Source organism: Kitasatospora sp. NPDC127035 (assembly GCF_042726075.1).
In the GTDB taxonomy this organism is placed as follows: Bacteria; Actinomycetota; Actinomycetes; order Streptomycetales; family Streptomycetaceae; genus Kitasatospora.
The window spans coordinates 11,734-54,511 of the sequence record NZ_JBHXDN010000064.1; the positions used below are offsets into that span (position 1 = coordinate 11,734).

At 75.5% G+C, this 42,778-nt stretch carries 36 protein-coding genes; 18 read left to right on the forward strand and 18 right to left on the reverse strand.

Annotation, left to right across the window (positions count from 1 at the left end):
* Positions 1-114: 114 nt before the first annotated feature.
* The 4 genes from ACFWIC_RS32145 to ACFWIC_RS32160 all read right to left on the reverse strand — a co-directional run bounded on the left by ACFWIC_RS32145 (position 115) and on the right by ACFWIC_RS32160 (position 4,523).
* Positions 115-1,464, reverse strand: a complete 1,350-nt coding sequence (locus ACFWIC_RS32145; protein ID WP_380520637.1) for a PLP-dependent aminotransferase family protein — start codon at positions 1,462-1,464, stop codon at positions 115-117.
* Positions 1,461-2,402, reverse strand: a complete 942-nt coding sequence (locus tag ACFWIC_RS32150; RefSeq protein WP_329951849.1) for an alpha/beta hydrolase — start codon at positions 2,400-2,402, stop codon at positions 1,461-1,463. The genes ACFWIC_RS32145 and ACFWIC_RS32150 overlap by 4 nt, the downstream gene beginning before the upstream one ends.
* A 29-nt stretch (positions 2,403-2,431) precedes the next feature.
* The gene (locus ACFWIC_RS32155; protein WP_380361186.1) at positions 2,432-3,205 is read right to left on the reverse strand and encodes a class I SAM-dependent methyltransferase; all 774 of its coding nucleotides are present in this window, start codon (positions 3,203-3,205) and stop codon (positions 2,432-2,434) included.
* A 223-nt stretch (positions 3,206-3,428) separates the two neighbouring features.
* The gene (locus ACFWIC_RS32160; RefSeq protein WP_380361187.1) at positions 3,429-4,523 is read right to left on the reverse strand and encodes an alpha-hydroxy acid oxidase; all 1,095 of its coding nucleotides are present in this window, start codon (positions 4,521-4,523) and stop codon (positions 3,429-3,431) included.
* Positions 4,524-4,711: 188 nt separating this feature from the next.
* Between ACFWIC_RS32160 and ACFWIC_RS32165 the strand changes: the two genes are divergently transcribed.
* From ACFWIC_RS32165 to ACFWIC_RS32215, 11 genes are all read left to right on the forward strand, one after another.
* Entirely contained in the window at positions 4,712-6,136 is a 1,425-nt protein-coding gene (locus ACFWIC_RS32165; protein WP_329951851.1) for a fatty acid--CoA ligase family protein, read from the forward strand.
* Positions 6,137-6,400: 264 nt separating this feature from the next.
* Positions 6,401-6,688: an acyl carrier protein gene (locus ACFWIC_RS32170; protein WP_329881233.1), complete on the forward strand. Its 288-nt coding sequence runs from the start codon at positions 6,401-6,403 to the stop codon at positions 6,686-6,688.
* A complete protein-coding gene (locus tag ACFWIC_RS32175; RefSeq protein WP_329881235.1) occupies positions 6,685-6,975 on the forward strand; it encodes an acyl carrier protein in 291 nt (96 codons plus the stop codon). The genes ACFWIC_RS32170 and ACFWIC_RS32175 overlap by 4 nt, the downstream gene beginning before the upstream one ends.
* Positions 6,972-8,093, forward strand: a complete 1,122-nt coding sequence (locus ACFWIC_RS32180; RefSeq protein ID WP_329881237.1) for a beta-ketoacyl synthase N-terminal-like domain-containing protein — start codon at positions 6,972-6,974, stop codon at positions 8,091-8,093. The genes ACFWIC_RS32175 and ACFWIC_RS32180 overlap by 4 nt, the downstream gene beginning before the upstream one ends.
* Complete coding sequence (locus tag ACFWIC_RS32185) at positions 8,090-8,605, forward strand: hypothetical protein (RefSeq protein ID WP_329881239.1); 516 nt, start codon at positions 8,090-8,092, stop codon at positions 8,603-8,605. Before ACFWIC_RS32180 ends, ACFWIC_RS32185 begins: the two co-directional genes overlap by 4 nt.
* A 164-nt stretch (positions 8,606-8,769) precedes the next feature.
* Positions 8,770-10,407, forward strand: a complete 1,638-nt coding sequence (locus tag ACFWIC_RS32190; RefSeq protein WP_380520638.1) for a class I adenylate-forming enzyme family protein — start codon at positions 8,770-8,772, stop codon at positions 10,405-10,407.
* Complete coding sequence (locus tag ACFWIC_RS32195) at positions 10,404-11,681, forward strand: beta-ketoacyl-[acyl-carrier-protein] synthase family protein (protein WP_380520639.1); 1,278 nt, start codon at positions 10,404-10,406, stop codon at positions 11,679-11,681. The genes ACFWIC_RS32190 and ACFWIC_RS32195 overlap by 4 nt, the downstream gene beginning before the upstream one ends.
* 149 nt (positions 11,682-11,830) lie before the next feature.
* Complete coding sequence (hppD, locus tag ACFWIC_RS32200; RefSeq protein WP_329951854.1) at positions 11,831-12,841, forward strand: 4-hydroxyphenylpyruvate dioxygenase; 1,011 nt, start codon at positions 11,831-11,833, stop codon at positions 12,839-12,841.
* A 44-nt stretch (positions 12,842-12,885) separates the two neighbouring features.
* On the forward strand, positions 12,886-13,800 hold the full coding sequence (locus ACFWIC_RS32205; protein ID WP_329881247.1) for a phytanoyl-CoA dioxygenase family protein: 915 nt from the start codon (positions 12,886-12,888) through the stop codon (positions 13,798-13,800).
* The gene (locus ACFWIC_RS32210) at positions 13,797-14,783 is read left to right on the forward strand and encodes a thiamine pyrophosphate-dependent dehydrogenase E1 component subunit alpha (protein ID WP_329951855.1); all 987 of its coding nucleotides are present in this window, start codon (positions 13,797-13,799) and stop codon (positions 14,781-14,783) included. The genes ACFWIC_RS32205 and ACFWIC_RS32210 overlap by 4 nt, the downstream gene beginning before the upstream one ends.
* Positions 14,780-15,742: a transketolase C-terminal domain-containing protein gene (locus tag ACFWIC_RS32215; RefSeq protein ID WP_329881251.1), complete on the forward strand. Its 963-nt coding sequence runs from the start codon at positions 14,780-14,782 to the stop codon at positions 15,740-15,742. Before ACFWIC_RS32210 ends, ACFWIC_RS32215 begins: the two co-directional genes overlap by 4 nt.
* 72 nt (positions 15,743-15,814) lie before the next feature.
* Here ACFWIC_RS32215 and ACFWIC_RS32220 read toward each other — a convergent pair whose 3' ends face one another.
* Positions 15,815-17,164: an acyltransferase gene (locus ACFWIC_RS32220; RefSeq protein ID WP_380520640.1), complete on the reverse strand. Its 1,350-nt coding sequence runs from the start codon at positions 17,162-17,164 to the stop codon at positions 15,815-15,817.
* 251 nt (positions 17,165-17,415) lie between these two features.
* On the opposite strand from ACFWIC_RS32220, the gene ACFWIC_RS32225 reads away from it, so the two are divergent.
* From ACFWIC_RS32225 to ACFWIC_RS32235, 3 genes are all read left to right on the forward strand, one after another.
* Complete coding sequence (locus tag ACFWIC_RS32225) at positions 17,416-19,779, forward strand: FHA domain-containing protein (RefSeq protein WP_329881253.1); 2,364 nt, start codon at positions 17,416-17,418, stop codon at positions 19,777-19,779.
* A 96-nt stretch (positions 19,780-19,875) separates the two neighbouring features.
* A complete protein-coding gene (locus ACFWIC_RS32230) occupies positions 19,876-20,478 on the forward strand; it encodes a hypothetical protein (protein WP_329951857.1) in 603 nt (200 codons plus the stop codon).
* A 410-nt stretch (positions 20,479-20,888) separates the two neighbouring features.
* Positions 20,889-21,905: a serine/threonine-protein kinase gene (locus tag ACFWIC_RS32235; protein ID WP_329951910.1), complete on the forward strand. Its 1,017-nt coding sequence runs from the start codon at positions 20,889-20,891 to the stop codon at positions 21,903-21,905.
* Positions 21,906-21,977: 72 nt separating this feature from the next.
* Here ACFWIC_RS32235 and ACFWIC_RS32240 read toward each other — a convergent pair whose 3' ends face one another.
* Positions 21,978-23,354 (reverse strand): streptophobe family protein, encoded by a 1,377-nt coding sequence (locus ACFWIC_RS32240; protein ID WP_380520641.1) that lies wholly within the window; start codon positions 23,352-23,354, stop codon positions 21,978-21,980.
* A 562-nt stretch (positions 23,355-23,916) separates the two neighbouring features.
* Between ACFWIC_RS32240 and ACFWIC_RS32245 the strand changes: the two genes are divergently transcribed.
* Complete coding sequence (locus ACFWIC_RS32245; protein WP_380364788.1) at positions 23,917-25,221, forward strand: DUF6777 domain-containing protein; 1,305 nt, start codon at positions 23,917-23,919, stop codon at positions 25,219-25,221.
* A 72-nt stretch (positions 25,222-25,293) separates the two neighbouring features.
* Here ACFWIC_RS32245 and ACFWIC_RS32250 read toward each other — a convergent pair whose 3' ends face one another.
* Complete coding sequence (locus tag ACFWIC_RS32250; RefSeq protein WP_329881258.1) at positions 25,294-25,737, reverse strand: helix-turn-helix domain-containing protein; 444 nt, start codon at positions 25,735-25,737, stop codon at positions 25,294-25,296.
* A gap of 192 nt (positions 25,738-25,929) precedes the next feature.
* Between ACFWIC_RS32250 and ACFWIC_RS32255 the strand changes: the two genes are divergently transcribed.
* Positions 25,930-27,225: an MFS transporter gene (locus ACFWIC_RS32255; protein ID WP_380520642.1), complete on the forward strand. Its 1,296-nt coding sequence runs from the start codon at positions 25,930-25,932 to the stop codon at positions 27,223-27,225.
* Here ACFWIC_RS32255 and ACFWIC_RS32260 read toward each other — a convergent pair.
* The 3 genes from ACFWIC_RS32260 to ACFWIC_RS32270 form a co-directional block, all read right to left on the reverse strand.
* Positions 27,215-28,201 carry an endonuclease/exonuclease/phosphatase family protein gene (locus ACFWIC_RS32260; protein ID WP_380520643.1) on the reverse strand — a complete coding sequence of 329 codons (987 nt, stop codon included), beginning with the start codon at positions 28,199-28,201 and terminating at the stop codon, positions 27,215-27,217. The two genes, ACFWIC_RS32255 and ACFWIC_RS32260, sit on opposite strands and share 11 nt — an antisense overlap.
* Before the next feature lie 96 nt (positions 28,202-28,297).
* Positions 28,298-29,881: an LCP family protein gene (locus ACFWIC_RS32265; protein WP_380520644.1), complete on the reverse strand. Its 1,584-nt coding sequence runs from the start codon at positions 29,879-29,881 to the stop codon at positions 28,298-28,300.
* A complete protein-coding gene (locus ACFWIC_RS32270; RefSeq protein WP_380520645.1) occupies positions 29,874-30,605 on the reverse strand; it encodes a DUF6542 domain-containing protein in 732 nt (243 codons plus the stop codon). The genes ACFWIC_RS32265 and ACFWIC_RS32270 overlap by 8 nt, the downstream gene beginning before the upstream one ends.
* Positions 30,606-30,793: 188 nt before the next feature.
* Between ACFWIC_RS32270 and ACFWIC_RS32275 the strand changes: the two genes are divergently transcribed.
* A complete protein-coding gene (locus ACFWIC_RS32275; protein WP_329881263.1) occupies positions 30,794-31,000 on the forward strand; it encodes an antitoxin in 207 nt (68 codons plus the stop codon).
* A 61-nt stretch (positions 31,001-31,061) separates the two neighbouring features.
* On the opposite strand, the gene galE is transcribed toward ACFWIC_RS32275, so the two are convergent.
* From galE to ACFWIC_RS32300, 5 genes are all read right to left on the reverse strand, one after another.
* Entirely contained in the window at positions 31,062-32,084 is a 1,023-nt protein-coding gene (gene galE / locus ACFWIC_RS32280; protein WP_355408240.1) for a UDP-glucose 4-epimerase GalE, read from the reverse strand.
* Between the two features lie 149 nt (positions 32,085-32,233).
* Positions 32,234-32,917 (reverse strand): hypothetical protein, encoded by a 684-nt coding sequence (locus ACFWIC_RS32285; RefSeq protein ID WP_380520646.1) that lies wholly within the window; start codon positions 32,915-32,917, stop codon positions 32,234-32,236.
* A gap of 220 nt (positions 32,918-33,137) precedes the next feature.
* Positions 33,138-35,504, reverse strand: a complete 2,367-nt coding sequence (locus ACFWIC_RS32290) for an RICIN domain-containing protein (protein WP_380362333.1) — start codon at positions 35,502-35,504, stop codon at positions 33,138-33,140.
* Between the two features lie 1,013 nt (positions 35,505-36,517).
* A complete protein-coding gene (locus ACFWIC_RS32295) occupies positions 36,518-37,111 on the reverse strand; it encodes a hypothetical protein (protein ID WP_329951867.1) in 594 nt (197 codons plus the stop codon).
* Positions 37,112-37,189: 78 nt separating this feature from the next.
* On the reverse strand, positions 37,190-37,969 hold the full coding sequence (locus tag ACFWIC_RS32300) for a sigma 54 modulation/S30EA ribosomal C-terminal domain-containing protein (RefSeq protein WP_329951868.1): 780 nt from the start codon (positions 37,967-37,969) through the stop codon (positions 37,190-37,192).
* Between the two features lie 418 nt (positions 37,970-38,387).
* On the opposite strand from ACFWIC_RS32300, the gene ACFWIC_RS32305 reads away from it, so the two are divergent.
* Positions 38,388-41,120: a cytochrome P450 gene (locus ACFWIC_RS32305; RefSeq protein WP_380520647.1), complete on the forward strand. Its 2,733-nt coding sequence runs from the start codon at positions 38,388-38,390 to the stop codon at positions 41,118-41,120.
* Between the two features lie 126 nt (positions 41,121-41,246).
* On the opposite strand, the gene ACFWIC_RS32310 is transcribed toward ACFWIC_RS32305, so the two are convergent.
* The 3 genes from ACFWIC_RS32310 to ACFWIC_RS32320 form a co-directional block, all read right to left on the reverse strand.
* Entirely contained in the window at positions 41,247-41,390 is a 144-nt protein-coding gene (locus ACFWIC_RS32310; RefSeq protein WP_329881271.1) for a DUF6126 family protein, read from the reverse strand.
* 53 nt (positions 41,391-41,443) lie between these two features.
* Positions 41,444-41,800: a metalloregulator ArsR/SmtB family transcription factor gene (locus ACFWIC_RS32315; RefSeq protein WP_355408254.1), complete on the reverse strand. Its 357-nt coding sequence runs from the start codon at positions 41,798-41,800 to the stop codon at positions 41,444-41,446.
* Between the two features lie 245 nt (positions 41,801-42,045).
* Entirely contained in the window at positions 42,046-42,516 is a 471-nt protein-coding gene (locus tag ACFWIC_RS32320) for a hypothetical protein (protein WP_380362339.1), read from the reverse strand.
* Positions 42,517-42,778: the final 262 nt, after the last annotated feature.

Genomic DNA, 42,778 nt, shown 5'->3' on the forward strand with positions numbered 1-42,778 from the left:
GGGCGCGCGCGGGGGCGCCCCCGCCCCCCCGGGCGGCGCCGCCCCCCCCCCCCCCACCGGCCGGGCGGCCCCCCCCCCCCCCGGGGCCCCCCCCCGCCGTTCTGCGGTCCGGGGCTACCGCGCGTCCGCGTGCGCTCCGCTCCGCCCGGCCTCGGCCCGGACGAACCCGGCCAGCTTGGCCACGCCGTCCTCGATCTGGCCGGCCGTCACCGAGGAGATCGAGAGCCGCAGGCGGCGCTCTCCCCCGCCTGCCGGGTAGAACGGCGCCATCGGCGTCCAGAGCACGCCGTGGTCCCGGGCACAGCGTTCCATCGCCGCGTCGTCCGCCGCGAAGGGCACCTCCAGGACGGCGAAGAAGCCGCCCTCCGGAACGTTCCAGGACAGGCCCAGGCGGGCCCGTTCGGCCGCCGGGAAGTGCCGGTCCAGCTCGGCCAGCAGGGTGGCCATGCCGGCCGCGTAGTGGGCCGTGGCGGGGGCGTTGGCGGCCCGGAGCCGGCAGTCGTGGGTCAGCAGCATGCCGCCGATCACGGCCTGGCTGAGCGCCGGCGTGTTGACCGTCGTCATGCTCTTCAGCTTGGCCAGCTGGTCGGCGAGCAGGGTGCGCCGCCCGTCCGGGCCGGTCACCTCCTGGTCGGCGACCACGTAGCCGAGCCGGGCGCCGGGGAAGCAGGTCTTGGCGAAGGAGCCCAGGTAGACGACCTGCCGGTGGCGGTCGAGGGCCTTGAGCGTGGGCCGCTCGCCCGGCTCGCGGGCGAAGAAGCCGTACGGGTTGTCCTCGATGATCAGCAGCCCCTCCTCCGCCGCCGTCTCCAGCAGCCGGGTCCGGGCCGCGACGGGCATCGAGGTGCCGGAGGGGTTGGCGAAGTCGGGGACGACGTACAGGGCGCGCGGGCGCCGGCCGTCGGCCCGGACGGCCCGGGCGGCGGCACGGACGGCCTCCGGGTCGGGGCCGCCGTCCGCACCCTCCGGGACCGGGACGGTGGTCAGGTCGAGCAGCCTCGCCGCGCCGGTGACCCCGACGTAGCAGGGCGAGCTGACCAGCACGACGTCGTCCGGGCCCGCGCAGAGCGCACGCAGCGTCAGCAGCATGCCCTCCTGGGCGCCGACGGTCAGCACCAGCGCCTCGGGCGGGACGGCGAGGCCCTCGTCGTTGGCGAGGGTGCGGGCCACCAGGTCGGCGATGACGCCCTTGGTCGGGCCGTACTGGAAGAGCACGGTGCGGATCGCGTCCCGACCCAGTCCGCGCGCGGCCAGGTGGTCGAGGAACGCCTCCAGGTAGGCGGTGACGTCCTCCGGCTCGAAGAAGCCCTCGTAGGGGCGGCCGGGGGCGAAGGAGACGGCGCCGGGGTAGCGGGTGGTGACCTCGTTCAGGAAGGTCATCGCGTCCAGCAGCGGGTCGGAGAGCGAACCGTGCAGGTCGCCGAGGTCCAGGGACACGGTCTGCGGGGCCGTCGGCGCGGTCACCGGAGGGCCTCGCGCAGCCGCGCGGCGGCGTACGCCTGCGCCTCGGCGGCGGCGTCCAGGGTGCCCGTCATCGCGAAGAAGCCGTGCGGGACGCCGTCGAAGCGGCGGGTCTCGGCCGGGACCCCGGCCGCCCGCAGGGCCTCGGCGTACTGCTCGCCCTCGTCGCGCAGCGGGTCGTACTCGGCGGTGATGACGGTGGCGGGGGGCAGGCCCGCCAGGCTCGGGGCGCGCAGCGGGGACGCGTGCGGGTGGTCGCCGTCGGTCGGGCCGGCCAGGTAGTGGCCCCGGTACCAGGCGACCGACCGGCGGTTGAACAGCGCCGGGTCGTCGTACTCGCGCAGCGAGGCGGTGTCGGCGCGCTGGTCGGTGTTGGGGTAGACGAGCAGCTGGTGGCGGATCGCCGGGCCGTCCTCGTCACGGGCGATCAGGGTGAGCGCGGCGGCCAGGTTGCCGCCGGCGCTGTCGCCGCCGACGGCGAGCCGGTCCGGGTCGATGCCGAGGGTGTCGGCCTGCTCCGCCAGCCACCGGGCGGCGGCGCGGCTGTCGTGGACGGCGGCGGGGAACGGGTGCTCGGGGGCGAGGCGGTAGCCGACCGAGGCCGTGACGCAGCCGACCGCGTTGGTCAGGGCGCGGCAGATGGCGTCGCTGGTGTCGGGCGAGCCGAGCGTCCAGCCGCCGCCGAACAGGTAGAGCAGGACGGGGAGGCGGCGGCCGGGCGCCGGGCGGGCGGGCCGGTAGAGCCGGAGCGCGAGCTCGCCGCCGGGGCCGGGGATGCGGTGCTCCTCGACGGCGGAGACCGGTTCGGGGGTGCCGGCGGCGGCGCGGATGTCGGCGAGGTCGGCGGCGCGGGCCTCGGCCAGGGTGAGGGTGTAGAGCGGCGGCGTGCCGGAGCTCGCGCGGCGGTCGCGCAGCGCCTGGGCCTGGGGGTGCAGTGGCATCGGGTGTCCCGGGGGTCTGGCGTCGGGTCTCAGCGGTCGGCCTCGACGTAGACGGTCTCGTCGGTGCGGAAGGCGGTGTCGAGGTCGGCGACGTCGGCCCGCGCGCCCTCGCGGTAGGCGCAGGGGCGGATCTGCCCGGGCTCGAACCCGGCCCGGGTGAGGACGTGCCGCAGCTCGTCGAGGTCGTAGATCCACTGGTGGCCGTAGTGGCGGAAGATCTGGTTGACCAGGAAGGCGGGGCGCGCCGGCATCGGCGGGCCGAAGCCGAGGGTGGTGAGGCGGCGGCGGTGCTTGGCCAGGAAGCCGTCGTCGGTGGCGTAGCCGACCAGGTAGCGGGCCAGGTCGGGGGTGGTGATCCGCAGGACGCCGCCGGGGCGCAGGACGCGCCGGGCCTCGCGCAGCCAGCCGACCGCGACCGGCATGGTGACGTGCTCGATCAGGTGCTCGGCGTAGACCCAGTCGACGCTGGCGTCGGCGAAGGGCAGCGGCTTGGAGATGTCGAGCTGGGTGAACCAGCGGTCGCCGTCGACCCGGTAGAGGGTACCGGGTTCGGTGCCGGTCGCGGGGCTGCGCAGCGCGGTGAGGTCGGTGCCGAGGCCGCCCGGGTGGGCGGTGCGGAAGGCCGCGAACTCGATGCCGGTCAGGCCGAGGTCGGTGAAGTCCCGGTGGTCGAACGGGAGCCCGCCTGCGGCCGGTTCGAGCGTGCGGCAGGTGGCGACGTCGGCGCTGAACCGGTCGAGCTGGTCCTCCAGGCCGTCCGGGTCGTCCCAGTCCCAGCCGGGAAAGGCATTCTGTCTGCTCATGGTGTCGGTCTTTCCGTCGTTCTCGTCTGGTGCTGGGCGGTGTGTCAAAAAGGGCCCGGCGGCTGCCCGATGGTGCCTCCGCCGGGTACCGGACGGCCCTGCCGTCCGGTCCTTCCGGCTGCCCGATGGTGCCGTCGTCGCGACGCCTCCGGGGGCCGCCGGGTGCGCCGCGGCGCGGCGTCGCGGCGGGATCAGGTGCCGACGGGATCAGGTGCCGACGGGATCAGCCGGTGGGCCAGGGGGCGAGGGCGGTGCGGTCCAGGTCGGCGAGGGCGGGGCGGCCCAGCAGGGCCATGGTGTGCTCCAGTTCGTCGCGGAGCAGGTCGAGGACCCGGGTGACGCCGTCCTCGCCGCCGGTGGCCAGGCCCCAGAACGCCGGACGCCCGACCAGGACGGCGCGGGCGCCGAGGGCGAGGGCGACGGCGATGTCGGCGCCGCCGCGCACGCCGCCGTCGAGCACGGCGGGGATGTGCGGCGGGAGGGCGTCGACCACCTCGGGGAGGGCGGCGAGCGCGGGCAGTGCGCCGTCCAGTTGACGGCCGCCGTGGTTGGAGACCACGACGGCGTCGACGCCGTGCTCGGCGGCGAGCCGGGCGTCCTCGGCGGTGAGGACGCCCTTGAGGACCAGCGGCAGCCGGGTGCGTTCGCGCAGCCAGGCCAGGTCGGACCAGGTCAGGGCGGGGTCGAACTGCTCGCGGGCGTGGTCGGCGATGCCCGAACTGCCTTCGGTCGCGCGGTGGGTGGAGGCCATCAGGGCGGGGTCGAGATTGACCGCGCGGATCTCCGGCGGGACGGCGAAGCCGTTGCGCAGGTCGCGCAGCCGGCGGCCGATCCGGGGGGCGTCGACGGTGAGCATCAGGGCGGTGAAACCGGCCGCCTCGGCGCGTTCGACCAGGGAGGCCAGCGCGTCCCGGCGGCGCAGCCAGTACAGCTGGAGCCAGAGTGGACCGGTCGCGGCGGCGGCGATCTCCTCCAGGGTACTGCTGGCGAAGATGCCCGCGACCAGCAGGGCCCCCGCCCGGCCGGCCGCCCTGGCGGTCGCGGTCTCGCCGTCCGGATGGACCAGGCGGTGGTAGGCCATCGGGGCAATTCCGAGCGGCAGTCCGAGCGGTGAGCCGAGCAACTTGACGGCGGTCGAGCAGTCGGAGACGTCGACCAGTGTGCGCGGGCGGAACGCGTAGCGTCCGAACATTTCGCGGTTGGCCGCCAGGGTGCGCTCCGCACCGCTGCCGCCCTCGATGAAGTCCCAGATTTCTGGGGAGAGTTGCTCGCGCGCTGCGCGTTCGATCCCGGCCAGCGTGAGTGGTGCCACGGCCATCCTCGTTCCCGGACGGCCGCGCTCGGACCAGTCCACGGGTCGGCAGCGTAGGAGGTCTGGACCTGATTGGTATAGACCTTGATTTGACCAAACGTCTGTGCAATGGTCTGGCAACGGAATTGACCGTATTGCTCGTGATTACCTACACACGGCGTTCATGACAAATCTCCTCACTGTGTGGAGTGGCGTTGACCCGCATTTCCCCTTCTTCACCGCCGCCTTCTTCACCCCCGCACGCCGATGCCCCCGACGACTGGGTCGAACGGGTGCTGTTGGCCGGTCCCGGGGGTGAGGAGTGCCTCCGCTTCGGCACACCCGTCGACCGCGACGCCCTGCGCGCGCTGGTCGCCGAGCAGGCCGAACGGCTCACCGCCGCCGGCCTCGGCCCGGGCGGCACCGCCGCGCTGCGCCTGCCGCCCTCACTGGGCTTCGTCGTCGCGCTCCTCGCCTGCTGGCGCCTGCGGGCCCAGGTGGCCCTGCTGGACCACCGGCTGACCGACCACGAGATCGAGGGCGCGGTCGAACGGCTGGCCCCGCAGGTCCTGGTGGGCTCCGCCCAGCGACCCTCGGCCGCCGCGCTGCGCGGCTACTCCGTGGTCGACCCGGTGGCCGTCCGGCTGCCCGCCGGCCGGCCGGCCCGGACCGGGCACGCCCTGATCCAGCTCAGCTCCGGCTCCACCGGCCCGGCCAAGATCATCGCCCGGACCGCGGGCGACCTGATCCGCGAGCTCGACTGCTACCGGCGGCTGGCCGACTTCCCCGGCGAGGGTGAGCGGGTCGTCCTGCTGTCCTCGGTGGTGCACGTGCTCGGGCTGGTCGGCGGACTGCTCAACAGCCTGCACGCGCACGCCCCGCTGACCGTCCCGGACCGGATGACGGCGGCGGGTATCCTCGCCACCGTCGCCGACGACGACCGCCCCACCACGGTGATCGGCGTCCCGTTCCACGCCGAGCTGCTGGCCGGCGCCGCCGGACCGCCGGCGCTGCCCCAGCTCCGGCGGATGGTCGTGGCCGGCGAACTGGTCCGCCCGGGCCTGCCCGCCGCGTTCACCGCGCGGTACGGCGTCCCGCTCGGCACGATGTACGGCATGACCGAACTCGGGGTGATCGCCACCGATCTGGACGGCACCCTGAACCCGGCCAAGCAGCCCGTCGAGGGCATGGAACTGCGTCTCGTCAACGGCGAGTTGCAGCTCCGCACGGCCGCCTCGCCGTACCCCGGACTGGACGATCCGACCCGCTGGGCCGACGGCTGGCTGCACACCCGCGACGCCGCCGTGGTCGACGGGACCACCGGTCTGGTCACCGTGCTCGGCCGCCGGGACTCGCAGGTCTCGATCGGCGGACTCAAGGTCGACCTCACCGAGGTCGAGCAGACCCTCGCCGCACTGCCGCAGGTCCGGGAGGCCGTCGTGGTCTTCGACGGGGGCGCCATCGAGGCCTACCTCGCCACGGAGGACGGCGCCGACCAGGCGCTCGTCCAGGACGGACTCGCCCGTCAGCTCGCCGCCTACAAGCGGCCGCGCCGGCTGGCCTTCCTCCCGCAACTCCCCCGGACCGCCACCGGAAAGCTGCTGCGCGACCCGACCGCCCTGCGCGCCGCCGCCGGCTGAACCCCGGCCAAGGACCCTCCCGACACCGCCCACCGCACCACCGCGCACCACCCCGCTGCACCGCACCACTTCGGAACCACGCACCACCGCACCACCGCACCGCCGAACCGCCCCTGCGGGACCCGGCCGGCTCCCCGACAGGCAGACGCCCCGACAGGCGGACGCCGCCACCCGTCGGACCCGGTCCGACCACCCGGACCGGCCGTGTTCACATCCCCGACAACCCCGCGCGCGCCGCACGCGCCCGGGCACAAGGAGCACACCATGCAGGACCGCATCCGCGAGTTCGTCCTCGCCGCCCTGGCCGAGATGCAGTACGACGTCTCCGAGGTCACCGGTGACACCGACCTCGGCCCGGCCGGGCTGGACCTCGAGTCGCTCGCCCTCGCCGACCTCTCGGTCCAGGTCGAGGACGAGTACGGGGTCAAGTTCGACCTCGACGAGATGGAGACCACCGCGCTGATGACGCTCGACCAGTTCACCGGCGACGTCGCCGCCCGGATCGCCGCCGCCGACAACGCCGCCACCGCCACCGCGGGCAGCCCGGCGTGACCGACCTCGCCGGACCCGACCGCGCCGAGGTCCTGGAGATGCTGGCGGCGTTCGGGCAGCGCGCCGTCGAGAGCGTCCCCGAAGAACTGGGTTCCCTCGAACTCACCTGGCTGATAGCCGAGTTCGAGCAGCGCTACGGCATCGAGCCGGATCTCGACGACGAGCGGTTCGAAGCCGTCCGGACGGTGGACGACGCCGTCGAGGTGTTCCGCGCGGCCGTCCTCGCGGCCGCGGGCGGTGCCGCGGACGCCGGAGCCACCACGACCGTCGGAGCCCTACGGACATGATCCGCCACGCCCAGCCCGCCGTCCGGCCCGTGGTGACCGGCCTCGGCGTGCTCAGTGCGGCCGGCACCGGGCCGGCCGCACTCGCCGAGGCCACCGCCCACGGCAAGGCCGCCTTCGCCGCCGTCACCCGGTTCGACGTCTCCGCACGCCGCACCACCCGAGCCGCGCTGCTGCCCGAGCCGCGCCCGCTCGCCGACGCGGTGCTCGCCGCCGCCGACCAGGCCTGCCACCAGGCGGGCCTGCCACCGGCGCCCGGCGACGGCGGCCTGCCCGTGCTGCTCGCCCTCCACAGCGACCTGCGCACCCGGGCCGCCGTCGCGGACGTCGCCGCCGGGACGGCCGCCGCCTGGGGCGCCCGCGGAGTCACCCGCACCTACACCGGCGCCTGCGTCGCGGCCGGCACCGCCGTGGCGGACGCCGCCGCGCTGGTCGCCGGCGGCCGGCACCCCCGGGTCCTGGTCGTGGCCGGACACCTGGTCGAGCCCGGCGTGTTCGCGGCCTTCGACGCCGGCCGCGCCCTGGCCCGGGACGGCGAGCTGCGCCCGTTCAGCGCCGGCCGGACCGGCACCCTGCTCGGCGACGCGGCGGCAGCCGTCGTCATCGAGGCCGAACCGGAGGCCGAACGGCGCGGCGCACCCGTGCTGGCCCGGCTGGCCGGCTGGGGCCGGACCGGCGACGCCCACCACGTCTGCCGCCCCGAACCCGAGGGCGAGGGCGCGGCCCGGGCCATCGAGGCGGCGCTCGCCCGGGCCGGGGTCGCCCCGGCCGAGATCGGCTACGTCAACGCCAACGGCACCGGCTCCCCGCTGGCCGACCGGGCCGAGGCGAGCGCGCTGCGCCGGGTGTTCGGCGAGCACGCCGCCCGGCTGCCGGTCAGTTCCAGCAAGGCCGTCCACGGACACGCGCTGGAAGCCTCGGCCCTGCTCGAACTCGTCGTCACCATCAGCGCGTTGAACGAGGGTCTGCTGCCGGTCAACGCCGGCTGGCTGGGCCCCGACCCGGACATCGGACTGGATCTCGTGCTGGACGGACCGCGCACCGCCCGGGCGCGCTACGCGCTCACCCTCAACTCCGCCTTCGGCGGCGCCAACACCGCACTCCTGGTGGCCGCCCGATGACCGCGCTGCGCATCCTCGCCGAGGCCGTCTGGCCCGACCCGGAGGCCGGGACGCCCGAGCAGCTCCCGCCGTTGCCCGGCTTCTCCGCCTCCTCGTTCAACCCGCTGGTCGCCGAGACGGCCGACCGCTGCCTGCGCGCCCGCCACGGCGCGGCCCCGGCCCCCGGCCGGACCGCGCTGCTGCTGGCCAGCACCGGCGGCGACCGGGCCACCGCCCGCGCGATCGACGAGGCCGCCGCCTCCGAGCGGCGGATGCCCCCGTTGCTCTTCTTCCAGTCCAACCCGAACGCCGTCCTCGGCCACATCGCCGCCCGTTGGGGCCTGACCGGCCCGGTGGTGGCGATCAGCCCGGAGGAGAGCCCACCCGGCCGGGTGCCGCAGGACGCGCTCGACCTGGCCGAACTGCTCCTCGCGGACGGCGACGCCGAGCAGGTGCTCGTCATCGCCGCCGAACAGGCCGACGGCCCCGGCGAGAGCGACCGGGCGGTGGCACTGCTGGTCACCGGCGTCTGAGCCAGACCCCCGCACCACCGACCCCGACCACGTCCCCCGACCGCGTCCACCGACCCCCCGCACGTCTGCGCTCCACCGGCGCGAACGGTCCCCCACCCGCCGCGTCCCGCCGCAGCACGCCCAGCACCTTCAGCACGCCCAGCACCTCGGGAGGGATCCACCCCGTGAGCATCCGCAGTATTCGCACCCTTCTGGCGGACGATCCGGCCGTCGGCGCCGGCAATGTCCTCACCAGCCGGCTCGCCCTCGGCCTCGGCCTCGACGAGCCGCTGCTGACCTTCGACACCGCCGTGGACGACCACGCCGCCTGGCAGCCCTTCACCGTGGCCGAGCTGGACCGCGCGGTCCGCGCCAGGGCCGCGACCCTGCACGCGCTCGGCGTCGGCCGGCGCGACCCGGTGGTGGTGTACGCGAGCGACGCCGCCGACCACGTGCTCTCCTTCCTCGCGCTGGCGCGCCTCGGCGCCATCCCCGCGCTGCTCAACCCCAACCTGCCCGGCGAGCGGGCCGCCCGCTACATCGCCAAGCTGGGCCCGGTCGGCATCCTCGCCGACGCCCCGCACCTCGACGCCCTGGCCGGTCACGACCCGGGCGCGCCCGCGTTCCCGGAGATCTCCACCCTCGGGAGCGGCGACCCGGAGGCCGCCCCGGCGCCGTACCGGCACTGGGCCGGTGACCCGGTCGCGATCACCCACTCCTCCGGCACCACCGGCATGCCCAAGGCCGTGGTCCACTCGCACGCGAGCCTGTACGCGGCGATCCGCCACCGTGCCCGGCTGCCCCGCCCGCAGGGCCAGGAGCGGATGCTCAGCGCACTGCCCGCCCCGCACGCCGCCACGCTGATCGCCGTCAACCTCGCGCTCGCCTCGCACACCCAGCTCGCCGTGCTCTCCAGCCAGTCCGGCGCCGGGGTGCTGGACGCGATCGAGAGCTGGCGGCCCAGCGGTGTCGTCGGCTTCGCCGCGACCTGGGCCGACCTCGCCCACCACGACCTGGCCGCACGGGAGCTGGACTCGGTCGCGCTCTGGTGGAACACCGGCGACTGCGCCCACGAGGTGCACATCCGCCGCCTGGTCGCCACCGGCAGCCGCGAGTCCGTCACCCGCGAGGGCCGGGTCCGGCTGCCCGGCTCGCTGTTCGTGGACGGCCTCGGCTCCACCGAGATGGGCCACTCGCACTTCTTCATCACCCACGGCCCCGGCACCGAGCGGTACGGCCGCTGCGTGGGCCGGCCGCACGCCTTCGTCGACTGCGAGCTGGTCGGCCCGGACGGCGAGCCGCTCGGCCCGGGCGAGGTCGGCGAACTCGCCACCACCTCACCGACCCTGGCACTCGGCTACTGGAACGACTCCGCCACCACCTTCCGCACCCGGCTGCGCGGCCGGTTCCTCACCGGCGACCTGATGTACCGGGACGAGGAGGGCTACTACTACCACGTCGACCGGGCCGTCGACTCGGTCGAACTCGGCGACGGCAAGCGGCTGTTCACCGCGATGTCGGAGGAGCGGGTGCTGGCCGCCTGCCCCGACGTGCTGGACTGCACCGTGGTCGCGGTCCGCGACGGCGGGCAGGTCGTCACCGACGTCCTGCTGATCCTGGCCGCCGACGCCGACCCGACCGCCGACCGGACCAAGGCCGTCACCGCCGCCCTGGACGAGGCCGCCGCGGCCACCGTCCGCCAGGTCGTGGTGGTGGCCGGCGACGCCATCCCGCTCGGGCCGACCGGCAAGGTCCGCAAGGTGCTGCTGCGGCAGCGCTACCTCGACTCGGTGGCCGCCCCCGCCGCGGCGGACGCCCGATGAGCGCCGGCGCCGCCCGCACCGGCGGCCGCCCGGGCGCCGTGGTCACCGGCATCGGCCTGGTCACCCCGGTCGGCCGCAAGCCCGCCGAGGTCTTCGACGCGCTCATCGCCGGCCGCTCCGGAATCCGCGCGCTGCCCGAGGGCCACTCCGCGCACGGCTGGCTCAGCGCCGCCGGCGTCGCCCCGGCCGTCGACGGCCGCGAGGTGCTGCCGCCCACCGAGACCCGCTGCGTGGACCGGTTCGTGCTGCTCGCCCTCGCCGCCGCCGACGACGCGCTCGCCGACGCCGGCCTGGTGGTCGGCCAGGACTCCGACCCGCACCGCACCGCCGTGGTGCTGGCCACCGGCGGCGGCGGGCTGGAGACCTTCGAGCAGCAGTCGCACCGCCGCCTCGACCGCGGCCGGCCCGGCGTCAGCCCGTACCTGCTGCCCGGCATGCTCTCCAACATGGCCACCGCCCGGATCGCCATCAAGCACGGGATCCGGGGCTTCAGTTCGGCCATCGTCACGGCGTGCGCGGCCGGCGCCCAGGCCGTCGCCGAGGGGCTGCGGCTGATCCGGGCCGGCGACGCGGACGTGGTGGTGTGCGGCGGCAGCGAGTCCTCGCTGCACCCGACGATCGCCGCCGCGTTCACCAACGCCCGTGCGCTGGCCTCCGGTTGGGACGATCCCGGGCAGGCCAGCCGGCCGTTCGACGTCCGCCGCAACGGCTTCGTGCTCGGCGAGGGCAGTGCGGTCCTGGTGCTGGAGAGCGCCGAGCACGCGAACGCCCGCGGCGCGGCCGGCTACGCCGACCTCACCGGGTGGGGAGCCTCCACCGACGCCCACCACCCGACCATGCCGCGCCCGGACGGCTCCGGCGCCGCCGACGCGATGCGTGCCGCGATCGCCAACGCGGGCCTGGCGCCGTCCGACATCGGCTACGTCAACGCCCACGGCACCGGCACCAAGCTGGGCGACGTCGCCGAGACCGCCGCGCTGCGCACCGTCTTCGGCGACCAGGGCCCGGCGGTCAGCTCGACCAAGGGCTCCACCGGCCATCTGCTGGGCGCCGCAGGCGCGTTGGAGGCAGCGGTCACCGCACTCGCGGTGGCCCGGGGGACGCTGCCACCGACCGTCAACCTCACCGAGCCGGACCCGGCCTGCGCACTGGACCACGTCCGGGGCTCGGCCCGTGCCGTCCCGCTCGGCGCCGCGCTGAGCAACGCCTTCGCCTTCGGCGGGCACAACCTCAGCCTGGTCTTCGAGCCCGCCTCCACCCGGTCCGCCAGGTAGGGCCGCTCCGGCGGTTCCCGTCGCACCGACGCCCGGCGTCCTGCGCGCGGCGGGAACCGCCGGACCGGCCCTGGCGCGGCAGCGTCGCCGCGCCGCCCGACCCGCGCCGGACCACTCGCCAACTCGCCACCCCCCGGGGGGAGATCCCGATGTCCATCCAGTCCATCACCCACGTCGAGTATCACTGCGCCGACGCCGACGCCATGGCGGCCGGCTTCTGCGCCGACTACGGCTTCACCAGCATCCCGCCCGAGCCCGGCCACCTCGCGACGGCCGAGTCCCAGGGCGCCCGCACCCTCCTGCTGCGCCAGGGCGGCATCCGCTTCCTGCTGCGCTCCGCCACCGACCCGGCCCACCCGGTGGCCCGGTACGTGGACCGCCACGGCGAGGGCGTCGCGGCCCTCGCGCTCGGCTGCACCGACCCGCAGGCCGCCCTGGAGCGCGCCGAGCGCCACGGCGCCCGCGTGCTGGACCGGGCCGGCGGCCTGGTGGCCGGCTTCGGCGACACCTCCCTGCGGTTCGTGACCGAGCAGCCCGCGGCGGACCATGACGAGCCCGCCGGCCGGCTGCTGGACGCCCTCGACCACGCCGCGATCTGCGTTCCGGCCGGCGAGCTGGCCCCCGCGGTGCGGTTCTGCGAGGCGGCCCTCGGCATGCACCGGATCTTCGGCGAGTACATCGAGGTCGGCGAGCAGGCCATGGACTCCAGCGTGGTGCAGAGCGTCTCCGGCGAGGTGACCTTCACCCTGATCGAGCCCGACACCAGCCGCCGCCCCGGCCAGATCGACACCTTCCTGGCCGACCACCAGGGCGCCGGCGTCCAGCACCTGGCCTTCCGCACCGGCGACATCGCCACCGCCGTGCGCACCGTCCGGGACCGCGGCGTCGAGTTCCTCACCACCCCCGGCACCTACTACGACGCGCTCGCCGAGCGGCTCGGCGGCACCGCCATCCCGGTCGACATCCTGCGCGAGCTCGACATCCTGGTCGACCAGGACCACGGCGGCCAGCTGTTCCAGCTCTTCGCCCGCTCCACCCACCCGCGCCGCACGTTCTTCCTCGAACTGATCGAGCGCCAGGGCGCCGGCACCTTCGGCACCGCCAACATCAAGGCCCTGTACGAGGCCGTCGAACGGCAGCGCGCCGCCGCCTCCGTCTGAGTTCGTACGAGCAGCCGCCACGAGAGAAAGAGGAGGCCCCACCCGTGACCACCGCACCCGAGTTCCACCTCACCGAGGCCGAACGCGCTCTGCTGCCCACCCCCGAGGAGGTGGCCGGCTACCTGGAGCACGGCTGGTACCTGTCCCGCCGGCTGTTCAGCGACGAGGAGCTGGACACCCTGCAGGCCGCCACCGAGAAGTACTACGAGGGCCACCGCGACCGCGAGCTGCCCGTCCGCCCGCCGAAGCTCGCGTCCTGGGAGCCCTCGCACGGGCCGATCCAGCGGCACAACGACTACGTGCACTTCGAGAGCGAGGCGATCGGCGCGATCCTGCGCAAGCCGCTGCTCGGTGCCGTCGCCGCGCTGCTCGCCGAGGCCGAGGAGATCCGGGTGTTCCAGGCCACCCTGATCTACAAGCCCCCGGTGCCGGGCGAGCCGAGCAACCAGGTGCCGTGGCACTTCGACAAGCACTACTGGCAGACGTCGAGCTCCGACCGGATGCTCACCGCCTTCCTGCCGTTCCACGAGTGCGGCGAGGAGAACGGCACCATCACCATGGTCGACGGCAGCCACCGCTGGCAGGAGCTGCCCTCCGGCGAGGACTCCACCCGGCACTTCGCCGACCGCGACCGCTCCGAGCTGGACGCCATCCTCGACGCCAACGCCGCGCACAACGGGCAGCAGGTGCGGAAGGTCCCGATGCACATCCCGCGCGGGCACGTCAGCTTCCACCACTGCCGCACCTACCACGGCAGCGGCCCCAACCTGGCGTCGTTCCCGCGCCGGGCCGTCTCGCTGCACCTCCAGGACGGCGCCAACGAGTACCGCGGCGCCACCCGGCCGGACGGCGGGACCGTGGTCTACAACCACGACGTGGTGGTCCGCCGCACCCCCGACGGCCGGCCCGACTACGCCGACCCGGACATCTGCCCGACGGTCTGGCGGGGAGACCTGTGACGGGGACCGCCGCCCTCGACACACCCGAGCAGCGGTACCGGATGCTGCGGCTGATCCGCTCCTTCGAGGAGCAGGCGCTCGGCCTGGTCAAGTCCGGCGTCATCACCGGCGGCATCCACCCGTACATCGGACAGGAAGCCGTCGCGGTCGGCGTCTGCGCCGCGCTGGCGCCCGGCGACCGGCTCACCTCCACCCACCGCGGCCACGGTCACGTGCTGGCCCGGGGCGTCGACCCGGCCCGGCTGCTGGCCGAACTGGCCGGCCGGGTGGACGGGTTGAACCGGGGCCGGGGCGGCTCGATGCACGCCGCCGACCTGCGGCTCGGCATCCTCGGCGCCAACGGCATCGTCGGCGCCGGCGCCCCGATCGCGGTCGGCGCGGCCTGGGCCGCACGGCAGGCCGGCGAGCCCACGGTGGCGGTCGCCTTCTTCGGCGACGGCGCGCTCAACCAGGGCGTGCTGCTGGAGTCGTTCAACCTGGCCGCGATGTGGCGCCTGCCGGTGCTCTTCGTCTGCGAGAACAACGGCTACGCCACCACCCTGCCCGCCGAGACGGCCGTGGCCGGCAGCGCGCTCGGCCGCGCCACCGCCTTCGGCATCCAGGCCGCCGCGGTCGACGGCATGGACACCGAGGCGGTCCGGACCGCCGCCGAACAGGCGGTCGCCCGGGCCCGGGAGGGCGGCGGACCGGCGTTCCTGGAGTGCCGCACCTACCGGTTCGAGGGTCACCACACCATGGAGCGCCGGATGAAACTGAACTACCGGTCCGCCGAGGAGGTGGACGCCTGGCGCGAGCAGGACCCGCTCCCCCGGGCCGCCGCCGCGATCGGCGCCGACCGGGCGGCCGAACTCGACGCCGAGGTGACCGCCGAGCTGGCGGCGGCCGAGCGGTTCGCGCTCGACTCGCCGCACCCGGACCCGGCCGGCGCGGCCGACCACCTGTACGCCTCCGGGCTGCGTCCCCGGGCGGGGGCGGTGACATGACCCGGCTCTCCTACACCAAGGCACTCAACCGGGCGCTGGCCGACGAGCTGGCCGAGGACCCGGCGGTCTGCGTGTTCGGCGAGGACATCGGCGCCGGCATGGCCGGGCCGACCCTCGGGCTGCTGGACCGGTTCGGGCCGGAGCGGATCGTCGACACCCCGCTCTCCGAGCAGGCCTTCACCGCGATGGCCGTCGGGGCGGCACTGGCCGGGCGGCGGCCGGTGCTGGAGTTCCAGATCCCCTCGCTGCTGTTCCTGGTCTTCGAGCAACTCGTCAACCAGGCCCACAAGTTCTCGCTGATGACCGGCGGCCAGGCGAGCGTCCCGCTGACCTGCCTGGTCCCCGGCTCCGGCTCCCGGGACGGCTGGGCGGGGCAGCACTCCGACCACCCGTACAGCCTGTTCGCGCACGCCGGGGTCAAGACGGTCGTGCCGGCCACCCCGACCGACGCCTACGGGCTGCTGCGTTCGGCGGTCCGCGACCCGGACCCGGTCGTGGTCTTCGCCCCCGCCGCCGCCCTGCCGGTCCGGGAGACGGTCACCTGGGAGCTGGCACCGATCCCGCTCGGCACCGCCCGGGTGCACCGGCCCGGTACGGACGTCACCCTGGTCGCCGTCGGCCACCTGGTGCACGACGCGCTGGCGGTCGCCGAGGAGCTGGCCGACGAGATCTCGGTCGAGGTCCTCGACCCGCGCACGCTGTACCCCTTCGACTGGCCCGCACTCGGCGAGTCGCTGGAGCGCACCGGGCGGCTGGTCGTGATCGACGACTCCAACCGCAGCTGCGGCATCGGCGCGGAGGTCCTGGCCACCGCCGCCGAGGAGTTCCGGCTCATCGCGCCACCGCGACGGGTCACCCGTCCGGACGGCACCGTGATGCCGTTCGCACCCGCCCTCGACCGGGCCCTCCAGCCCGGCCGGGAGCAGCTGCGGCACGCGCTGCGGGCCGTCATGAAGTAGGCGTCCGGGCGACCCGGACACGGTCGGGCAGGATGCGGAGCGGGGGCGGCCACGGTGGCCGCCCCCGCTTCGTCACACCACCTTGGGTACCGCCCCGAGCAGCGCCGGCAGCTCGTCCGCCGGGTCGCGGAAGCGGTGCAGCGCGGCCCGGCCGGCGTCTCCGCGCAGCTTCGCGGCCAGCCGGGCCGGAAGCACCACGGTGGTCAGCAGGCCGGTCCCGTGGAACCCTTCGACGCTCCAGGAGACCCACGGCAGCGGATAGTTGGCGGTCGGGCTGAAGAACACCGGCCGCTGCCCCTGGAAGCTCACCTCGTACAGCCCGAAGCGGCTCCAGTTGGAGAAGCTGAACCGGCGGTGCTCCGGGTCGAAGCCGAGCGGGACGCACTCCTGCAGCCGGGGGCGCCCCAGCTCCTCCAGGAAGCGCAGGTTGGACCGCAGGTTGAGGTGCTGGTCGGCGTAGCCCAGCACGGCCGAGCGCAGCGCCCCGGCGAGCACCGCCGGGCCGTCCGCGGGGGCGTACGGCAGGTGGATGTCGCCGAGCAGGTTGCCGAGCAGGGAGTCCGGCAGGCCGAGCGGCCGGCGCACGTTCACCGGGACGGTCAGCGTGCGCGTCTCGGTGTCGCCGTCCAACTGCCGCACGGTGTGCACCACCTGGGCGCAGACGGCGTCGCCGCCCGAGACCCGCAGGCCGGCCGCGGCGCTGAACTCCTCGCGCATCCGGGCGATCTCGGCGTCGCCGAAGTACAGCTGGACGGTGCGGTTGGCGCGCGGCCCGGCCGCCACCTCGCGGGCCAGCAGTGCACTCTCCTCCGGGCCGGGCAGCCGGAACCCGGGGCTTCCGCAGTCCTCGGCGGGCAGGACCTTGTCGAGCAACGCGTCCTGGTCCTCGACCAGTTCGGCGACGGGCAGTTCCTCGCCCTCGACCGCCGCCGACCAGGCACGCAGCAGCAGCGCGAAGCTCTGCAGGTCGCCGATCGCGTGATGCCAGGAGCAGCCGAGCACGGTGCCGCCGTCGGCGGTCCGGGTGACCCGGACGGTCAGCAGCGGCCCCTTGCCGGCGCGGGCCGCCGGGGCGTCGACCGGGTCGGCCAGATCGGCGCCGGGCAGGGTCACCCGCCCCATCGCCTCGGCGAGCGTGCCGTCGACGCGGTAACTCTCCAGGGGGACACCCGAGTCGTCGCAGACCGCCGTCAACACCCCGTCGACGGTGTGGAGTCGGCCCGCGAACACGGGGATCCGGGCCAGCGCGCGGGCCAGTCCGGCGGCGAGCCGGTCCTCGTCCAGCGCGCGTTCGAAGAAGAACACCACGGAGACCGAGAGGTCGGCGAGCATGGTGTCGACCAGCCCGCAGCGCAGCACCGTCCCCGGGGCCGAACCGGCCCTGACCAGCCGGGTTTCGCTCAACTGTGGCCAGACACTCATGGGTCCATCCCTGGGCTCGCGGGGACAGCCGTGCGGACCACCCGGACGACCGTGCAGATCACTCCCCGAACGATAGGGCAGCGCACCGGTGTTGATCCAGTGGTCCAGTCCAATTCGTGAGAGGCCCGCCCTGCCGGCCGCAGGCCCGGGGGCTGCGGCCGGTCCTGCGGGCAGCTCGCGGCAGCCCGCGGCAGGTCCTCGGCCGGGCCGTGACCAGGCCGAGGACGGCGCCCGGGACTAGACTCCGAACCATGGGAGAGCGCCCAGGCGCGCCCTCGGCGCCGCCCCTGGTACTCGTCACCGGCACGGACTCGCGACTGCTCGACCCGCGCCGGGCGTATCACGTCGGCCGCGACCCGACGAGCGAGATCGTCCTCGACGACCCCCGGGTCTCGTGGCACCACGCCGTGCTGAGCGTCGCCGCCGGCCACTGGCGGCTGGAGGACGTCGGCAGCACCAACGGCACCTACACCGACCACCACCGGATCCGGTCCGAGGACGTCGGCCCCGGCACCCGCCTGCGGTTCGGCAACGCCGCCGACGGCCCGTCCGCCACCTTCGCGGGCCTGCCCGAACCCGCGGCCGGCGAGCGCCCCTCGCTCGTCGCCCCGCAGGCCTCCGGCACCTTCCGCCGGCCGAGCGCCGTCCTGCGGCTGCCCGACCGCAGCGTGCGGATCGGCCGGGCCACCGACAACGACCTCGTGCTCGACGACCTCGTGGTCTCCCGGCACCACGCCGAGCTGCGCACCCTGCCCGGCGGCGGCCACGAGATCGTCGACCTCGGCAGCCACAACGGCACCTACCTCAACGGCCAGCCCGTCCAGCGGGCACCGGTCGGCCCGACCGACATCGTCGGCATCGGCCACTCCGCGCTCTGCCTCGCCGGCGACGAGCTGGTCGAGTACACCGACACCGGCGAGATCTCGCTCAACGTGCAGAACCTCGTGGTCCGGGTCGGCGCCGACCGGCGGGTCCTGCTGGACGACGTCTCCTTCCCGCTCGCCGAGAAGGCCCTGCTCGCGGTGGCCGGCCCCAGCGGCGCCGGCAAGTCCACCCTGCTCAACGCCCTCACCGGGCTGCGCCCCGCCGACGAGGGCACCGTCCTGTACGACGGCCGCGACCTCTACCGCGACTACGCGGAACTGCGCCGCCGGATCGGCCTGGTGCCGCAGGACGACATCCTGCACACCCAGCTGACCGTCCGCCGCGCCCTCTCCTACGCCGCCGAACTGCGCTTCCCCGGCGACACCGCGAAGGAGGAACGGGAAGCCCGGGTCTCCGAGGTGATCCACGAGCTCGGCCTGGACAGCCGGGCCGACCTGGTCATCTCCAGCCTCTCCGGCGGCCAGCGCAAGCGCGTCAGCGTCGCCCTCGAACTGCTCACCAAACCCTCGCTGCTCTTCCTCGACGAGCCCACCTCCGGCCTGGACCCGGGCATGGAACGCTCCGTGATGCAGATGCTGCGCGGCCTCGCCGACGACGGACGCACGGTCGTCGTGGTCACCCACAGCGTGCTCAGCCTGGCCGTCTGCGACCGGCTGCTGGTGCTCGCCCCCGGGGGGCGGACCGCCTACTACGGCCCGCCCGACGAGGCGCTCGACTTCTTCGGGTTCACCGAGTGGCCGGAGGCCTTCGAGGCGTTCGAGAACGAGGACCACGCGGCCTGGCAGCGCCGGTTCCGCGAGTCGCCGCTCTACCGGCGCTACGTCTCCGCGGAGGCGCTGCCCCCCGCCCGGCCCGTACCGCAGGAGCCGTCGGGCGGACAGCCCGGACCGGAGCCCCCGCAGGGCTGGTTCTCCCAGCTGGGGACGCTGATCCGCCGCTACACGTCGGTGCTCGCCGCCGACCGGCTGTTCCTGACCGTCATGATCGCCCTGCCGTTCCTGATCGGCGTGATGTGCCGGGCGATGGCCGGCACCCGGCTCTCCCCGGACAACGCGCTCAACTGCCTGCTCACGCTCTGCATCGGCGGTCTGCTCACGGGCTCCGCCAACGCGGTGCGCGAGATCGTCAAGGAACGGCCCATCTACCAGCGGGAGCGGGTGGTCGGGCTGTCCCGCTCCGCCTACCTGGTCTCCAAGGTGGTGGTGCTGGGCACGATCACGGTGGGGCAGGCCGCCGTCCTCACCGTGGTCGGCCTGGCCGGGGTCGACCTCACCCCGACCCTGCCCAACGGCGTCCAGGTCGAGACCGGGGTCCTGCTGCCACCGCTGGTCGAGCTGATCATCGCGGTCGCCCTGCTCTCCTTCTCCGCCATGATGCTCGGCCTGCTGGTCTCGGCGACGGTCCGCAAGGAGGAGGCCACCATGCCGTTGCTGGTGCTGCTCTCCGTGGTGCAGATCGTCTTCAGCGGCGCCATGCTGAAGCTGTACGCGGTACCCGGTCTGGAGCAGTTCGCCTGGCTGGTGCCCTCCCGCTGGGGTCTGTCCGCGATGGCCCGGACCGTCGACCTGCACGCCGTCTTCCCGACCACGATCACGGCCGACCCGCTGTTCCGGCACGACCGGACCGGATGGCTGTTCGCGCTGGTCATGCTGGTGGCGCTGGCGGCGGCGCTGTCCGTCGCCGTGCTCGCCCTGCTGCGCAGGCAGGAGCCGACGATCATGCGGAAGTAGCGGAAGGAGCGGACGGAGGCGACGGGCGGAGGAACCGGGAAGCAAGGGAAAGCGGCGGAAACAGCCGGGAGACGGACGAGAGACGGACGAGAGCCCATGGACGAGTTCGCGTTCCGCCCCACCCATGTCGCCCCGCCGGACGGCCTGGCCAGCTGGGTCACCCCCGACCCGGCGCAGCCGACCGCCCGGCTCGATCCGCTGCTGCCGGTCCGGCTGATCGCCCGCGAGGGCGACTGGGCACAGGTCCTCTGCTCCAACGGCTGGACCACCTGGGTGGACGGCCGGCTGCTGGTCTCCCTCCCCGGTGTGCCCCCCGGTGCGACCGGCCCGCCCGCCCGCACCGCCGACCCGCGCCCCGCGCTCGCCGAGGTGGAGGGCCGGCTGGCCCGCTACCGCTCGATGCTGGAGGACCTCGCGGCGGGCAGCGCCGACCTGGGGACCTTCCAGGACCGGGCCCGCGGCCTGCGGATCGGCCTGGTCATCGACGGCGAGGCGCTCTGGGTGTACGACCCGGCGCACGACCGCTGGTGCTACTGCGACGGCCTCCAGCTCCAGACGTACACCGCCACCGACCGTCCGCATCCGGCGGCCCCGGCGACGCCCTCGACCCCGGTCCCGCCGATCCCGCCGGTCGCTCCGGTCTCCCCGGCCTCCCCGGACGACGGGACGTACGAACCCACCCGGGCGGTGGAGCTGTGATCCCGCCGGCCGGCCGGCCCGGGCCCACCCCGGACGAGCCGGCACCGGACGAGCCCGGGCCCGAGGCCCGACCCGCGCCCGAGCGCGAACCCGACCGCGGGCCCCTCACCACGCCGAACGTGCCACCGCCCGACGACCCGCCCCCCGCACCCGTGCCGTCCGCGACACCCACGGCCAGGCCCGCACCGACGGTCCAGCCCGCCGCACCGGACGCACCTCCCGCACCGGCCCCGCCCCCGCCCCCGACCGCCGTCGGTGACGACCCCGGTCGCGGCGGCGGCCCCGGTGACGGCCCCGGCAGCACCGGCGGCCCTGCCCCCCGACGCGTCCGCGCCGAGCGGCCCGACCTCCTCGACGACCTCGACGACGACTTCGGGGACGACTTCGGCCCGCCCAGCCTGCCGGCCGGCATGGTCGGGCGCCGGGTCGCCGGCTACCGGCTGGAGTCGGAGATCGGCCACGGCGGCATGGCCGTCGTGTACCGCGCGAAGGACCTGCGGCTCGGCCGCACCGTCGCGGTCAAGCTGCTCGCCCCCGAGCTGGCCCGCAACGAGGTGTTCCGGCAGCGGTTCATCCACGAGTCCCGGGTCGCCGCCGCGATCGACCACCCGCACATCATCCCGGTGTTCGAGGCGGGCGAGGCCGACGGCATCCTGTTCATCGCGATGCGCTACGTCGAGGGCGGCGACCTGCGCGGTCTGATCAAGCGGGGCGGGCCGTTCCCCGTCGACCGGGCGGCCGGGCTGGCCCTGCAGATCGCCTCCGCGCTGGACGCCGCGCACGACCACGAACTGGTCCACCGCGACGTCAAGCCCGGCAACGTGCTGGTCGCCGCCGGCACGGACAGCGAGCACCCCGAGCACCTCTACCTGGCCGACTTCGGCCTCACCAAGAAGTCGCTCTCGCTGAGCGGGCTGACCGGCGTCGGCCAGATCGTCGGCACCCTCGACTACGCCGCGCCCGAACAGATCTCCGGCCGGCCGCTCGACGGCCGCTGCGACCAGTACGGCCTCGGCTGCGTGGTCTTCGAGATGCTCGCCGGGGTGCCGCCGTTCCGGCGCGAGAGCGACCTCGCCCTCCTCTGGGCCCACCTCAACGACCCGCCGCCGACCCTGCGCGACCACCGTCCCGACCTGCCGGCCGCGGTGGACGAGGTGGTGTCCCGGTCGCTCGCCAAGTCCCCCGGGGAGCGGTACGCCGGCTGCCTGCAGTTCGTGGCCGAGCTGCGCGCCGCAGCCACCGTCCTGCCGGGGGCGGGGCCGCCCGCGAGCCAGTGGGCGGCGGCCGGACCGCCGACCCAGGTGGTCCCGACCCACCGGACGGACGCGTACGGGGGCACCGCGTACGGCGGCCCGCACGCGGGTGCCGCTCCCGGCGTCCCGGAGCCGCCCGCCTGGGCCGACCCGGTGGTCCGTCCGCCGCGCTGATCCGCACGCCGGGGTGACCCGTCCCGCCCCGGCGCTCCCGACGGTTCCCGCCCCGGCGCTGCGCTACAGCCGTTACCGCTGCTCGCCGGGCGCCTGCCCCCGGCGCTTCAGCCGGGCCGCCACGAGGCCGCCGAGCCAGCCGGCGACCAGCCCCCACCCGGCGGCCAGCGGCACCGCCGTCCACAGGACGGGGCTGAGCACGACCGTCCCCCCGGTCAGGGCGGCCGCCGGGCCGACCGGATCACCGACCTCCGGGCCCAGGACAGAACTCAGCAGGTCGCCGAGGCCGCCCTCACCGAGGCCGACGCCCAGCACGGAGAGCCCGTAGTCGGCCGAGACGCACGTCCAGACGCCGACCAGCAGCACGGTGACGGCCGCCGCCGCGGCCAGCCGGACGGCGTGCTGCCAGAGCCGGACCCCGCGCGGCGAGCGGTAGGCGGCCAGCAGACCGGCCGCGAACATCAGGACCCCCGCGAGCGGGAGCAGCCACCACGCCCGCGCGTCCTGCTCGGCGAGCGTGCCGAGGCTCACCGTGCCGTCCTGCCCCTCGGGGGTGCGCAGCACGGCGGCCAGCGGCTTGGGCACCGGCAGGCCGAGCGCTCCGCTCAGGTGGCCGTTCCACTCGGCTCCGAGGCCGACGCCGAAGGCGATCCAGACCAGGTTGGGCAGGGCGAGCAGCACGACGGCGGCGATCTCCCGGGGGCTGCCGTTCACGACCGCCGTCCCGACCGCGGCCACCAGGCCGAGCGCCACGTAGCCGAACAGCACCGCCAGCATCGCGAACGCGGCCGGCCGGACGGCCTGTTGGAACGGGACGAGGGCGCGCGGCAGCGGGGCGCGGCGGGACACCGCGAAGGTGATCGCGAGCACGACGAGGAGCCAGAGCAGCCCGAGGCCGAGCGTGGAACCGGGGTCGGCGTGGAAGCCGACCTCGGGCGACAGTCCGAGGGCGCCGCCGAGCTCCTCGACGAGGTCGTTGCCGAGCGGGACGGCGAAGGTGTGCCGGGCCCCCAGGGTGAGCAGGACCAGCGCCACCAGCCAGACCACCGCCGTCCGGGCGGCCCGGCCGACCAGTTCGCCGCCGCCCGCCACGGCCCGGAAACGGAGCTGGCGCAGGAACACCTCGGCCACGGCCAGTGCGCCGACCAGGCCGACCGAGAGCGGCATGGCGGTGATCCCGGCGTCCACCGAGGCGAAGAACCCGGCGCCGCCCTCCAGTTCGACCGATCCGCCGACCGCCAGCACGAGCGCGGCGGCCACCACGTACGGGAAGCCGCCGCCGGGCAGGGCGTCGGCACCGGCCGCCCAGAGACCGAGCGCGGCGACCGCCGCCATCGCGGCGAACCCCGCGGCGACCACCGCGAGCGCGTCCAGCCACCCGCGCAGGGCGCCGGGCGGCCCGGCGGCCCCGGTGGGCCGCCCCGGGTGCGGACGGGCCTGCTGCTGCATGCGGGCCTCCTGACGGCTCCGATCCCCCGCGCCACGACTCCGGACCCCCGCGCGCCTCGCTCCAGGGTGACCCAGGACCGGCCGGCCCGCCCGGCCGCGCCGCGGGCCGTTGCTCCGGACGCCGCGGCGGCGGGTGACCGGGTCGCGGACGACCGGGTCGCGGGTGACGCGGCGGTTGGCGCGGCGGGTGAGACGGCGGGTGACGCGGCGGCCGTGACCGCGGGCGACCACGGCTTGCTGTTGCGACGGATCGGGAGCGGGGGGAGAAATGGATCCCAGTGGCAGGAGCCTCCTGCGCCGACCGGACTCGCCGGCCGCCTGCGAAACGGAGCCCTCGATGAGTTCCCAACCACCTCCGTCCGGCCCGCCCTCGGGACCTCCCTCCGGACCCCCGTCCGGGCCGCTCTCCGGGCCGCCGTCGGGCGGCCGCTCCGGACCGCCCGGACCCCCGTCCGGACCGCCCTCCGGTGCCTCCGGCGGGCCCTCCGGGGGACGTCCGACGCCGTGGTGGCGCTCGGGCCGCAAGGCCGCGCTGGTCGCCGGCACGGCCGTGGTGGCCGTGGTGGCGACGGTGCTGATCGTCAACAACAACGGCGGCGGCAAGCAGGACGACGCCGTGCCGACCGCCAACGAGGTCGCGCTGCAGTCCCCGCAGGACCCGGGACCGGCTCCGTTCACCCCGTCGGTGGAGACCGAGGGCGTCCAGGCCCCGGCGCCGGCCTCGACCCCCGCGCAGCCGGCCACCACCCGAACGGGTGGAGCGGCGACCACCGGAAGCACCGCCGCCGCGACGACGCCGGCCGGCATCCGCAGCGTCGAGGGGACGTCGTCCGGCCTGTACGCGGGCACGATGTCCAAGCCGAACTGTGACGTGGAGAAGCTGGTCTCGATGACGTCGACCGGCGACAGCGGCCGGGCCTGGGCGTCCGCGCAGGGCATCGACCAGTCCGAGAACCCGGCCTACCTGCGGTCGCTGACCCCGGCGTTCCTGCGGGTGGACACCCGGGTGACCAACCACGCGTACAAGGGCGGCGCGGCGGTCGGCTACCAGTCCGTGCTCCAGGCCGGTACGTCGGTCCTGGTGGACGCGCAGGGCGTGCCCCGGGTGCGCTGCGGCTGCGGCAACCCGCTGAAGCCGCCGACGCTGGTGTCCGACGCGAAGTACACCGGCAAGGCCTGGGCGGGCTTCCAGCCGTCCGCCACCGTCGTCGTGGTGCCGGCGCCCAAGCCGGTGACCGAGATCCTGCTGGTGAACGTCGTGACCGGCGGCTGGTTCGTCCGGGTGACCGGGCAGATCGAGATCGTCGACCGGCCCGCCCAGCCGCCGCGCGGTCCGCTGGCGCCGGGTGTCCCGCCGCCGGCCCCGATGACGCCGACCGGACCGTCGGGCTCCGGCTCCTCGTCGACCTCGCCGTCCTCCTCGGGGTCGACCTCGGGGTCCGGTTCCGCGACCGGCTCGGGTGCGACGTCGGGGACGCCGTCGGGTTCGACCTCCGGGTCCACCGGGCCGTCCAGCGGGTCGGCGACCGCCTCCACCGCGACGCCGTCCTCGGGTACGGCGACGGCCTCGACCGCCGGGGCGACCTCGTCCGGGGCCACTCCGTCGAGCGCCTCCACCGGGGCGACCACGTCCGCGCCGCCGACCAGCGCGGCGCCGACGACCGCCGGCGGGACACCGTCGACGGTGACGTCCGCCGCGACGGCGACCACGGCGACCACGACGGCGAGCACCGCCGTCCGGTCGGCCACCGGCACGACCACGACGGCCGCCACCGCCACCGCGCAGCAGACCGCGGCGGTCACGCCGACCTGTTCCACCACGCAGCCGTCCACGCTTCCGCCCTGTCCGACGCCGGAAGCCGGCTGAGCCGACCGGCCGCCGGAGGCCCGCCGTCACCCGCCCCTCGACCGGGCGGGCGACGGCGGGCCTCGTTCCGGGCTACGGCAACAGCACCTCGGCGTCGTCCGGACCGAGCATCCGGCCGTCGGCCGCCCGGACCTCGATCGGGGCGATCGGCGCGCCGTCGACGCGGTCCACCAACCGGGCGCGGGGCTCGTCGCTCTCGAAGAAGTACTGCTCGCCCCACTGGCGCAGCGCCGTGACGACGGGGAACAGCGCGCGCCCCTTCTCGGTGAGCACGTACTCCTGGTAGGGGCTGCCGTCGGAGGCCGGGGCCGTCTCGAAGACCCCGCCGGCGACCAGGCCGGCGAGGCGGGCGGACAGGATGTTCTTCGCCAGTCCGAGGTTCTTCTGGAACTGACCGAACCGGCTCAGCCCGTCGAAGGCGTCGCGGACGATCAGCAGCGTCCAGCCGTCGCCGACGACGTCCAGCGGCCGGGCGACCGGGCAGGACGACTCCTCGTGCGTGGTGCGCCTGGGCACGCGCGCCTCCTCTCACCTGCGGTTCCCTCCGCCCGGGGGCGGGGTTTCACCGTGCAACCCTAACGCGCGACCAGCGGATCCCCATGCGGTTGCTTATTGAAACCAGACTGTGTCAGGGTGGCTCGGTAGCAGATTGAAACCGCATGGGCCCGGCCACGTCCGGGCCCCCGCCCGCCCCCAGGAGCCGTCCACGTGGTCCCTCCCGACACCACCCGCACCACCTGCACCGCCCGCACCGCCCGCACCGCCCGCGGGACCTCCGCTCCGGCCGCTGCCGCGGCCCCCTCCGCACCCGCCCGTCGGCTCTCCCCCGCCATCGCCCTGCTGTTCTCCGTCGCCGGCGGCCTCGCCGTCGCCAACGTCTACTACTCCCAACCGCTGCTCGACCTGATCGCCGACGACCTCGGCATCGGCCGCTCCACGATCGGCCTGGTCGGCACCCTCACCCAGGTCGGCTACGCGGTCGGGCTGCTGCTGCTCGTGCCCCTCGGGGACCGCCTCGCGCCCCGGCCCCTGATCGTCGGCCAGCTCGGGCTCTCGGTCGTGGCGCTGGGTGCCGTCGCCCTCGCCCCCTCCGCGCCGCTGATGCTCCTCGCGTCCATGGCGGTCGGCGTGCTCGCCGTGGTCGCCCAGGTGGTGGTCGCCCTCGCCGCCTCGCTCGCCGACCCCGCCGACCGGGGCCGCATCGTCGGGACGGTGACCAGCGGCATCGTGATCGGCATCCTGCTCGCCCGGACCGTCGCCGGCGCCATCGGCGACCTGGCCGGCTGGCGCGCCGTGTACGTGGTGTCCGCCGTCGCCACCGGCGTCATGGCCGCCGTCCTGGCGGCCGTCGTCCCGGCCGGGCGGCGCCGCCCCGGACGGATCGGCTACCTGCGGCTGGTCGGCTCGGTCTTCACCCTGTTCGCCCAGGAGCCCGTGCTCCGGGCCCGCGCCGGGCTCGCGCTGCTGACCTTCACCGCCGTCACCGTCCTGCTCACGCCGATGGTGCTGCCCCTCGCCGCCCCGCCGTTCGACCTCAGCCACACCGAGATCGGGCTCCTCGGCCTGGCCGGCGCGGCCGGCGCACTCGGGGCGGGCCGCGCCGGGCGCCGGGCCGACCGGGGCCACGCCGAACGGACCCTGGCCATCGGGCTCACCGCGATGCTGGTCTCCTGGCTGCCGGCCGTGCTGCTGCCGCACTCGGTGTGGTGGCTGGTGCTCGCCCTGGTGGTCGTCGACTACGGCCTGCAGTCCGTGCACGTGGTCAACCAGCACCTGCTCTACCGGGTCCGGCCCGAGGCGCAGAGCCGGCTGACCGCCGGCTACATGCTGTTCTACTCGGCCGGCTGCGGCCTCGGCGCGATCGCCTCCACCCTGGTGTACGAGCACGGCGGCTGGACGGCGGTGTGCGGTCTGGGCAGCCTGATCAGCCTGCTCGCACTCGTCCACTGGCGGGTCACCACCCGGCGGCAGCCGGCGGACACCGGTGGCCGCGTCAGCCCGTGACGGCCAGCTCCGCCACCACCGCCCGGTGGTCGGCGCCGCGGACGGTGTGCTCCGCCACGGACACCGCACGCAACCCGTCCCCGTGCAGGACGTGGTCGATCTGGATCACCGGCCACAGGTAGGGGAAGTCCGCGTTGGACTCCGGCCAGGTGGGCGAGCCGCCGCGACCCAGCTCGGCATGGGTGTCGGTGAGACCCGTGCCGAGCAGGTCACGCATCGGCGCGTGGTCGAGGCTCGCGTTGAAGTCGCCCAGCAGGACGGCGTTGCGGGTGGCACCGTCGGCCGCCGCCCGCAGCTCGTCGAAGTCCTCCGCCCAGCGGCCCGCGTCACCCAGCGGGTAGTACGTGTGCACCGCCGTCAGCCGGACCGTCCGGCCGCCGACCGCCACGTCGACGGCCACCTGGTCACGGGCCGCCGCCGAGGCCGCACCGTCCAGCGGGGTCAGCGGGAGCCGCGAGTAGACGGCGGTGTCCCGGCCGGGCCGCACCTCCCGGTACGGCAGCACCTCGGCGATGCCCGCCCGGTCCAGCCCGGCGGCGGCACGCGGGCCCAGCTCCTCGACCGCGAGGACGTCGACCCGCTGCTCACGGACCAGCCGGACCAGATCGGCGGTGTCCACCTGCCCCATGTAGGCGTTGCTGGTCGCCACTCGCAACCGCGGCGCGTCGGCCGGGACCGAACCGCCGTCCGGTACGAACCTCGGGACCAGCCAGCAGAGTTGCACGGCGACGAGCAGCCCGGCGACCGCCACCGCCCACCACGAGCGCAGCGCCAGCAGCGCCCCCAGCACCACGAGCGTGCCGAGCGCCGCGTGCGGCAGGCCGACCACCACGAGCGACAGCGCCGTTCCGTCGTCCCACCCGGCCAGCCGGACCACGACCAGGCCCGCCGGCACCGCGAGTGCGGCGGCGCAGAGTCCCCTCAGCACCCGTCGTACGCGGCCCCACCGGCCCGGGCCCGGCACCGTCCGTCCCATGCGTCACTCCCGCCCCTCGACTCCGTCGGAAGACGCCCCCGGATTCCCGGCGGTTCCCGGGGCGCCCGGACGCGGAGCGCCCCGGCGCCGGGGTCCTCAGTCGACGCAGGGGATGCCACCGGCCCGCACGGCGGGGCCCTGCATGGGCGGTTCGGGGGCGGGTCCGGCGGCCGGGGTGCCCGCGGGTGCCGGTCCGGCGGACGAACCACCGGGCGCGGCGGCGGAGGAGGGGCCGGGCGTCGCGCCGGAGGTGCGGGCGAGCGTGACGACCACGTGACCGGCCGGAGCGGCGGCGGAGGCCGTGGGGGTGACGCCGTAGCGGGCCGCGACCCGCTCGGCCTCGGCCTTCGCGCCGGTGCCGTAGCCGACCGTGGTGGCCTTCGCCCGCCCGGCCGCCGCGCTCCCGGCCGTCCTCCCCGCCGGGTGGCCGAGTTCGGCGAGGGCCTCGGACTCCGCCGACGCGGCGGCGGCACTCACCCCGTAGACGTCGACGGTGGCCCGTTCCTTCGCCGGCGGCGCAGGGGTCTCCGGCGCGGTCGACGTGCCGGAGACCCCTGCGGCGGGTGCCGGGGCCGGGGGCGGCGGCTCGTGGCCGAACAGCTGCCTGACGATCCGCCTGATCTGCTCCGGGTCGACGGTGTTGACCTCCTGGCCGCCGATGTTCTTGAACCCGGTGATCGGCAGGGTGTTGAACTCGACGTTGCCACCGGTCAGGTCGGGCGCCTGCTGCGCGAAGTCCAGCAGGTTCCACCGGTCGTCGATGACCACGTCCTCCTTCACCACGTCGAACAGCCGCTGGAGCTGCCCGAGGTCACCGATGACGCCCTGCTGCTTGAGCTTGTACACGACCGAGGAGAGGAAGGCCTGCTGGCGGTGGGTCCGGTCGAGGTCGCCGTTGGTCAGGTGGTGGCGCTGCCGGACGAAGGAGAGCGCCTGCCGGGCGTCGAGCGAGCTGATGCCGGCGGGCAGCCTGAGGCCGGTGCCGCCGCCCTCGTGGTTGGCGGTCCGGGCCACGATCGGGTCGTCGACCGGGTTGTTGAGGCAGACCTGGATCGGCTCGACCGCCTTGGCGATGTCGTAGAAGCCGATCAGGTTGACCTCGGCGAAGTGGTCGATCGGGACGCCGAGGAACGCCTGCACGGTCTGGACGGTGGCCGACCGGCCCGCCTCCCGGCTCTGCCGCTCCAGCTCGGACCTGGAGAGCCCCCTGCCCCCGAGCCGCTGCTCGGCGGCCCCCTTGGCGATGCCGTACGCCTCCTTGATCTTGTGCATCCGGCCGTCCGCACCGACGGTCTGCACGTAGTCGTCGCGCGGGACGGAGAGCGCCGTCACCTTGCCGCCGTCGGCCGGTATGTGCAGGACGATCAGGGCATTGGTGTTGTACCCGCCGATCTCGCTGGACCCGGCGTGCAGTTCCTCCTCGACGAACTCCTTGGGAAGGTCGTTGCCGTCCATGTCCTTGCGGCTGTCGAGGCCGATGAGCAGCAGGTTGACGGACCTGTCGAGGCGCGGCGGCGCGTTCCTCCGCGCCTCCGCCAGCGCCCCCGACTTGACCATGCCGCCGTCCAGTTGACGGTACTCGTACCAGACGAGGCCGCTCGCGCCGAGCACGGCCGCCGAGACGGTGGCGGCGAGCGCGCGGCCGACGACGGTCAGCGGCCCGGTGCGGGGATCAGCCACGACGGTTCCTCCGGTCGGGAGTTCGGGTACCCCGGGCCCCGGCTTCGCGGGCACCCGCGCCGGAGGGCCGGGCGCCGCCGGGGCGGAGATCAGGGCGCCGATCGGGGCGGGATCCGCGTCTGCGGCGCCGGTCGCGGGCGACCCGGCCGTCCGGGGCCGGGCCGGTGCGCCGGGCGCGGACCGCCCGCACGGCGAGGACCAGGAGCGCGGCCACGGCGGCCGCCCCCATCACGGGGAACGCGCCGACCACCCAGCGCACGGCCGCCGAGGCGAGCGCCTTCCCCTGGTGCGCGTCCCGGTCGGCCAGGTAGGCGGTGGCCACCCGGGACGCCAGCGCCACCGGCGGCGCGGCCGTGACCACCCACCAGCCCCCGGCCCGGCCGCAGAGTGCGGCCGCCGCAGCGGCACCCAGCACGGCTCCGGCCGCGAACAGCGGACCGCCGCCCCCGCCGGCGGCCTCGGCCGCCGTCGCGCCGAGCAGCGGCAGCCCGACCGCCGCCGAGACGGCTGCGCCGGCCCGACCGCGCGGCCGGCGCGACGCCGCCCGCCGTGCCTCCCGCCGCGCGACCGCCCGGTGACCACCGCCGGTCCGATCGGCCCGGCCGTCCCGCGCGCCCGCGGTGTCCTCCACGCCCGCCGCATCCGGGCGTCGGGCCGTCCCGGCGGTGCCGCCGGAGCGCGTCCCCGCCTCCCGGTACGAGGTCCCCGCCACCTGTCCGGCCATGACCCACACCCCTTCCGCCGCGTCCGCGAGCCAACTTCTACAATCCTGTAGAACTGACCTGGAGCATACAAACCCACCCCCGCAAAGTCATCCGCACACCTCCTACCCGGTTCCCGAAACCGACGAACCGCCAGGTCAGCGGCGGCTAGGATGACCACGAACCGCGCTGAAGGAGCAGAAACGCCATCATGTTCGAGAACCTGAAGAACATCGCCGACAAGGCCACCGACCTCGCCCGCGAGCACAGCGGTGCCATCGGCCAGGGCCTGGACAAGGTCGCCGACGTCATCGACGGGAAGACCGACGGGAAGTACAGCGACAAGATCGACACCGCCACCGGCAAGGCCAAGGACTTCATCCGCGGTCTCGACGAGTCCAAGAAGCCCGCGGAGTAGGGCCGTCGCGCACGGGCCGCCGGGCCGGGACCTCTGCCGCGAGGCCCCGGCCCGGACCGCGTCAGGCGGAGGCGGAGGCCGTCCTGGCGATCCACACGGCACGCCAGGCGAGCGCGTCCGCGACGCCCTCGGCGATGGTCCGGCGCGGCTCCCAGCCGAGGAGTTCGCGCGCCGCCGTCACGTCGCTGTAGCAGCCGAGCACGTCACCGGGGCGCGGATCGGCCTCGCGGACGTCCAGTTCCGCGCCCACGGCCTGCTCGAAGGCGGTGACCAGCTCCCGGACGGTGGTGCCGTCGCCGGTCCCGACGTTGATGACGCGGTACCGGTCGGTGGCGGCGGGCTTGATCACCTCGTCGAAGCGGGTGAGCGCCGCGACGTGGGCCTCGGCGACGTCCTGGACGTGGATGTAGTCGCGGATGCCGGAACCGTCCCGGGTGTCCCACTCCACACCGGTGATGGTGAACGGGATGCCGGCGGTGTGGGCCTCGATCAGCTTGCCGAGCGCGTGGCTCGGGTGGAGGTCCTGGAGGCCGGTGCGCAGTTGCGGGTCCGCGCCGACCGGGTTGAAGTAGCGCAGCGCGATGACCCGCAGCTCCTCGGCGCCCGCGCCGCGCGTCCAGTCCTGGAGGACCTGCTCCATCATCTGCTTGGTCCGCGCGTAGGGGCTGCTCGCGTCGACCGGACAGCCCTCGTCGACCCGGCCGTCCGGGGTCGGCGCGTAGATCGAGGCGGAGCTGCTGAACACCACCCGGGTACAGCCGTTGCGCTGGAGCGACTCCAGCAGCTCCACGGTCTTGCCCACGTTCTCGCGGTAGTAGAAGAGCGGCCTGGCGACCGACTCGGGGACGACGATGCGGGCGGCGCAGTGCACGACGGCGTCGATCTCGGGGTGGTCGGCGAAGATCCGGTCGACCAGCTCCGGATCGGCGATGTCGCCCCGGTAGAACACCCGGCCCTCGACGAACTCCGCCCTCCCCTTGGAGAGGTCGTCGAGTACGACCGGCGTGATTCCCCGGTCGAGCAGGGCGGACGCGACGGTGCTGCCGATGTAGCCCGCACCGCCGGTGATCAGGACCTTCCGCATGGTCGAACGCTCCCTGACTTCCGTTCGGACACCCCTTCGGCGCCCGATGGAAGTGGGGACGGCCCGTTCGCGCCCGGTGGTTCCCTCGCCCGCGCGGTCCCTGCCGCGGTGCGGGTCCGGCCCGTCGGCCACCGGACGCGACGGCCGGCTCAGGGACGCCGGGCGCGGCGGCGGAGCCGGAAGCCGGTCGCGACCAGGACGACGGCCGCGGCGGCGGTGCCGACGGCGGCCCAGGTCGCGGCGTCGGAGGCTCCGGCGGCGTCCGCGGGGCTCGCGGGGTTCGCGGCGTCGCGGCGCTCGGGCAGGACGGCGGACGTGACCGGCGTGGCGCTCGCGGGCGGCGCGGGCGGCGCGCTCGCGGGCGGGGCGGGGGCGGTGGCGGTGGCGGTGGCGGCCGTGGGTGCGGTGGTGGGCGCGGCCGTGGGTGAACTGGTGGGGACCGGCAGGGTCGGGTCGGAGATCACCGCCGCCTCGACGTCGAGTTCGCGCTCGCCGTGCCCCAGCGAGGGGAAGGCGCAGTCCACGGTGATCCGCCAGTGCCCGGCCGGCAGCAACTCCCGTGTGGTGTAGGCACCGGGGCGGCCGGGGACGGCGACCAGCCGCCACGGTCCGGCGGTCCGCCCGTCGGCGGACGTCGCGGAGAGCGTTCCGGCGAACTCCTCGGTGACCGGGTCGTGGTCGTTCTCCCAGGTCGCCACGGCGGTGACGTGCCCGCCCTCCTGCCCGGCGACCTCCAGGTGAACGGTGTCGCCGTGGGCGGCGGCGGGGACGGCGGCGGGAGCGAGCACGGCCGCCGCGGCGAGGGCGGCGGCGGCGAACGGACGGGTACGCATGGCAGGTTCCTCGTGGGGGACGGCCCGGGTCCGGCCGCCGCCGTACTGGTGGCGACCGGACCCGGGGCGGGTGGGGCGGGGCGGAACCGGCGGGACCGGCCGCCGGGGGACGGCTCCCGGGGAGCGGCACCTCCGTCGGGACGGCCGTCCCGGTGGGGGCCGGAGCGCCTCGGAAGGCCCGCCGCTCGGGAGGCCCGCCCCGTCGGAGAGGCCGGCTCCGTCAGGAGGCCTTCTGCAGCGCCCAGGACTGGTAAGCCTGGCCGTTCGGCTTCTGCAGTTCCAGCAGCCAACCGCCGTAGTACCAGCGGTTGCTGACACCGAGGACCAGCGTGGAGCCCTCGGCGCTCAGGGTGAACCCGCCGCCCGACGGGGTGAACCGCCACTTCTGGCCCGCCGTGTCCGAGCAGGCCCGCTGCGCGAGGTACTGCCCGGCCACCGGGTCCCCGCCGAGCTGCAGGCACTTGTCGGAGCGGGCGGACTTGATCCGCAGCGCGCCGGAGCCCGCGTCCTCGAAGGTCCACTTCTGGTTGGCGTAGCCCGTGCGCTGGTAGGCGATGGCCACGGTGCCGTCGTTGAGCGAGCTGCCCCACAGGTCGGCGGCCTGACCGGTGAGCCCGTTCACCATCGTGTAGCGGGTGCCCGGCTGCGGCCGCCCGGCGTCGGCCGGGGTGCGGAAGGTGGCCGGGCGGCCGGGCTTGGAGACCGTGCCGCCGGCGTCCCGCACGGCCACCGCGACGGTGTACGAGGTACCGGGCGCGAGCCGGACCAGGCCGACCGCGGTGGAGCGGACGGTGCCGAGCGTCCGGCCGTCGAGCAGCACGTCGTAGCCGCTCGCGGAGGCCACCGCGGACCAGCTCACCATGACGGAGGACTGGGTGATCTGACTGATCGTCACATCAGGGCCGGTGGTACCGGCGGTGGGTGACGCGGTCGCGGTCGGGGTCGCCGTACCGGTCGGGGACGGGCTGCCGGTCGCGGTCGGCGAGGGGCTCCCGGTGGTGGTGGCCGTCGGGGTCGGCGTCGGGCCGCCGGTCGGGCTCGCGGTCGGTGAGCCGGTGGGGCTCGGCGAACCCGTCGGGGTGCCGGTCGGCGAGCCCGTCGGCGTGCCGGTGGGCGTGCCGGTCGGGGACGGGCTGCGGGTGGGCGAGGCCGTCGAGGTGGGCGAGGCCGTCGGGGTCGGCGTGCGGGTCGGCGTCGGTCCGGGGTCCGGGTTCGGACCGGTGGAACCGCCGGCGATCAGGAAGCGGTTGCTGGCGACGTTCCAGTGCGTGGCGAGGTAGCTGCCTGCCGCCGGGCTGGTGTGGTAGTAGTCGTCGTGCCGGCAGTCCAGCCGCATGTCACTGGCGTTGTCCGGGCAGACCGTGCGCATCGCCGGGTAGTACGGGGTGTCCGAGTAGCACATCAGGTCCCACTCGTCGACGCAGTGGCCGCCCTTGCTGGAGTTGGGCGCGCTGTTGCTCACCGCGCCCAGGTTGTGGCCGAGTTCGTGCGCCGCGGTGTGACCGCCCCAGCAGCCGGCGTCGGTCCGGCCGTACGAGGGGCCGAAGTTGCTCAGGTTGTCCTGGCCCGGCCGCTCGTCGCCCGCGAAGGTGCCGATCCCGCAGTAGACCTTCGCGTCGGCGAAGATCATGTACTTGCGGTCCTTGCGGTTGAGCCCCTGGGCGGTGAGCGCGCGGTTGCTGGTGTTGAAGTCCGCCATCTCGGCGTCGGAGATCTGCACGTTCAACACCGAGGCGGAGCAGTCGGGTTCGGTGACGAACCGGACGTGCCGGACACCGCCGGTCTCCTGGGCGCTCGCGTTGTAGATGACGTCGACGTCGGCGGCCCACTTCTTGAAGGAGGCCAGGTACTGCGCGAAGCGGTCGCTGCCCGGCGTGTGGACGTACACCACCTGCACGCGGTTCCCGGCGCTGCCGTCGCCCTCGCACACCACGGCGGAGGCGGCGCCGGCCGCGGGCGTGCCGGCCGCACCCGAGCCGCCGGCCGCGGCCGGATCACCCAGCAGCGCCTTCTGCGCGGCGTCGAGGACCGGCGTCGCGCCCTTCAGGAGGTCGGCCGCCGCGGGCGGTTGCGCATCGGGGGCGGGAGTCAGCACCGGCGCCTGGGCAACGGCGGCGGCCACCGGCGGAACGTCCTTGCGGATGTCCACGTCCTTCGGCGGGGCGTCCGGGCCGTGGCTGCAGAGGTCGCCGCCGGACACCTCCAGCGAGCCGGCGCAGCGGTCGCCGCCGGGCAGGGCCAGACCCGCGTAGACCAGGCCTCGCTCCGGCTGGTCCTTGGGTATCTCCTTCAACGGCGCGGCCTTCTGCTCGCGCTTCGGGCCGGGCGCCCGGGTGGCCCCCTCGGCGGTGCCGGTCTCGCCCGGATCCCCGTCCCCGGCGACGGCTCCGACCGCGGCCGCCTCCGCCCGGTCGGCCGAACCGGCCACCGCCACGGCGGTGTCACGGACGACCTCCGGCTCCATCGCCGTCCGGATGCCCAGCACACCCGCGACCAGGCCGGCCGTGACCGCCACGGCCACCAGTACCGTCCGCTTCCCCGCCCGCGTCCGCCGTCGACGGCGGAGCTCCGTACTCCGGTGCCCCATCGCGTGTCTCCTCTCCTCGTGCGTCGACCCGGCCGACCGCGTGGGGCGGCGGCCCGGGCCTTCCGACACTCCGGAGACCGGAACGGGCGGAGACGATAACAGAAACCTCCTTTCGAAAGTCGCGCGGGCGGTCGACACCGGCCCTCCCGTGCGCGACCCGTGAGGAACCGGAGGAGGACGCGGGTGGGGAGCGGGTGGGGAGCGGGTCCGGCGCCGCGGTCGGCGCGTGCGGCCTGCCGGATCGACGGGCCGTCCGATCCTCCGCCCGGCGGTGCGACCGGTCGACGGTGCGGTGTCGCAGCCCTGCCGGAGTCGCCCCGCACCGCCGACCGTCCGACGGTGCGTCCGCCGGGGCAGCCTCGCCGGCGGGGCGGAAGGCAGAGCCCAAGGACAGGGCGAAGGACAGGGCGGAAGGCCGAGCGGCCGCCGATCGAGGGGGGCTCTCGTGGGGCGCGGGAGGTGAACACGGCGCACGGCGATGCCGGGGAGCGCACTCGGGGGGTATGCGCTCCCCGGCGCGGGGAGGTGGCGGCCACCCCTGCCGGTCGTCCGCGGGCCTCGGACTCCGGCTGCCGTGACCGGAATGCTAGACCCGCCCGGGGTCCGTGGCCAGAGCCCTGACCAGCAAATTTCCCGCCCAGGACATGCCACTTGATCAGCTCGCACCACCCCGGCACGCCGCCTTGCCGGCCCGCCGCCGGGCGACCGCCCGGCGAACCCCGCGCGAACGGGGCGCGACCGTCACCGACGGTTCCCCGGTCGGCCACAATCGGCCGGATCCGACCGGTCGGCCGGTCGGATGTCCGGCGCCGACGCCACACCCGGCCGCCCACCCGACCGCACACCCGGCCGCCCACCCGGCCGCCCGCCCGCCCACACGTCCGGCTCCGCACGCGGCTCCCCGGCGCACCCGGTCACCCGTCCGGCCGCACCCGGCGGAGCGCACCGCGGGCCACCGGGCACCGGCCCGCGCCGCCGTGGACCGACGTGGACCGCCCCGGACCGACGTGGACTCAGGCGGCCACGCCGAGCCGCTGCGCCGCGTACCCGGGGACGCCCTGGCGGTGCAGGGTGGCGAGGCTCGCGGCGAGCCGCACCGGATCGCCGGCCAGCCAGAGCCGGAGCGCGGCGCCCAGCGCCCCACTGGCCGGGCCCACCCGCAGCCCGCTGACCAGGGTGACCCGCTCGCCGACCAGCGGGAGCAGATCGGCGACGGGGCCCGGCAGCCAGAGCGTGACCGCACAGGGAGCGGGCCGGGAGAGCAGCCGCAGCAGGCCCGGAACCGCCGCCTCCCCGGGCAGGCCGGGAGGGACGGGCAGAGCGGTCGAGGATCTGGAAGCCGTCGCGCCCGCCCGCGCGTTCGCCCCGGGCAGACCGGGCAGACCGGGCGAAACAGGCGGAACGGGGAGGCCGGGCCGCACGGGAGCCACCGGGAGGCCCGGCAGGGAGCACGGGACGGAACGGGCGTGCAGGCTCGGGATGACGTCGAGCAGTCCGTCCACCACGACGTCCGACACGTCGGTGCCGTGACCTCGCGCCAGGGCACGCAGCAGGGCCCGCTCGGCCGCCGTGATCCGGACGGTCAGCATGACTTCTTCGCAGTCCATGGTCCCAGTTCCCGTCTTGAGCTCGTGGGTGCTCTTCGGTCGTGTCCCGGTCAGCCGTTGTCGATCACTACCTGCCCGTCAACGAGCCTCCGCTACCGGCGTGATCAAGCCATAGTGGCCGTCGTAGCGGCGGTACAGTACCCGGCCGCGACCGTCCCCGGGATCAGTGTGGAAGACGAAAGGCCAGCACGTGAGCCAGAGTTGACGGGCGGCCTCGGGCAGGTCGAGCCGTGGCGCCGGGTGCGGGCTCTCCGTCAGCGGCAGCCCGGAGCCGCCGAGCCGCACGGTCGAGTGGGCCCGGACGAGCCGGAATCCGCCGTCGACGGGGCGGCGGTGGACCATGCTGTCCTGCCCCGTGAGCACGTCGGAGAAGAGGTGGAAGCGATAGTCGAGGGCGAGCATCTCGCGGACCGCCTGCTCGGGCGTGCGGCCGGCGAGCGGAACCGACTTCCGCCGGACGATCCGCCGTTCGGCCGGCGGGCGCGACGCGTACTGGGGGCGGTAACTGCTCTCGTGCTCCGCGGCGAGCCCGATCCGCCCCTGTTCGCGCAGCCGCACGGCCCGGCCGGCGAGCGTGCCGAGCGCCAGGTCGACCGCCTCCCGCACCGTCACGGCGGCGAGCTCCACCCGGACCCGGCCCACGTCGGCCAGCTCCACCGAGGCCTGGGCGACGGCGGGCCTGGTCACCGAACGGCCGCCCGGCCGGGCGAGCCGGAGACGCGTGCGGTGCGCGTCCGGTCCGAGGTCCGCGAGCAGCGCCAGCGACCGCGCCCGCGCGTACTCGGCGTCCTCGCGCGGCAGTTCGCCGCGGATCTCCACGCGGACGTCGAGGGCCGGCCGGTGGCGCAGACGGTTCATCAGGGATCCTCCTTGGCTCCGCACCATGCTGGACCTGCGCACCCCCTCCCGCCGAGGGCCGAAAGGCCCTGCCAGCGGGGCAGGGCGGCCCGGGCCCGGCAGGCCCGTCGGACCGGGCCGGAAGCGGGCTCCGGACCGGTCCGGGCGGGCGCCCGCCGACCTTCCGCCGCCACGCCGGCACTCCACCGATGGAGTGATCCAGGCGAATACGGCGCAACGCTCGCGGGACCGGCGCGTTTCCTATGGCGTGCGCCCTCTCGCAGCGGCGCGCGCGGGGGCCCGCGCCGATGGCCCCCGGATCACGGCTGTCGCGGTGGCGGCTCCGGTGGTACCGCAGCGCCGGGCCGGCACTCCGGGCCGGCACCTCGGTCGGTCGCGCCGGTCCGTCCCGCCGGTCCAACTGGTGAGAGGTGATGTCATGATCCTGATGAACGAAACCCACAGACCGCCCGCCCCGCCCAGAACGTCCCCACCGGGAACCCGGCCCGTCGTTCCGCCGCTCGCACCCGGCGCGCTGCCCGGCCTGGGCCACGCACCCGCGCTGCTGCGCGACCCGCTCGGCTTCCTCGGCTCGCTCGCCCGGTACGGCGACGTCGTCCGGATCCGCCTCGGCCCGCGCACCGTCTGCGTCGTCACCGACGCCGGGCTGGTCCACACCCTCCTGGTGGCGCTCGCCCACGACTGCCCGCGCGGCGCCGTCCAGGACACCCTCAAGACGGCGTTCGGCGACGGCCTGCTGATGTCCGAGGGGCGCGCCCACCGCGACCGCCGCCGGATGATCCAGCCCGCCTTCGGCCCGGACCGGATGGGCGAGTACCTCGCGGTGATGCACCAGGTCACCGAGGAGCGGGCGGGGCGCTGGCGGCCCGGGCAGGTCCTCGACGTGGCCAAGGAGATGAACCACCTCGCACTGGAGATCGTCACCCGCGCGCTGTTCGACGCCCGGCTCAGCGAGGACGCCACGCTGGCCTTCCACCGGGCCCTGCCCGACATGGTGAAGGGTCAGATCGTCCAGTCGCTCTACCCGCACCCGGCGCTGGCGCGGCTGCCGCTGCCGGTCAACCGGCGTTTCGAGGCCGCCGTCCGGGTCCTCAACCAGGTGGTCGACCAGGCGATCGGCCAGGCTCCCGACACGGCGGCCGGCCGCGCGGGCTGTCCGGTCGGCCTTACCGCCGGAGGGCGCCAGACCCTGCCCGCGCTGCTGCGCGCCGCCGCCGACCCGGCCACCGGGCGACCGCTCACCGAGGCGGACGTGCGGTCCGAGGCGATCACCATGTTCGGCGCCGGCACGGAGACCGTCTCCACCACGCTCACCTGGCTGATCGACGAGCTGGTGCGGCACCCCCGGGTCGAGGCCCGCGTCCTCGCCGAGCTGGACGAGCACCTGCCGGCCGGCACCGCCCCCACCCCGGAGGCGCTCGCCCGGCTCCGCTACACCCGCGCGGTCACCCAGGAGGTGGTGCGGCTGCACGCGCCCAACGCGTTCCTGATGCGCACCGCGCGGGTGCCCGTCGAGCTGGGCCCCTACCGGATCCCGGCCGGCACCGAGCTCCTGTACAGCCTCACCGCACTCCACCGCGACCCGGCGCTCTACCCGGAACCCCTGGCCTTCCGGCCCGGACGTCACGAGGACGGCGGCACCGGCCCGGGCGGGCCGGCCGCACGCCAGGCGTTCGTGCCGTTCGGCGCGGGCAAGCACAAGTGCATCGGCGAGGCCTTCGCCTGGGCGGAGCTGACCGTGGCCGCCGCCGCGATCCTCCGCCGCTGGCGGCCCACGGCCGTCACGGGGTCCCGAGCCCGCGAGGTGGTCTGGACCACCGTCCAGGCCCAGGGGCTCCGCGTCCGGCTCGCCCCGCGCGGCGGCGCCGCCCCGCACACCCCGGGCACCCACCGCACGCCCCCGGCCCGCGAGAAGACGCCCGGCCGGTGTCACCTCCCCGGCAAGGGCAAGGGCCCGCGGGCAGGTGCCGGGGCAGGAGCGGGCACAGGGACGGGACGGCGGCCGGGAGGATCCGGCGCGGACCGGCCCGCTCCCGCCGCCGACCCGGTCGCGGGCACCCGCCGCACCGCACCCGCCCGCACCGCACCCGCTCGCTCCACGCCCGCCCGTACCGCACCCGCCCGCTCCACGCCCACCGCTACCGCGTCCGTCCTGACCGTCGCCACCCCGGCCACCACCGTCCCCCGGCCCGCCCCGCCGGTGCGCCCCGGGCCGTCGCCCACCGCCGCGGCGACGCCCCCCGCCCCCCGCACCCCCGGCGAACTGCGCGCCGCCGCTGCCCGCCACACCGGCTGGACCCTCGCCCACGGCCTGCTGACCCCGCCCGACCTCCGCCGCTACCAGACCTACGCGCTCCCGGAGCTGATCGGCCACTCCTACCCCCGGGCCAGGGGTGCCGAACTGGACCTGCTGGTCGACGTCCTCGGTTGGTTCACCATCCTGGACGACCGCTTCGACGGCCCGCCGGGGCGCCGTCCCGCCGAGGCCCGTGCCATCGTCGGCCCGCTGCTCGGCGTCCTGGAGGGCGGCCCCGCGCCCGCCGGCCTCCCGCAGCCCCCGCTGCTCGGCGCCTGGCGGGAGCTGTGGCGGCGTCAGGCCGCCCCCATGTCGCCGGCCTGGCGCGACCGCGCCGCCGCCGAGTGGCGGGCCTGCCTGGAGACCTTCCTCGCCGAGACCGCCCACCGGGCCGCCCGCACCGTCCCCGATCTCGCCGAGACCGTGCGCCTGCGCCGCCATGCCAGCTGCCTCTACCCGTTCATGGGCATACTGGAGCGTGTCCACGGCGCCGAGGCGCCCGCCGGGCTGCTCGCCGAGCCCGAACTCCACCGCCTGCGCGCGAACACCGCCGACATCGCGACGCTGATCAACGACCTGTACTCGGCGGACCGCGAGGAGCGCCAGAACTCCGCCGCGTTCAACACCGTGCTCACCCTGCAACGGGTCCGCGGCTGCACCCGCAGCCGGGCCGCCGCCGCGGTCCGCGCCCGGATCGACCGGCTGACCACCGAGAGCGAGAACCTGCGCCGCAGGCTGCTGCGCCGCCATCCGGCCGGTCACTGGTACCTGGACGGCACCCGGGAGCTGGTCGAGGGCGTCTACGCCTGGACCAGCACCAGCCGCCGCTACGGCGGGGAGGGCGGCAGCCGGTGACACCCGGCGGCGGCCGGCCGGCGACCCCGCGGGTTCAGCACCCGCCGCGGGGCCGGCACCGGCCGCCGCCGACCGGTGCTCCCACCCGCCGGCCCGCTGCCGCCGCCGCGCGCGAGGGTCCCGGGGTCACTTCCGGTCGCCGAGCGCGAACAGCAGGAGCACGAAGCCCGCGAAGAGGTGGGTGGCGAAGATGTAGATGCCCGCGCGGATCAGCATGGCCCTGCGCCGCGCCCTCTCCTCGGCGGTGCCGTCTCCGGTGCGCTCGCTCATGGCCGGGTCCTCCTTCGGTCGGGCGGGCCGGTCGGGCCGCGCGGACCCGCCGCTCATCCGTTCCTCCCCGGTGTGGCACGGGACTCGGGCGCCCGCAGCTCGGTGAGCAGCGCACCCTGGTCGGTGATCAGTTCGGTGAGGATGCGCCGGGCGGCCCGCAGCAGCTCGGCGACGTCCGGGGTGCTCAGCGCGTAGAGCACGGTGTTGCCCTCGCGGGTGGCCGTGACCAGCTGGGTCCGGCGCAGCACCGCGAGCTGCTGGGAGAGGTTCGACGGCTCGACCTCGATCTCGGTCAGCAGCTCGCGCACCGGGCGCGGGCCGTCCTGGAGCAGCTCCAGGACGCGGATCCGGACCGGGTGCCCGAGGGTCCGGAAGAACTCGGCCTTGGCCTGGTACAGCGGGACCGGCATCGTCCGCTCTCCCCGCGGGTCGGTGGGTGGTTCGCCCACCGGCGGCCCGGGGCCGGGGCGGGCGCGGGCCGGGGCGGCCCGAAGCATCATCCTCGCAGATGAAGAATTCTTCAAGCCGTCATGACGTCCCACCGGGAACGGGCGACCGGGCGACCGGCAGAGCGACCGGAGCCGCCGGAACGGGAGGGAACGGGACGGGCCCGGGGTCCGCCGACCCCGGGCCCGCACCTGTCGCTACCGCCCGATCAACAGGGCACCACGACGTCGAGGGTCACCGGGGACGGGCCCCACGGGTAACCGGCCACACTGAAGCTGCCGTGCACCGTGGACCCGCACGGCACGGTGCCGCCGACCCCGGTGACCTTCACCGTGCTGGCGGTGAAGCGGGTGTAGCCGCTGACCGAGCCGAGCGAGGCGCCGCCCACGATCTGGCCGGAGAGGCCGGTGATCAGGTCACGGGTCTCCAGCGGCGGGCCGCCCGGGCTCGGCGGGCCGGCCAGGGAGATCCGGCCGTACAGCTGCACGTCGGCGCCGGTCACGTCGGCGCAGACGGCGGTCCACACACCGGCCTGCAGGCCGCCGTAGCCGCAGGTGGTGACCGTGGTGGTGGTGGTCGTGGCGCTGCTCTGCGCCGCGCCCGCCTGGGTCGGGACCGCCAGCAGGGCCGCAGCGCCGGCGGCACCGGCCGCTACCCGGGTGAGTCGGTTCATCCGCATAGTTCCGCTCCTCCTCAATTCGTCAGTCTCTGCACCGCAGAGCACTTCATGTGCCACATGTGACATTTCACATGTGGCATGCGGCAACCCTGACACAGGATTCGAATGCGCCGTAGCCCTTCAGACCCGAAGATCACCTTTCAGACCGGAAACCGGCCTTCGATGGCGCGATCACGGCTCGATCTCGGACGTCACACCCCACCCCGCAACCTCGGGCGTCACACCCGGGCCGGCCGGCAGGGCGCGGTGCCGCCGCTTCGGC

Excerpts from the sequence above, each read along its gene's own strand:
- ACFWIC_RS32285 (WP_380520646.1), bottom strand. The coding sequence starts at position 32,917 with ATGCGTACCCGTCCGTTCGCCGCCGCCGCCCTCGCCGCGGCGGCCGTG.
- ACFWIC_RS32260 (WP_380520643.1), bottom strand. The coding sequence starts at position 28,201 with ATGGGACGGACGGTGCCGGGCCCGGGCCGGTGGGGCCGCGTACGACGG.
- ACFWIC_RS32215 (WP_329881251.1), top strand. The coding sequence starts at position 14,780 with ATGACCCGGCTCTCCTACACCAAGGCACTCAACCGGGCGCTGGCCGAC.
- ACFWIC_RS32310 (WP_329881271.1), bottom strand. The coding sequence starts at position 41,390 with ATGAGCGAGCGCACCGGAGACGGCACCGCCGAGGAGAGGGCGCGGCGC.
- ACFWIC_RS32225 (WP_329881253.1), top strand. The coding sequence starts at position 17,416 with ATGGGAGAGCGCCCAGGCGCGCCCTCGGCGCCGCCCCTGGTACTCGTC.
- galE (WP_355408240.1), bottom strand. The coding sequence starts at position 32,084 with ATGCGGAAGGTCCTGATCACCGGCGGTGCGGGCTACATCGGCAGCACC.
- ACFWIC_RS32240 (WP_380520641.1), bottom strand. The coding sequence starts at position 23,354 with ATGCAGCAGCAGGCCCGTCCGCACCCGGGGCGGCCCACCGGGGCCGCC.
- ACFWIC_RS32275 (WP_329881263.1), top strand. The coding sequence starts at position 30,794 with ATGTTCGAGAACCTGAAGAACATCGCCGACAAGGCCACCGACCTCGCC.
- ACFWIC_RS32160 (WP_380361187.1), bottom strand. The coding sequence starts at position 4,523 with ATGGCCGTGGCACCACTCACGCTGGCCGGGATCGAACGCGCAGCGCGC.
- ACFWIC_RS32185 (WP_329881239.1), top strand. The coding sequence starts at position 8,090 with ATGACCGCGCTGCGCATCCTCGCCGAGGCCGTCTGGCCCGACCCGGAG.
- ACFWIC_RS32230 (WP_329951857.1), top strand. The coding sequence starts at position 19,876 with ATGGACGAGTTCGCGTTCCGCCCCACCCATGTCGCCCCGCCGGACGGC.
- ACFWIC_RS32235 (WP_329951910.1), top strand. The coding sequence starts at position 20,889 with ATGGTCGGGCGCCGGGTCGCCGGCTACCGGCTGGAGTCGGAGATCGGC.
- ACFWIC_RS32295 (WP_329951867.1), bottom strand. The coding sequence starts at position 37,111 with ATGGACTGCGAAGAAGTCATGCTGACCGTCCGGATCACGGCGGCCGAG.
- hppD (WP_329951854.1), top strand. The coding sequence starts at position 11,831 with ATGTCCATCCAGTCCATCACCCACGTCGAGTATCACTGCGCCGACGCC.
- ACFWIC_RS32155 (WP_380361186.1), bottom strand. The coding sequence starts at position 3,205 with ATGAGCAGACAGAATGCCTTTCCCGGCTGGGACTGGGACGACCCGGAC.
- ACFWIC_RS32315 (WP_355408254.1), bottom strand. The coding sequence starts at position 41,800 with ATGCCGGTCCCGCTGTACCAGGCCAAGGCCGAGTTCTTCCGGACCCTC.
- ACFWIC_RS32195 (WP_380520639.1), top strand. The coding sequence starts at position 10,404 with ATGAGCGCCGGCGCCGCCCGCACCGGCGGCCGCCCGGGCGCCGTGGTC.
- ACFWIC_RS32220 (WP_380520640.1), bottom strand. The coding sequence starts at position 17,164 with ATGAGTGTCTGGCCACAGTTGAGCGAAACCCGGCTGGTCAGGGCCGGT.
- ACFWIC_RS32320 (WP_380362339.1), bottom strand. The coding sequence starts at position 42,516 with ATGCGGATGAACCGACTCACCCGGGTAGCGGCCGGTGCCGCCGGCGCT.
- ACFWIC_RS32300 (WP_329951868.1), bottom strand. The coding sequence starts at position 37,969 with ATGAACCGTCTGCGCCACCGGCCGGCCCTCGACGTCCGCGTGGAGATC.
- ACFWIC_RS32150 (WP_329951849.1), bottom strand. The coding sequence starts at position 2,402 with ATGCCACTGCACCCCCAGGCCCAGGCGCTGCGCGACCGCCGCGCGAGC.
- ACFWIC_RS32170 (WP_329881233.1), top strand. The coding sequence starts at position 6,401 with ATGCAGGACCGCATCCGCGAGTTCGTCCTCGCCGCCCTGGCCGAGATG.
- ACFWIC_RS32270 (WP_380520645.1), bottom strand. The coding sequence starts at position 30,605 with ATGGCCGGACAGGTGGCGGGGACCTCGTACCGGGAGGCGGGGACGCGC.
- ACFWIC_RS32180 (WP_329881237.1), top strand. The coding sequence starts at position 6,972 with ATGATCCGCCACGCCCAGCCCGCCGTCCGGCCCGTGGTGACCGGCCTC.
- ACFWIC_RS32290 (WP_380362333.1), bottom strand. The coding sequence starts at position 35,504 with ATGGGGCACCGGAGTACGGAGCTCCGCCGTCGACGGCGGACGCGGGCG.
- ACFWIC_RS32305 (WP_380520647.1), top strand. The coding sequence starts at position 38,388 with ATGATCCTGATGAACGAAACCCACAGACCGCCCGCCCCGCCCAGAACG.